Origin of the sequence: Levilactobacillus brevis ATCC 14869 = DSM 20054 (assembly GCF_001433855.1) — a bacterium.
GTDB lineage: Bacteria > Bacillota > Bacilli > Lactobacillales > Lactobacillaceae > Levilactobacillus > Levilactobacillus brevis.
On the sequence record NZ_AZCP01000003.1, the window covers coordinates 242239 to 299909 of the forward strand.

The 57671-nt window shown below is 46.5% G+C and carries 58 protein-coding genes and 1 riboswitch; of the genes, 36 read left to right on the forward strand and 22 right to left on the reverse strand.

Annotated features, from left to right (window positions below):
* The 3 genes from FC61_RS06920 to thiW all read left to right on the forward strand — a co-directional run.
* A partial coding sequence (locus FC61_RS06920; protein ID WP_081038152.1) for a malolactic enzyme occupies positions 1-1470 on the forward strand: 1470 nt, incomplete at its 5' end.
* 116 nt (positions 1471-1586) lie between these two features.
* Entirely contained in the window at positions 1587-2558 is a 972-nt protein-coding gene (locus FC61_RS06925; RefSeq protein ID WP_035464770.1) for an AEC family transporter, read from the forward strand.
* A gap of 188 nt (positions 2559-2746) precedes the next feature.
* Positions 2747-3241, forward strand: a complete 495-nt coding sequence (gene thiW / locus FC61_RS06930) for an energy coupling factor transporter S component ThiW (protein WP_035464796.1) — start codon at positions 2747-2749, stop codon at positions 3239-3241.
* A gap of 47 nt (positions 3242-3288) precedes the next feature.
* On the opposite strand, the gene FC61_RS06935 is transcribed toward thiW, so the two are convergent.
* Positions 3289-4296: a LacI family DNA-binding transcriptional regulator gene (locus FC61_RS06935; protein WP_035464769.1), complete on the reverse strand. Its 1008-nt coding sequence runs from the start codon at positions 4294-4296 to the stop codon at positions 3289-3291.
* Between the two features lie 476 nt (positions 4297-4772).
* Between FC61_RS06935 and FC61_RS06940 the strand changes: the two genes are divergently transcribed.
* From FC61_RS06940 to FC61_RS06960, 5 genes are all read left to right on the forward strand, one after another.
* A complete protein-coding gene (locus FC61_RS06940) occupies positions 4773-5729 on the forward strand; it encodes an NAD(P)-dependent oxidoreductase (protein WP_021742071.1) in 957 nt (318 codons plus the stop codon).
* Between the two features lie 130 nt (positions 5730-5859).
* Positions 5860-6864 (forward strand): hypothetical protein, encoded by a 1005-nt coding sequence (locus tag FC61_RS06945; RefSeq protein WP_035464767.1) that lies wholly within the window; start codon positions 5860-5862, stop codon positions 6862-6864.
* A 14-nt stretch (positions 6865-6878) separates the two neighbouring features.
* Positions 6879-8411 carry an FGGY-family carbohydrate kinase gene (locus FC61_RS06950; protein ID WP_021742069.1) on the forward strand — a complete coding sequence of 511 codons (1533 nt, stop codon included), beginning with the start codon at positions 6879-6881 and terminating at the stop codon, positions 8409-8411.
* Entirely contained in the window at positions 8408-9295 is an 888-nt protein-coding gene (locus tag FC61_RS06955; protein WP_021742068.1) for an L-ribulose-5-phosphate 3-epimerase, read from the forward strand. Before FC61_RS06950 ends, FC61_RS06955 begins: the two co-directional genes overlap by 4 nt.
* 15 nt (positions 9296-9310) lie before the next feature.
* Positions 9311-10042 (forward strand): L-ribulose-5-phosphate 4-epimerase, encoded by a 732-nt coding sequence (locus tag FC61_RS06960; RefSeq protein WP_035464765.1) that lies wholly within the window; start codon positions 9311-9313, stop codon positions 10040-10042.
* A 353-nt stretch (positions 10043-10395) separates the two neighbouring features.
* Here FC61_RS06960 and FC61_RS06965 read toward each other — a convergent pair whose 3' ends face one another.
* Genes FC61_RS06965 through FC61_RS06975 form a run of 3 tightly spaced genes read right to left on the reverse strand, consistent with a single transcriptional unit; the run spans position 10396 to position 12589 of the window.
* Complete coding sequence (locus FC61_RS06965; protein WP_015474520.1) at positions 10396-10863, reverse strand: NanQ anomerase/TabA/YiaL family protein; 468 nt, start codon at positions 10861-10863, stop codon at positions 10396-10398.
* Between the two features lie 17 nt (positions 10864-10880).
* Entirely contained in the window at positions 10881-12128 is a 1248-nt protein-coding gene (locus FC61_RS06970) for an MFS transporter (protein ID WP_021742066.1), read from the reverse strand.
* Between the two features lie 11 nt (positions 12129-12139).
* A complete protein-coding gene (locus tag FC61_RS06975) occupies positions 12140-12589 on the reverse strand; it encodes a NanQ anomerase/TabA/YiaL family protein (RefSeq protein ID WP_021742065.1) in 450 nt (149 codons plus the stop codon).
* 498 nt (positions 12590-13087) lie between these two features.
* Between FC61_RS06975 and FC61_RS06980 the strand changes: the two genes are divergently transcribed.
* The 6 genes from FC61_RS06980 to FC61_RS07005 all read left to right on the forward strand — a co-directional run bounded on the left by FC61_RS06980 (position 13088) and on the right by FC61_RS07005 (position 18950).
* Complete coding sequence (locus FC61_RS06980) at positions 13088-14278, forward strand: MFS transporter (protein WP_011668771.1); 1191 nt, start codon at positions 13088-13090, stop codon at positions 14276-14278.
* A gap of 139 nt (positions 14279-14417) precedes the next feature.
* Positions 14418-14939 carry a TetR/AcrR family transcriptional regulator gene (locus FC61_RS06985; RefSeq protein ID WP_011668770.1) on the forward strand — a complete coding sequence of 174 codons (522 nt, stop codon included), beginning with the start codon at positions 14418-14420 and terminating at the stop codon, positions 14937-14939.
* Positions 14940-14942: 3 nt separating this feature from the next.
* Entirely contained in the window at positions 14943-16001 is a 1059-nt protein-coding gene (locus FC61_RS06990; protein WP_021742061.1) for an ABC transporter permease, read from the forward strand.
* An 11-nt stretch (positions 16002-16012) separates the two neighbouring features.
* Positions 16013-16696, forward strand: a complete 684-nt coding sequence (locus FC61_RS06995) for an ABC transporter ATP-binding protein (protein ID WP_021742060.1) — start codon at positions 16013-16015, stop codon at positions 16694-16696.
* A gap of 259 nt (positions 16697-16955) precedes the next feature.
* On the forward strand, positions 16956-18317 hold the full coding sequence (locus FC61_RS07000) for a sugar porter family MFS transporter (protein ID WP_021742059.1): 1362 nt from the start codon (positions 16956-16958) through the stop codon (positions 18315-18317).
* A gap of 96 nt (positions 18318-18413) precedes the next feature.
* Positions 18414-18950: a YbhB/YbcL family Raf kinase inhibitor-like protein gene (locus FC61_RS07005; protein WP_021742058.1), complete on the forward strand. Its 537-nt coding sequence runs from the start codon at positions 18414-18416 to the stop codon at positions 18948-18950.
* A 58-nt stretch (positions 18951-19008) separates the two neighbouring features.
* On the opposite strand, the gene FC61_RS07010 is transcribed toward FC61_RS07005, so the two are convergent.
* Positions 19009-19401: a DUF1398 family protein gene (locus FC61_RS07010; RefSeq protein WP_011668765.1), complete on the reverse strand. Its 393-nt coding sequence runs from the start codon at positions 19399-19401 to the stop codon at positions 19009-19011.
* Positions 19402-19515: 114 nt separating this feature from the next.
* Here FC61_RS07010 and FC61_RS07015 point away from each other — a divergent pair, with 114 nt between their 5' ends.
* A complete protein-coding gene (locus FC61_RS07015; protein WP_021742057.1) occupies positions 19516-20148 on the forward strand; it encodes a GyrI-like domain-containing protein in 633 nt (210 codons plus the stop codon).
* 58 nt (positions 20149-20206) lie between these two features.
* On the opposite strand, the gene FC61_RS07020 is transcribed toward FC61_RS07015, so the two are convergent.
* The gene (locus FC61_RS07020; RefSeq protein WP_021742056.1) at positions 20207-20860 is read right to left on the reverse strand and encodes an HAD-IA family hydrolase; all 654 of its coding nucleotides are present in this window, start codon (positions 20858-20860) and stop codon (positions 20207-20209) included.
* Between the two features lie 91 nt (positions 20861-20951).
* Positions 20952-22124, reverse strand: coding sequence for an iron-containing alcohol dehydrogenase (locus FC61_RS07025; RefSeq protein WP_003593433.1), 1173 nt, complete (start codon positions 22122-22124; stop codon positions 20952-20954).
* 315 nt (positions 22125-22439) lie between these two features.
* On the opposite strand from FC61_RS07025, the gene FC61_RS07030 reads away from it, so the two are divergent.
* Positions 22440-23417 (forward strand): cation diffusion facilitator family transporter, encoded by a 978-nt coding sequence (locus tag FC61_RS07030; protein WP_021742055.1) that lies wholly within the window; start codon positions 22440-22442, stop codon positions 23415-23417.
* 70 nt (positions 23418-23487) lie between these two features.
* On the opposite strand, the gene FC61_RS07035 is transcribed toward FC61_RS07030, so the two are convergent.
* Positions 23488-24165: a transcriptional regulator YeiL gene (locus FC61_RS07035; RefSeq protein WP_035464760.1), complete on the reverse strand. Its 678-nt coding sequence runs from the start codon at positions 24163-24165 to the stop codon at positions 23488-23490.
* 100 nt (positions 24166-24265) lie between these two features.
* Between FC61_RS07035 and rihB the strand changes: the two genes are divergently transcribed.
* The gene (gene rihB, locus FC61_RS07040) at positions 24266-25198 is read left to right on the forward strand and encodes a ribosylpyrimidine nucleosidase (RefSeq protein ID WP_035464758.1); all 933 of its coding nucleotides are present in this window, start codon (positions 24266-24268) and stop codon (positions 25196-25198) included.
* A 4-nt stretch (positions 25199-25202) separates the two neighbouring features.
* Here the strand turns inward: rihB and FC61_RS07045 are convergent, their stop codons facing one another.
* A complete protein-coding gene (locus tag FC61_RS07045; RefSeq protein ID WP_021742052.1) occupies positions 25203-26285 on the reverse strand; it encodes a S66 family peptidase in 1083 nt (360 codons plus the stop codon).
* Between the two features lie 136 nt (positions 26286-26421).
* On the opposite strand from FC61_RS07045, the gene FC61_RS07050 reads away from it, so the two are divergent.
* The 3 genes from FC61_RS07050 (at position 26422) to FC61_RS07060 (ending at position 28344) form a co-directional block, all read left to right on the forward strand.
* Positions 26422-26808, forward strand: a complete 387-nt coding sequence (locus FC61_RS07050) for a winged helix-turn-helix transcriptional regulator (RefSeq protein WP_021742051.1) — start codon at positions 26422-26424, stop codon at positions 26806-26808.
* Between the two features lie 61 nt (positions 26809-26869).
* Positions 26870-27157, forward strand: coding sequence for a hypothetical protein (locus tag FC61_RS07055; RefSeq protein ID WP_021742050.1), 288 nt, complete (start codon positions 26870-26872; stop codon positions 27155-27157).
* On the forward strand, positions 27154-28344 hold the full coding sequence (locus tag FC61_RS07060; protein ID WP_021742049.1) for an NADH-dependent flavin oxidoreductase: 1191 nt from the start codon (positions 27154-27156) through the stop codon (positions 28342-28344). The genes FC61_RS07055 and FC61_RS07060 overlap by 4 nt, the downstream gene beginning before the upstream one ends.
* Positions 28345-28402: 58 nt before the next feature.
* On the opposite strand, the gene FC61_RS07065 is transcribed toward FC61_RS07060, so the two are convergent.
* The 4 genes from FC61_RS07065 to FC61_RS07080 all read right to left on the reverse strand — a co-directional run bounded on the left by FC61_RS07065 (position 28403) and on the right by FC61_RS07080 (position 31024).
* Positions 28403-28933, reverse strand: a complete 531-nt coding sequence (locus FC61_RS07065) for an LbetaH domain-containing protein (RefSeq protein ID WP_021742048.1) — start codon at positions 28931-28933, stop codon at positions 28403-28405.
* An 18-nt stretch (positions 28934-28951) separates the two neighbouring features.
* Positions 28952-29857 carry an MDR/zinc-dependent alcohol dehydrogenase-like family protein gene (locus FC61_RS07070; protein WP_021742047.1) on the reverse strand — a complete coding sequence of 302 codons (906 nt, stop codon included), beginning with the start codon at positions 29855-29857 and terminating at the stop codon, positions 28952-28954.
* Between the two features lie 102 nt (positions 29858-29959).
* Entirely contained in the window at positions 29960-30412 is a 453-nt protein-coding gene (locus FC61_RS07075; RefSeq protein WP_021742045.1) for a MarR family transcriptional regulator, read from the reverse strand.
* 189 nt (positions 30413-30601) lie between these two features.
* Positions 30602-31024, reverse strand: a complete 423-nt coding sequence (locus FC61_RS07080) for a MerR family transcriptional regulator (RefSeq protein WP_011668754.1) — start codon at positions 31022-31024, stop codon at positions 30602-30604.
* Positions 31025-31191: 167 nt separating this feature from the next.
* Between FC61_RS07080 and FC61_RS07085 the strand changes: the two genes are divergently transcribed.
* The gene (locus FC61_RS07085) at positions 31192-31848 is read left to right on the forward strand and encodes a hypothetical protein (RefSeq protein ID WP_021742044.1); all 657 of its coding nucleotides are present in this window, start codon (positions 31192-31194) and stop codon (positions 31846-31848) included.
* 122 nt (positions 31849-31970) lie between these two features.
* Here FC61_RS07085 and FC61_RS07090 read toward each other — a convergent pair whose 3' ends face one another.
* The 3 genes from FC61_RS07090 to FC61_RS07100 form a co-directional block, all read right to left on the reverse strand.
* The gene (locus tag FC61_RS07090) at positions 31971-32915 is read right to left on the reverse strand and encodes an NADP-dependent oxidoreductase (RefSeq protein WP_035464754.1); all 945 of its coding nucleotides are present in this window, start codon (positions 32913-32915) and stop codon (positions 31971-31973) included.
* Positions 32916-33073: 158 nt separating this feature from the next.
* Positions 33074-34747: a glycoside hydrolase family 13 protein gene (locus tag FC61_RS07095; protein WP_021742042.1), complete on the reverse strand. Its 1674-nt coding sequence runs from the start codon at positions 34745-34747 to the stop codon at positions 33074-33076.
* Positions 34748-34767: 20 nt separating this feature from the next.
* Complete coding sequence (locus FC61_RS07100; protein WP_035464753.1) at positions 34768-36150, reverse strand: SLC45 family MFS transporter; 1383 nt, start codon at positions 36148-36150, stop codon at positions 34768-34770.
* Positions 36151-36344: 194 nt separating this feature from the next.
* Here FC61_RS07100 and FC61_RS07105 point away from each other — a divergent pair, with 194 nt between their 5' ends.
* The 3 genes from FC61_RS07105 (at position 36345) to FC61_RS07115 (ending at position 38583) form a co-directional block, all read left to right on the forward strand.
* Positions 36345-37343, forward strand: a complete 999-nt coding sequence (locus FC61_RS07105) for a LacI family DNA-binding transcriptional regulator (protein ID WP_042516701.1) — start codon at positions 36345-36347, stop codon at positions 37341-37343.
* Between the two features lie 234 nt (positions 37344-37577).
* Positions 37578-38066 carry a hypothetical protein gene (locus tag FC61_RS07110; protein ID WP_021741838.1) on the forward strand — a complete coding sequence of 163 codons (489 nt, stop codon included), beginning with the start codon at positions 37578-37580 and terminating at the stop codon, positions 38064-38066.
* A gap of 16 nt (positions 38067-38082) precedes the next feature.
* Complete coding sequence (locus FC61_RS07115) at positions 38083-38583, forward strand: hypothetical protein (RefSeq protein ID WP_233995614.1); 501 nt, start codon at positions 38083-38085, stop codon at positions 38581-38583.
* 189 nt (positions 38584-38772) lie between these two features.
* On the opposite strand, the gene FC61_RS07120 is transcribed toward FC61_RS07115, so the two are convergent.
* The gene (locus FC61_RS07120; protein ID WP_021741835.1) at positions 38773-40416 is read right to left on the reverse strand and encodes a peptide ABC transporter substrate-binding protein; all 1644 of its coding nucleotides are present in this window, start codon (positions 40414-40416) and stop codon (positions 38773-38775) included.
* 844 nt (positions 40417-41260) lie between these two features.
* On the opposite strand from FC61_RS07120, the gene FC61_RS07125 reads away from it, so the two are divergent.
* From FC61_RS07125 to FC61_RS07150, 6 genes are all read left to right on the forward strand, one after another.
* Positions 41261-42640 (forward strand): MFS transporter, encoded by a 1380-nt coding sequence (locus FC61_RS07125; protein WP_021741834.1) that lies wholly within the window; start codon positions 41261-41263, stop codon positions 42638-42640.
* Positions 42641-42702: 62 nt separating this feature from the next.
* The gene (locus FC61_RS07130; RefSeq protein ID WP_021741833.1) at positions 42703-43755 is read left to right on the forward strand and encodes an alpha/beta hydrolase fold domain-containing protein; all 1053 of its coding nucleotides are present in this window, start codon (positions 42703-42705) and stop codon (positions 43753-43755) included.
* A 32-nt stretch (positions 43756-43787) separates the two neighbouring features.
* A complete protein-coding gene (locus tag FC61_RS07135) occupies positions 43788-45998 on the forward strand; it encodes a glycoside hydrolase family 65 protein (RefSeq protein ID WP_042516702.1) in 2211 nt (736 codons plus the stop codon).
* 612 nt (positions 45999-46610) lie between these two features.
* Positions 46611-47177, forward strand: a complete 567-nt coding sequence (locus FC61_RS12405) for an SdpI family protein (protein WP_021741245.1) — start codon at positions 46611-46613, stop codon at positions 47175-47177.
* Between the two features lie 260 nt (positions 47178-47437).
* Positions 47438-48271 (forward strand): histidine phosphatase family protein, encoded by an 834-nt coding sequence (locus tag FC61_RS07145; protein ID WP_021741246.1) that lies wholly within the window; start codon positions 47438-47440, stop codon positions 48269-48271.
* Positions 48272-48344: 73 nt separating this feature from the next.
* A complete protein-coding gene (locus FC61_RS07150) occupies positions 48345-48875 on the forward strand; it encodes a GNAT family N-acetyltransferase (RefSeq protein WP_035464277.1) in 531 nt (176 codons plus the stop codon).
* Between the two features lie 4 nt (positions 48876-48879).
* On the opposite strand, the gene FC61_RS07155 is transcribed toward FC61_RS07150, so the two are convergent.
* Together FC61_RS07155 and FC61_RS07160 are read right to left on the reverse strand one after the other, a co-directional pair.
* Positions 48880-49194, reverse strand: coding sequence for a DMT family transporter (locus FC61_RS07155; RefSeq protein WP_021741248.1), 315 nt, complete (start codon positions 49192-49194; stop codon positions 48880-48882).
* Between the two features lies 1 nt (position 49195).
* Positions 49196-49522 carry a DMT family transporter gene (locus FC61_RS07160; RefSeq protein WP_035464278.1) on the reverse strand — a complete coding sequence of 109 codons (327 nt, stop codon included), beginning with the start codon at positions 49520-49522 and terminating at the stop codon, positions 49196-49198.
* An 82-nt stretch (positions 49523-49604) separates the two neighbouring features.
* Positions 49605-49698: riboswitch (guanidine-I (ykkC/yxkD leader) on the reverse strand.
* Between the two features lie 134 nt (positions 49699-49832).
* Here FC61_RS07160 and FC61_RS07165 point away from each other — a divergent pair.
* Entirely contained in the window at positions 49833-50942 is a 1110-nt protein-coding gene (locus FC61_RS07165) for a glycerol dehydrogenase (protein WP_021741250.1), read from the forward strand.
* A gap of 67 nt (positions 50943-51009) precedes the next feature.
* On the opposite strand, the gene FC61_RS07170 is transcribed toward FC61_RS07165, so the two are convergent.
* Positions 51010-51432 carry a hypothetical protein gene (locus FC61_RS07170; RefSeq protein ID WP_011668738.1) on the reverse strand — a complete coding sequence of 141 codons (423 nt, stop codon included), beginning with the start codon at positions 51430-51432 and terminating at the stop codon, positions 51010-51012.
* 358 nt (positions 51433-51790) lie between these two features.
* On the opposite strand from FC61_RS07170, the gene scrK reads away from it, so the two are divergent.
* Genes scrK through FC61_RS07190 form a run of 4 tightly spaced genes read left to right on the forward strand, consistent with a single transcriptional unit; the run spans position 51791 to position 54880 of the window.
* Positions 51791-52666, forward strand: a complete 876-nt coding sequence (gene scrK, locus FC61_RS07175) for a fructokinase ScrK (protein WP_024526177.1) — start codon at positions 51791-51793, stop codon at positions 52664-52666.
* A gap of 17 nt (positions 52667-52683) precedes the next feature.
* Complete coding sequence (locus FC61_RS07180) at positions 52684-53685, forward strand: zinc-dependent alcohol dehydrogenase family protein (RefSeq protein ID WP_015474491.1); 1002 nt, start codon at positions 52684-52686, stop codon at positions 53683-53685.
* Positions 53686-53736: 51 nt separating this feature from the next.
* Positions 53737-54486 (forward strand): DUF6198 family protein, encoded by a 750-nt coding sequence (locus FC61_RS07185; protein ID WP_035464285.1) that lies wholly within the window; start codon positions 53737-53739, stop codon positions 54484-54486.
* Between the two features lies 1 nt (position 54487).
* Positions 54488-54880 (forward strand): VOC family protein, encoded by a 393-nt coding sequence (locus tag FC61_RS07190; RefSeq protein WP_021741253.1) that lies wholly within the window; start codon positions 54488-54490, stop codon positions 54878-54880.
* Positions 54881-55201: 321 nt separating this feature from the next.
* Here the strand turns inward: FC61_RS07190 and FC61_RS07195 are convergent, their stop codons facing one another.
* Together FC61_RS07195 and FC61_RS07200 are read right to left on the reverse strand one after the other, a co-directional pair.
* Complete coding sequence (locus FC61_RS07195; RefSeq protein WP_021741255.1) at positions 55202-55753, reverse strand: hypothetical protein; 552 nt, start codon at positions 55751-55753, stop codon at positions 55202-55204.
* 136 nt (positions 55754-55889) lie between these two features.
* Positions 55890-56237 carry a winged helix-turn-helix transcriptional regulator gene (locus FC61_RS07200; protein WP_021741256.1) on the reverse strand — a complete coding sequence of 116 codons (348 nt, stop codon included), beginning with the start codon at positions 56235-56237 and terminating at the stop codon, positions 55890-55892.
* A 123-nt stretch (positions 56238-56360) separates the two neighbouring features.
* Here FC61_RS07200 and FC61_RS07205 point away from each other — a divergent pair, with 123 nt between their 5' ends.
* A complete protein-coding gene (locus FC61_RS07205; protein WP_021741257.1) occupies positions 56361-57551 on the forward strand; it encodes an MFS transporter in 1191 nt (396 codons plus the stop codon).
* The last annotated feature ends 120 nt before the right edge of the window (positions 57552-57671 follow it).

Here is a 57671-nt window from a genome sequence, read left to right on the forward strand (position 1 = left end):
AAGCCAAGTGACCTGGAAAAGCGGATTTTCTTAATGAACCTCTTTAACGAAAACCGGACATTATTCTTCCATTTAATGGATGAACATGTGGTTGAATTTATGCCAATCGTTTATGATCCAACCGTGGCTGATTCCATTGAGCAGTACAGTCATTTATTCACGGATCCGCAAAACGCAGCCTTTATTTCCGTTGATGCACCAGAAGATATCGAAGCAACACTGAAGAACGCTGCGGGTGATCGTGACATTCGGTTAGTCGTTGTGACTGATGCCGAAGGAATTTTGGGTATGGGCGACTGGGGTGTTAACGGGGTGGACATCGCCGTTGGTAAACTAATGGTCTACACAGCGGCGGCTGGAATTGATCCAGCACAAGTCTTGCCAGTTAGCATTGATGCCGGAACGAACAACCAGACGTTGCTGAACGATCCGCTATATTTAGGGAATCATCACGAACGGGTTTATGGTGATAAATACCATGCGGTTATCGATCAATTTGTAGCCGCAGAACAAAAACTCTTCCCAGAATCACTCCTTCACTGGGAAGACTTCGGCCGGTCCAATGCCCAAGTCATTTTGGACAAATATAAGGATAAGATTGCTACATTTAACGATGACATTCAAGGCACCGGGATGGTCGTTTTGGCCGGGATTTTAGGGGCCTTAAACATCTCTAAGGAAAACATCAAAGACCAAAAGTTCTTGATCTTTGGTGCCGGCACAGCAGGTATGGGAATTGCCAACCAAATTTTGGATGAATTAAAGCGCGCCGGCCTATCCGAAGAAGAAGCCCGTCAGCATTTCTATGCTGTTGATAAGCAAGGCTTATTGTTCAGCGATACGCCTGACTTAACGGCCGCTCAGAGTGAGTTTACCCGGGAACGTGCTGATTTCAGCAACGCGGCAGACTTGACTAATTTGGCCGCTGTTGTGAAGACGGTTCACCCAACAGTTATGATCGGGACATCGACGCAACCGGGAACCTTTACGGAAGCAATCGTTAAGGACATGGCTGCGCATACCGAACGGCCAATCATTTTCCCACTATCTAACCCAACGAAGTTAGCGGAAGCCAAGGCCGAAGATCTGATCAAATGGACTGATGGTCAAGCGCTGGTTGCGACTGGGATTCCCGCAGCTGACGTAGATTACAATGGCACGACTTACCACATTGGCCAGGGTAACAATGCGTTAATGTATCCTGGTTTAGGTTTTGGGCTGGTTGCTTCAACAGCTAAGGTCTTAAACGGGGAAACTTTATCGGCGGCTTGCCACGCTTTAGGTGGCATTGTGGATACGAGTGAAGCCGGTGCCGCTGTATTGCCACCCGTTTCTAAGCTGACAGAATTCTCCCAAAAGTTGGCTGAAGTTGTTGCACAGAGCGTTGTTGATCAGGGTCTAAACAAGGAACCGATCAGTGACGTTAAGCAAGCAGTTGCTGATATGAAATGGGTGCCAGAATACAAGTAAATGTGAATCGTTGAGAACGGTTAAGAACGGTTAAGAACCACGTGTTCGGCCCGATACGGCAGTTGGACCGGCATAAGAGAGAGTTAAATCATGAGAGAAATGGGGCCGAATAGCTCGTGGCTGTTTTGTGGAATTCGATTCAAAGTGTTTTAGTTGTTGTGTTAATCATGGTACTCGGCTTTATCCTGCGGCGACAAGGCTGGTTCGATGATAAGTTTGGTGGGACAATTTCAAAGTTTATTAAGAACATTGCGTTGCCTGCCTCAATTTTCGTTTCTGTGTTAAGTCGATTGACACGCGGGCAACTGGTTTCCTTTTCCGGTTACTTGGTATATGCCTTTCTGGCCGTCATCATTGGCTATCTCATTGCCTTTGCCTTGGTACGGATCATGCATGTTCGGCCGGGACGTAAGGGGATCTTTATTAACGCGGTCGTCAACGCCAACACGATTTTTATTGGGCTACCGTTAAACATTGCCTTGTTTGGCGATAACAGTATGACCTACTTCTTGGTCTACTATATTGTGAACACGGTGTCGACTTGGGCATTTGGGGTCTTCTTGATTTCTAACGATGATCCAACCAAGCCGAAGGAAAAGCAACATCATCAGATTAATTGGAAACAAGTTATCCCAATGCCATTAGTGGGTTTCCTGGTGGCACTAGTCTTCTTATTGCTGAATATTCCAATTCTGAAGATTAGCTTTGTGAACTCAACGTTGACGTATGTTGGTAATCTAGTAACACCATTATCCTTGATTTATATTGGGATTGTTTTGGCGGACGCAGGACTCAAGAGTATTCACTTCGATCGTGATACGATTGTGGCGCTGCTAGGACGATTTGTCCTGTCACCGATTATCATGGTAGCGGTCTTGCTTGTCGCTGGGCATTTCAGTGCTAGCTTCCCAACAATGGCGTCTCAAACGTTGATTGTGCAATCAGCGACACCGATGCTGGCTGTTTTACCAATCTTGGCGAATGAAGCCCATGGTGACGTGGAATATGCAACTAACGTGGTGACAACCAGTACGGTACTGTTCATTATCGTGGTACCGATCCTGATGTCCTTAATTCAATTTATCTAGTTTTCAAACGCGTGATACGACTAATTTTAGTGGTATCACGTTTTTTTATGGTCGTAATTTGGAAAAGATGATAATTAAGCGACTTAGACAGTGGTGCCTTAAGCGGTACAGGTTATCATGAATTGTGATTAAGGCGGCCCCATCATATAGTAGATGAAAAAGCACCAACGAAGGGACCTTAACTGATGATGAAGCGAAGTTACCCCATGGTACTGACAGCTGTACTCGTGGCATTAGACACGATTGGCGGCAGTTTATTTTCTTTTAATTTAGGTGTGGCTAAAGTGGCGCCGATGCAACATTTATTGAATCTAGTGACTGGTGTCTTACTAGGGCCATGGTGGGCATTAGCGCAAGCATTTTTGACGTCGGTTCTGCGGAATGTTTTAGGAACGGGGACGATCCTGGCTTTTCCGGGAAGTATGATTGGGGCCGTGTTGAGTGGCTATCTGTTTCAAAAATCAGGCCAATTGTGGCTAGGAGCGGTCGGTGAACTATTGGGATCTGGTATTTTGGGCGCACTAGCAGCTTATCCGCTAGCAACGTGGCTACTGGGGACCACTGGAGCTGTCTGGTTATTTCTCCCCAGTTTCTTTATGAGTGCGTTAGTGGGTGTCATTGTGGGATATGGGGTGCTGAGAGCCTTGTGGTCACGTATTATTGTGCCGCAGCAACGTAAATGAAAAAGCTCGCGACCTTCTTCAAGTGGAGGTTGCGAGTTTTTTAATAGCTAAAAACTTTCACGAATAATGAGATTAGTTGGGACCGTTTTGATTTGTGGAACTGGTTCATTTGTAAATTTGGTTTCCAGCTTATCTTTAAGTAGATCCATTGCGGAGTAACCGATAGTGAAAGAGTCTTGACGGATACAGCTAATTCCAGGATTCATGAGTTGCATCCATTCAAACTCTTCATAAGTGGCGACTCCAAAATCCGCCGCATACGTATAAGAAAGCCGTTGGGCAGTTGTCAAAAGCTGTAACAGAACGCGTGAATTCATGGTAAAAAAGCCAACTTTTTTATGAGGTTTGGCCATGATGTTCGAAAATGTTTGATCAAATTGGCTACTTTTATTGAGCTCAGTATCATAAGGAATCGTTAATAGATGATCATCAGTTAAGTATTGAGTAGCTTGCTTGAACCCAGTGTACCGATTTAGTCGAGTACTGACACCGTCAAGTGGCCAACTGATGAAATATAGGTCATCGTAACCTTTGTTTCGCATCTGTGTCACCATGCTGTTCACAGAATTCATATTATCCGTCACAATCGTGTCAATTACAGTTCGGCGTGACTGACGATCAACAATCACAGTATAAGCGTTTGAAAGTTGATTATAGATGCTACTGTCGGGATTAACTGGATCAATGATTAGGCCGGCAACCTCTTCTTCTCGCATACGATTAATATTTTCAATTTCACGCTGTTCATCGTTATTTGAGTTGGTGAAGATCATCTTGTAACCGTATTGTTCGCACCGTTCAGATATTCCGGAAATAACCGGTGTTGTGAACGGATTTGTGATATCCGCAACAGAGACCCCAATCGTTTTGTTTTCGTTTTTGGCAAGGTTACGCGCAGTAGTGCTTGGATGATAATCGGTTTTGCTAATAATACCAGCTAGTTTTTCTCGCGTAGCTGCTGACATTTTTGCATAGTTTCCGTTTAGAAAATTTGAGACGGTTGCTGTGGAGACTTCTCCCAGCTTGGCAATATCTTTGATGGTAAATTTATCCAAAATGAGCCCCCATTTATTTTTTGATTGCGTCATATTATTTTAGCATGATTACGTGTCTTTTTCTGAGTTGAATACTCTTAGCATATCAATGAACACCTTAACATTAAACCGTTTTAGCACTAATTGTCTAGACTGAAAACGCTTATTTACCAACTTTTTGGATTAATAGCTTGAATCGGTAGTAATGGAAGCGCTAACGAAAATAAAGTATTCAGTTGACAAAAGCGGTAGATAGCTTTAGAATTCTTTTTGTAAAGTAGTTAATCGCTTAACTAAAACATTCGAAATTAACTAAGTAAGTTTTGAGTCTAATTTCATTAACGATAGGCCTTTTATTTCTTTAATTAAAAGGATTTGTAGTTAAAAATTAGGATTCGTAGTTTAGATATTTTTAATGATTTTAACTTGTGGTTAACCGGATTACCAGATGTAATCTGAACAGCTTGATTAAAAATTATTTAAAGGAGCGTGCACCAATGAGTAAAGCAAAAGTGTTAGTGACTGGTATCATTCCCGAAGAAGGCCTAACGGACCTCCGATCAGCTTTTGATGTGACCTATGACCCTGAAAAAGAATCTCGTGATTGGATTTTAGCCAATCTGTCAGACTTTGATGGCTTGCTATTGATGGGAACCAAAGCGGATCGTGAATTGATTGATGCTGGTAAAAATCTTAAGATCATTACAACTAATGGTGTAGGTTTTGACCATGTTGATATTGCTTACGCTAAGGAAAAAGGGATTGTTGTCTCAAATTGTCCGATGGGCGTTCGCGTACCAACAGCAGAAATGACTTTTGCGTTATTATTGGCGACTGTTCGTCGATTGGCTTTCTACGATAAAGTGGTTCGTGAAGGCCATTGGATGGATGTTTCTGAAAAACGCTATATGGGTATGAGCCTTCAAGGTAAGACGTTAGGAATCTATGGGATGGGCCGGATCGGTTCCGAAGTTGGCCGTTTCTGTCAGGCGTTGGGCATGAAGGTTATTTACAACGATGTTCGTCGGCTAGACCATGATTTAGAGGAGCAACTTGATGTAACGTACGTTGATTTTGATACGTTGGTTAAAACAGCTGACGTAATTACTTTACATGCACCAGCACTACCTTCGACGATGGGAATCTTTAACGGAGATGTCTTTGCCAAGATGAAGTCTACGGCTTACATTATCAATGCAGCACGAGGTGTGTTGATCAAAGAAGCCGATTTAGTAACTGCCCTAAAGACAGGTGAAATTGCTGGTGCTGGTTTAGATGTTTTCGAACACGAACCAACGGTATCTGCTGAACTACGGTCTTTGGATAATGTTATTATGTCGCCTCATGCTGGAACTGGGACTTTAGAAGCGCGGACAGCGATTGCACAAGAAGCCTCAAATAATCTAATTTCATTTATAAATGAAGGGAAAGCTGTTAACCAAGTTAACGCGTAGGATTGACGAACGAGAGCAAAGAGGCTGGTGACAGTCTTTGGTCTCGTTTATTTGTTGATTAATAAAAATGAGTAAAGTATACGCTTTTAGTTAACCGGTTAACTAAAAATAAGATATGGAGGCTATTTTTTTGAAATTCACAAAGGTTTTTAAAGACGAGTTGGATCATTGCTACGCCATTATGCGATTGAAACACGCAGATCAAGATTTTTTAGTCGTCGCATCTGAAGAAAAGCAACCCTGCTATGCTTATGACTTAAATAATGACTATGCGCGCACAGTCGTTTGGCCTGATGTTGGTGGCACGATGACGATGGTACAAATCCCCGGCACACTTAATTTCTTAGCAACACAACGATTTTATCCAGGCTTTAATTCCGCTACGTGTCGTATTGTAAAAGAAACTTTTAATGGTCGGGGTTGGGATCAAACGATTGTGGGAGATTTTCCATACGTACATCGTTTTGACCTATTGACTAAGCCTAATGAGGCAGGCTATTGGTATGTGGGATGCACAATTGCTAATTCTAAGAAAGATATCGACGATTGGTCCGATCCTGGTAAGGTTTGGGTGGGCGATTACGATGATTCTCAAGAACAAGTCTCTAACCTTCGGGCTTTGGATTTCCGATTGACTAAAAATCATGGTTACAAGCGAATGGATGGCTATGCCTTGATTACAGGCGTTCAGGGGATCTTTAAATTAGTACCGCCAGCTGCCACACACGATTGGCAGTTATTGCAATTATCTACGACGGAAACATCTGATATTTTTAGTGCCGATATTAATCAGGATGGTCAACCGGAATACCTGACAATTGAAGGATTCCACGGCCCTTACTTACGAATTTCGGATCATAACTTTAAGACGATTACAAAGAGTGCTGCTGACACACCGTTTGGTCATGCTATCTGGGGTGGCCGGTTAGGCGATCGCGATTACTTCATCTTTGGCTGGCGTTCGGGAAAGCAAGATCTCGAATTAATTACCAGTGATCATTTAGCTACACAGCTAATTGACGAACAGGTGGGGCCTAGTAACGTAACGGTCTATGAAAAGGATGGGCAAACCTATCTATTATCTGCCAATCGCGAGGCCAATCAAGTTGCGGTATACGCAATCGACCTCGAATAGGAGGCAAGTAACTCATGACAAGTTATTTTTTAACTATCGATAATGGTGGAACTAATACCAAGGTTGCGATTTTTGATGATCAAGGGAAACAGATAGCAGTTTCGGCGTTCCCTACCAAAAATCGAGAACGTCAGGCAGGTTTCCATGAGGCTAATCTAGCTGATTTGTGGCAAGCGCTTGGTACCGCGTCACGTGATGCTTTGCAGCGGGCCAACCTGACAGGCGATCAAATCAGTGGTGTTACGACAGTGGGGCATGGTAAAGGGCTTTATGTATTGGACCGGCAACACCATATTTTTATGGACGGCATCCTGTCGGCCGATAGCCGAGCTGAAAAATACGCGATTAATTTTGAAAAACGAATTCATGATATTTATGCGATTAGTCATCAACATGTGATGGCGAGTCAAGCACCGGTGCTATTGCGGTGGCTTAAGGATCACGAACCAGAAAACTATCGGCAAATTGGTGCTGTGCTATCGAACAAGGATTTTATTCGCTTTTTATTAACGGGAGAAGTTTGCCAGGAAGTGGGTGATGCTTCGGGGAACCATCTGCTGAACTTAGAGACAGCCGATTATGATCCACAAATTTTAGCGTTTTTTGGGATTCCAGAAATGGCGAATAACCTACCACAACTGATTCAAGCGACGGATCAGTGCGGGGTTATCTCTGCGGAGGCAGCTGAAGTAACGGGGATTCAGGCGGGAACACCCGTGTTTGGTGGCATGTTTGATATTGATGCCTGTGCCATTGCCACAGGTGTTTTGGATAATGACAAATTTAGTTTGGTTGCCGGTACGTGGAATATGAATATTTTCCCGAATGACACGATGGCTTCAGAAGCTAGTGGCTTGATGAACTCAATTTTCCCAACTGGGAAACGCTTGATCGAGGCATCTAGCCCAACGTCTGCTGGGAATTTGGCCATTATGATCAAGCTGTTAATGACAGCGGAATTACGCGATGCGCAAGATCAGGGCAAGTCAATTTACGACGATCTTGAAGTCTTCCTGGCTAATACAGATGCGACCTTTGCCAAGTTAATTTATTTCCCATTCCTATACGGTAGTAACACAGATCCTGAAGCTACTGGTTCGTTCATTGGGTTGCGTAGTAATACGACCAAATCGGAAATGTTACGGGCTGTTTATGAGGGGATTGCCTTTGCCCATCGGTATCATGTGCAGGCGCTCTTGAAGGTGTTGGGGCATCAACCTAGTGTTATCCGTATGTCAGGTGGTGGTACGAACTCACCGAGCTGGGTGCAAATGTTTGCCAATATTTTAAATATACCAATTGAATTGGTGTCATCTAATGAATTAGGTGGTCTCGGTGGTGCGATGACCTCTGCCGTAGGAATCGGGTTATACCCAGACTTGGAGACAGCAGCAGCGCATATGTCACGGGTGAAGGCTCGCTATGAACCGCAAGCCGATCAAGTCAAAATTTACGATCAAAAATATACGGCATACTTGTCGTTATTAACAGCATTGAAGGGCAACTGGACAGCGCTGAAAGAATTCCAAGAAGGAGCAGAACAATGACAGTTAATGCACTTGGCATTTATGAAAAAGCCTTACCGCAAGATTTAACCTGGAAAGAAAAGTTCAATTTGGTTCATGAATTGGGTTTTAATTTCCTAGAATTTTCTATTGATGAAAGTGATGAACGCTTAGCACGACTAGACTGGACACGAGAGCAACGGGCTGCATTTCGTGATGCAATGTGGACGACACATAGTCGGATCAATACGTTGATGTTGTCAGGCCATCGCCGTTTTCCATTGGGCTCAGCTGACCCTAAAGTTCGAGCTAAGTCTTTGGAAATTATGCAAAAGGCGATTGATCTAGCGGTTGATCTGGGCATTAAAAATATTCAGATGGCGGGCTATGATGTCTATTACGAGAAAAAGACCGTTCAAAGCCGGGAATATTTTGCAGAGAATTTGCGTAAGTGTGTTGAGATGGCGGCTAAGAAACTGGTGACTTTGTCGATTGAAACGATGGATGATCCGTTTATTAATTCGCTGACAAAAATTGCTCACTATAAAACCATGATTAAAAGTCCCTTTTTGCAAGGGTATCCTGATTTAGGTAACATCAGTGCTTGGCCAGAAAACGACGTGGCCGAAGATTTAGAAAATAATATGGCTGATGTAGCTGCAGTGCACTTAAAAGACACGCTCGCCGTAACACCTACTTTTAAAGGGCAGTTCAAAGAGGTCCCTTTTGGTGAAGGCTGTGTTGATTTTGAGGGCTGTCTGCGGTTGCTAACCCGGTTAGAGTATGCCGGTAGTTACACGATTGAGATGTGGACGGGAACGGCTGATAACGCCATTGACGAGGTTAAACAAGCTAAGAAGTTCTTTGATGACCTCTTTAAAAAGGTCGGCATTGAACAGGAACCCATTGCAAGTCTAGCGCAATAAGAAGGGATGACAATAATGTTAGAAAAATTAAAACAGGATGTTTATGAGGCTAATATGCGGTTACCTGAATTAGGGCTGGTTTCCTTTACTTGGGGGAATGTCTCTGGTGTTGATCGGGAAAAGGGTCTATACGTGATCAAGCCATCTGGCGTGCCCTATACAGAGCTTAAGGTGACGGATATGGTTGTTGTTAATTTGAAAGATGGTAAGGTGGTTGAGGGAGAGCTAAATCCATCTAGTGATACGCCGACCCACACGTATCTTTACAACCATTTTCCAAATATTGGCGGTATCGTACATACCCATTCACCATGGGCGGTTTCGTTTGCTGCTGCTAAGATGGATATTCCAGCGATGAACACGACCCATGCCGATACTTTCTATGATGATGTTCCAGCAGCGGATGCATTAACGAAAGAAGAGATTGAATCAGACTATGAAGGCAACACAGGCAAGACAATCGTGAAGACTTTTAATGAACGGGGGTTGGACTATGAGGCTGTTCCGGCAGCATTGGTCAGTCAACATGGACCATTCGCTTGGGGACCAACACCTGACAAGGCGGTTTACAATGCCAAGGTATTGGAGGTTGTCGCTGAAGAAGACTACCATACATTACAATTGACGCGAGCAAATTCAGAACTACCACAGTACCTGCTCGATAAGCACTACCTCCGAAAGCACGGTGCCAATGCCTATTACGGACAAAACAACGCGCACTCTAAGGATCATGCTGCTCGCGAATAATAAATGAACAATAAGGAGCCCCGGAAATTAGCAAGGATTATGCTAGTTTCCGGGGCCTTTATTGATTTCGGATATGAGAAATAGGCTGTAATTACTGAGGCGTCCGCTATGATAGCCTATTAAGCGGAGAATGTGAGAACTTGTTGGATCAAGACTTAGAATCTGTTATAGCGTTGTTTGAGCAGTCCGATTAAAGGTAGCCTTAAAAGTCAATTGTTCCGCCTTATCTGGTAGATGGTTAGATAGAGGTGGTTGGAATAAACAACATTAAAAAGCCACTGATCCGGGAGATAATCTGGATCAGTGGCTTTGCCGACTAACATTAGGAGATGAAGTCGTCAGGCAAACTGAATTTAATTAAGCGCAATTTTGACACATAACTTATGATTATGGGTTACCTTGCCATTAACGATTCCGTGGGCCGCATGTAAATCAGTTGGATCAAAGATAGCATAGTGGCGGTCAGTTAAGAGGGCTTTGCTGTGAAAAGCAGGGTGTTTAAAATATTGAATTTCCACTTCGGGATCATAATCACTGGCAGCTTCTGCGGTGCCAGCGTCAGCCCAGCGAACCCATTCAGCACCGGTAATCATGTAATGAATGTCGATGTGGTCACGGTGGGTTTCATAGTTCATCGTGGCATAATCGCGTGTGTCGTATTCCTGAAACCGTAATTCAACACCGTCTGCAATCACCTTATTACCGATTGGTTCAGCTAGTAGTTCTTCAGTTGACCGAGCATCTAACCAGTCGAGCGCAGTTTGAATGCGTTGTTGAACCTTTTCGTTACGTTGATGATTTGTACTAAGACCAAATTCCATGAGTTATTTCTCCTTTATTAATTGTTTTTGTCGGCATCGGACTCACGAACAAAGAGTAGGGCGACGACGGCAATGATTGGAAAGACTGAGATTGTGAGATAGGACGTCACATAGCTCCCAGTTGATGCTAATAATTGGCCCAATAGGACGGGGGCCAAGAATGAACCAACTTGGTTAAAGACGTTGATAAAGCCAGAAACAGTTCCTCGCTGATCGGCAGGTGCAACTTCAACGGAGAGATTGTTCGTGATGGTACTGAACATGAAGGCCCCAACCCCCATAGCCCCAGTCCAAAAGTACAACATGCCTAGACTACCCTGGGGAGTTAAAGCAAAACCAATAATGGTTGGTGTGAAGATAGCCATAAAAATGGCTGCCCAGGCATGCCGAGACCATTTTGAATGATCGGAGATCCAACCAGCTACTACCATGGAAATCACAGAGGTAATCCCGAAGATAGACATGGCTGTTCCGGCCGTAACGACATCAAACTTTAAGTTTTTAACGATGAAGAGGTTAGCCCAGTTCGTCACACCCCACTTAGCACCGGTAGCGAACAGACCAGTAATTGCTAACATCCAGACGCTACGATTGTTGATAGCTTTTTTGAGACGAGTCATAGCGGTTTCTGTTTCAATTTGACCATTGGCCTCCTTGATACCAAACTGTTGTGGAAATGGTGGGTTGCCACGCAAGGCGAAGTAAGCGAATATCAGAGCGGCTAATGGAAAGAGGGCGGTAACCCCCATTGCGGCCCGCCAGCCGTAGTGAACCATAACTGTTGGTGCGTACAAATTAATAACAGTTAGACCAAATGAAGTACACATGTTAAAAATCCCAGTGGCTGTGGCCCGTTTTTTGCCATCAAACCATTCAGTGATGATCCCCAAGCAAGCGGATAAATCAGGACCGCTGACCAGTCCTAAGATAAACCGCAAAGCGAGGCCGTCCCAGTACCCCTGCATGAAGACCATGGCGCCCATGACAATTAAGTTGCCTAAAACTGCGGCTAGTAAGAGCTTTTTATAACCAAATTTATCGGCTAGCATGCCACCAGGTAAAACTGTGATGGCGTACCCAATATAAAAGGCGGTTAAGTACGAATTTCCTTGTTGAACCGTGAAATGTAGAGAATCAATGGCAGATGGCATGATAGTTGACCATGATAGTCGTGTAATAAAACTAATTAGAAAAGCTAGCCAAATGCCAGCTAGCACCATAATCTGACGACCGCTCCACTTACCATGTGCTGCAGAATTATCCATAATGAGGCTCCTTATCTACCGAGTTTGAGAACAACTTTTCTAACGTGCGTTGGTGTGGAAATTACGCCGTTGGTACGATGTGGTTCGTGCATGCCGATTAAAACAAAATCGTCTTGATGTAAAAGTACTTGATTAAATACAGCAGGTCGTTGGACATACTGTAGGTCCCGGTCAGTGTTGCAGGGATTTAAAGCGACATAGTTTGTATTGGGTGCCACATCGATACGTTCCTCACCGCTGACAATGTAATGCAAGTCTAAACGGTGATGATGAATTTCAAAATCAAAGTTTTCGATAGGCTCAGTGTCATACTCTAAGGTTTGCATGTAGAAACGCTCACCGTCTTGATGACTTCGACCCAAGGGCGTAGTGGTTAGATCGGTGGTTTTAAGGAAAGTCACGGCCTCTTGAAGCCGCGCATAGTCTTGGGAATCAAAGGATTCTAAATTAACGAATAGCACGTAAATACCTCCTTTTGAAATAGGTTAAGCGATTAACAAAGAATTTAAATAAAAAACAATTCAATAATTGCTGTTTTTAAGGCCTTTTAAAATTTATAAATAAAAAATAGCTAATCGAGTTAATCGCTTAACTAACTTAGCAACGTCATTGTAAACGATTGCAAATACATTTTCAACCCTTTATGCTTAATTTCACAATAGCCACTTTTTAAATAAATCCGTCAACGTGTCGTAAGCGCTTACGAATAGGCGAATAAAGCGATAAGTTTGTTTCGCCTTTTTGTTGATTTTTATAAAATTTCACAAAATAAAAATTTAAAAAATAGTTGTTTGCAAAAAACAATCTTTATATTTTTTTGATGTTATGTTACCCGATTAACCAATTAATAGATTTTTTGCTTTTAGTGTTTAACGGAATATACCATCCCCATGTCTAACTATAATCGTCATTTTCATTTCCAGCTAAAAGCTTTAAACTTTAGCTAGGAGGTTTTTTCAGTGACAAGACAAGTAACGTTATCACGTAGAACGCTTTTATTGATGGCCACTGTAACTGGGGTCATTGTAGCGAATTTGAATTTTATTCAACCAATTGAGAACCTAGTTGCCACAGACTTTAGAGTATCTAAGGCAATCGTTGGTTTGTTGGCGATGTTGACCCAGCTGGGCTATGCCTTTGGCCTCTTATTGATTGTTCCTTTGGGCGATATCTTTGATCGATATCACCTCATTCAATTTATGATGGGGCTTTCTATCTTGTCTCTACTATTGGCTTACTGGGCACCGACAGTCACGGTATTTGGTATTGCGACGACACTGGTTGGTGTTACTTCGGTGGCGCCACAGATCATTATTCCATACGCTGGTTATCTAGCACCGGCGCTCCAACGGGGGAAAGTATTGGGCGTGGTTCTCAGCGGGTTACTGACCGGTATTCTGCTATCCCGTTCCTTCAGTGGTCTATTGGGAAGTTTAATTCCTTGGCAGAACATTTACCTCGTGGCCGCGGTAATCGATTTATTCTTCTTAGTCATCGTTCACTGGCGCCTTCCTCGTGATCAACGGGGACATCGGGCCCTCAACTATGGCGCCGTTATTCGAACCTTGCCCAAGTTGTTAGTGACGCAAAAGCCCTTGCAAGGAGCGGCACTTAATGGGTTTTGTCTTTTTGGCATATCAAATGTTCTTTGGTCGACATTGGCCTTTTACTTAGCTGCTCAGTATCATTTGGGTAGTAATGTTGCTGGATTACTAGGTTTATTGGGGATTGCTGGTGTTTTGGCTGCTCCGATGATTGGAACCCTAGTTGATCAGCGTTCCCCACGGTTGACAGTTGGGTTAGGCATGGTATTTTCCGGAATAGCCTTCGTGATTTTTTGGCTAGCTGGTCATTGGCTATTCGGTCTGATTGTTGGGATTATCCTGTTGGATTTAGGGACGCAGTTTAGCCAGGTATCGAATCAGGCCATTGTCCAATCGCTGAATCGGCAGCAAAGTAGCCGGAACAACTCTGTGTTTATGTTTAGTTACTTTCTAGGTGGGTCATTCGGCACCTTAGCAGCGACTTGGGCTTGGGGTCAGGCTGGTTGGACGGGTGTTTGTGGTGTTGCGCTGGTCTTCTTGGTACTGGCATTCATCGGACATTTACGCATCGGCGAACCTGAAAAATTGACAGTTAATAACGGATAATGGCGTCGTTAAAGGTAGTTACCATCTAGGTAACTATTTTTTTGCCTTTAAGTTGACACGGTGTCACACGAGATGCTATACTCATTTCAATCTTAAGTGACGCCGTGTCACTTAAGGTTGAGGGAAGGACTGATTAAACGTGCCAACGACGACATTTACCAATTTACCAGCCGCGAAACGCTCGCGTGTGACGGCGGCGTTACTCACGGAGTTTTCAGCGCACAGTCTAGCGGATGCTCAAGTGGCTAGAATTGTTAAGACGGCAGGAATTGCCCGTGGTGCTTTTTATAAATACTTTGCGGATTTAACGGATGCTTACCAATTTTTGTTTCATACGGCCTTAGCCGATATTCACGCGGGCTTTGGTCCCGTCAACGCGGGTCAATTCCAAGCGCAACGTTATTATGATGCTGTGGCTGCATTTGTGGAGCACGTCACGAATAGCCAACAATACTACCAATTAATTCAACGGCACTATGCTGAAAATGAAAGCCTGGTACCGCCATTGCCAGTATCGGTGGATTTATCAGCAGTGGATTGGGCAGCAATGACATTGAGTCATGCTGCCATTAAAGAAGTGATGCAGCAGCCAACTGCCCAAGCAGTTATCTTGCAACGTCTCCAGCAGGCGTTAAACTTATTAGCAAGTCAGGAGGAATGACCAATGTTTTTAGCACTTAGAGAAATCCGCCATGAAAAATTGCGTTATGGGCTAATTGTGGCGATGGTGGTACTCGTGAGTTATCTGGTCTTTGTGTTGAGTGGTTTGGCATACGGACTAGCGCAACAAAACACGCAGGCCATTTCGACGTGGAACGCTGAAAAGATTGCTTTGAATAGCGATGCCAATGAGAGTCTGGCGCAATCGTTGATTAGCAAGAAAACGGCTAATAAACTTAAATTAACTAGCCATGAAGCTTATATTGGCCAAGCTGGTGTGGTAGCCAAAGCTAAGGGTCAAGCAAAGATTTCGTCGCAATTTGTTGGTATTAACCGTGATGAATTCATTTATAAGCAACTCAAGGCCAGTTCTGGTCACAAGCCAACGCGCGTAAACCAGATTATGGTCGATAGTAGTTTTAAGGATAAAGGGTATCGGCTGGGTGACAAGGTTACCTTGAACACAGATGGTGGCAAGTATACAATTGTCGGCTTCACCAAGGATGCTAAGCTCAGCGTGGCGCCGGTCATCTATGGCACATTAGGGACGTGGCGAACGTTGAGTAACCTAACGGATCGTTTTCAAGCTGGTGGTGTGGTGTCGAATCGCGCTAATTATCAAGCGAAGACTAGTGGTTTGAAGACCTTAAAAATGAGTCAATTTATCAATAAATTACCGGGATATTCAGCACAGACAACGACCTTTACCTTCATGATTGCCTTTCTATTAGTGATCTCAATGGTTGTTATTGCGGTCTTCTTATATATCTTGACCATGCAAAAGTTACCAAACTATGGGGTGCTCCGCGCACAAGGTATTCCGGCCCGGGTATTAGTGACGACAACGGTTAGTCAGGCGCTCGTGCTAGTGATTTCAGGCCTGCTCATTGGGGCCGCCTTAACCGCTGCGACGGTTGTTATTTTACCGTTTGGTGTTCCGTTGAGCTTTAACGTACCGCTACTCAGTGGCGTGACAGCCGGAATTATCCTGACGGGTGTCGTTGGTGCCTTGATTCCGGTCAGAGTGATTCTAAAAGTTGACCCCGTTCAGGTCATTGGATAGGAGGACTGAATATGCCAGCATTAACTTTAACGCATGTGACGAAAAAATTTGGTCACGATACGAGTGAAGTAACTGTTCTAAAAGATGTGAATTTTCAAGCAACGGCCGGTGAGGTCAGCCTAGTCATCGGACCGTCTGGGTCGGGTAAGAGTACCTTTCTAACGATTGCCGGAGGAATTCAGACACCGACTACTGGGGATGTACTGGTTCAAGATCAGGCCATGAATCAGCTATCACCGAAAAAGCGTGATGCTTTCCGTCTGAACAAAGTGGGCTTTATTCTACAAGCTTATAACCTGGTCCCTTACCTAACGGTTCAAGACCAATTTACGCTAGTCGATCGCGTGAAGGCGCAAGGTAATTTAAAGCACGATCAACTGACAGATCTACTTGACCAACTGGGGATTTCTAAGCTAGTCAACCGGTACCCCAACGAACTCTCCGGAGGTCAAACACAGCGAGTGGCAATTGCTCGGGCACTATATCAAAATCCTGATATCATCTTGGCCGATGAACCGACCGCTGCTTTGGATAGTGATCGAGTCAAAGTGGTCGGTCAACTCTTTCGGAATCTAGCCAAGCAGCACCACAAGGCAGTCGTGATTGTGACCCATGATATTCGTCTACGAGACTTCGCTGACAAAACGTATCAATTAATGGATGGAAAGTTGGCTTTGGATCAAGCAGAGGATTAGATGGCGCATTACAAAAAAATTTATAAAATTTGAGATAGTAGTTTGTCGAGAGTTTCACGAAATTGGTTTTTAATCTAGTAATTGGCCGCTTTAGTAGGCGGCCTTTTTGTGTTAGTTCGGACTATAATTGGTATAGACTAATTTGCGAGCATATTGCTTGGCAAACCGGGTGCGACCGCTTATAGTAAGCGTTTACAAGGATATGGATTAGTGCTATCTTTTATTTGCTGATTATTTATGAAGGGTGAGGACCGGTAAGATGAATAGACATTTAAGTACATTCTTTATTTTTACATTCGGGGCACTCGGAGGACTACTCTTTGGGTTTGATACAGGGATTATCTCTGGAGCGTCGCCTTTGATTGAAAGCAATTTTAATTTAGGTATTGGTCAAACGGGATTTATTACCTCTTCCGTGTTGATTGGGTCATCGGTAGGAGCCTTAGGTGTCGGACCATTGGCAGACCGTTATGGTCGTAAACGCCTATTAATCTTGGCTGCCATCTTATTCTTATTGGGATCAACGTTGTCTATGATTGCGATTGGTTTCTGGTCGATGGTCGTTGCCCGAATTATTTTGGGCCTGGCCGTGGGTTCAGCTTCAGCACTGACACCAGCTTACCTTGCTGAACTGGCACCTGCTGAACGTCGGGGTTCGTTGGGAACATTATTCCAGTTGATGATTACTTTGGGAATCTTGTTGGCATACGTTTCTAACCTTGGTTTCTTAAATCATAACCTCTTGGGCATCCGTGATTGGCGGTGGATGTTGGGGTCAGCCTTGATTCCAGCAGCTCTATTGCTCATTGGGGGACTCTTATTACCCGAATCACCGCGGTTCTTAGCCGAAAAGGGTGATTCAACGCAAGCACTGAGTGTGTTAAAGATGTTGCGGAAGAATACAGCTGACGATCCAAAGCGAGAGTTGGCTGAGATTGAAGAAGTTGCTAAGCAGCCTAAGGGTGGTGTGAAGGAACTCTTCACGATTGCGCGACCAGCCGTGATTGTTGCGGTCGGAATCATGTTGCTACAGCAATTAGTTGGGATCAACTCTGTGATTTATTTCTTACCGCAAGTCTTCATTAAAGGTTTCGGGTTTGCGGAAGGTAGCGCCATTTGGATTTCTGTGGGTATTGGGATTGTGAACTTCGTTGTGACAATTCTGGCCACGTTTATCATGGATAAGTTTAACCGGAAAGCCTTCCTAATGTTTGGGTCAATCGTCATGGCCCTTTCCTTGGGCGTTCTGGCAGTGATGAACTTTACGATGGATATCCATTCAACGGCTGTGCCGACGATGATCCTGATTGGGGTTTATATCTTTGGCTTCGCTATTTCATGGGGACCAATTGCGTGGGTATTGATCGGTGAAATCTTCCCATTGAGTGTTCGGGGAATCGGGTCATCGATTGGTTCAGCGGCCAACTGGATTGGGAACTTCTTGGTTTCACAATTCTTCTTGGTTATGTTGGCATATTTCCACAACAATGTTGGTGGTCCATTTGCCGTCTTTGCCGTCTTCGCGGTACTCTCCATGTTCTTCGTCCACTACTTGGTTCCCGAAACGCGGGGCAAATCACTGGAAGAAATCGAAATGGATTTACGGCACCAAGCTAAATAAGTTAAAAAAACGTCTGGAATTTTTCCAGACGTTTTTATGTGCTTAAAAGTGGTAGAGTAGAGCGTACGGATTTTTATAGAAAGAGGCGATGACGTCATGCAAATTCAAGTCCCGTTTGCGCTACCTAATTTGCCAGATGAGTATGGTATCAATCAGCCCGCCGATGAGCTGGTTGATGGAATTAATTTACGTTCGTTTCCGTTCACCGTAACGGATTTACCGAAAGCGGCCGTGACCGTAGCATTTAGCTTGATTGATCATGATACGATTCCGGTTGTAGGGTTCTCGTGGATTCATTGGTTAGGCGCTAATCTGCCGGTAACGGCCGGTCAAGTCGTGGTTCCGGATAATGCTAGCCAAACTACTACCTTTACGCAAGGTACCAATACCCTACCGATGATTATTGATCAAATTCATCAGCCCACAGATTTCAAACAGCGCGGCTATGACTTAACCAAGCACTACGCGGGACCTCGGCCGCGCGGTGGTGTTCATGCGTACCGGTTAACGGTAACGGCAGTTGACACGACGTTGCCCGTTACGTCAGGGTACTTATACAATGAATTTTTACGCATGGTTGAGGGACACGTGGTAGCACAAACGCATGTGAACCTGTTGTACGCGAAAAAGTAAAAAGTTGCGGCCTATTTCAAGCCGCAACTTTTTGATTAGCCAAAATACTAGACGCTTATCAGAGGCCGGGAATTGGTTCAGCCAGTAGTACGTGATGCTCATGGTCATAGTAACTGACAGTCTTACTCATAAGGTCACTGGTCCAAACGGGAACGCCAGCTTCACCAGCCAGTTGACAGAAACGTGTAAAGTCAAATTGGCCAGCCTGAGCGGCGAGTACGGCCGCTTTGATTTTAGCGGCGTTACTAGTTGCTGCAACTGGTTGAGGTACCCCATTCATCTGTAAATCGATATGGCTGTCGGCATCGTAGTACCGGTAACGGCCATCCGCCACAAGATAATCGTAGCGTTGAACGCCTAATTCACGGAAAGTCCGCATGAGATCAGCGAACTCACCGGCATTGGTTTCAGATTTAACAGCCTGTTCAATTGCATGGTAGTCTAACGTCATTATTTGAACTCCTTTGCTGGAATAGGGCTAGCTTACCGAAATTTATAAATTAATACAAGGATTATTAGGTGCCTTGGTAGTTCTTGGTATAATAGAGAAGATGGAGGTGGCACAATGAAGCATGAATGGCGTAAAGCAGAAAAAGCGTGGTATTTGCCTAAAGAACCGACTATTTTGACCTTGCCACGGCTGAATTTTATCACCTTAGAAGGAACGGGTGATCCCAATGGGCCGTTATTTAGTGAACAGGTGGGGGCCTTATATAGTGTGGCCTACGACCTGCGCATGGCGTTAAAACGTGGTGAATTGGGCGACCCCTATGAATACGTGGTGTATCCGCTCGAAGGGGTCTGGACGACAAGTGATGGGTCGCGTGGCGCTACCTTGAATAAGGCGGCTCTACGGTACAAAATTATGTTGCGTCAGCCAGATCGCCTAACGGTCACTGACTTTCAAGCAAGTGTCGCACGCGTGACCACTAAGAAGCCTAATCCATGGTTGGATCACTTGGCCTGGGAACCCTATGCGGAGGGGCAGGTGCTGCAAACTATTCATCAAGGCCCCTTTGACACAGAGCCCACAACCTTTGCCCAGCTCCAAACGGTATTGACCGATCAGCATTACCGAGTTGTGCCCACGATGGGCGACTACTGGCACCGTGAGATTTACTTAACTGATCCACGACGGACTGCACCGGAGAAGGCCAAGACGGTGTTGCGGTATAAGATTGAATCAACCAATGCTTAAAAAAGCTAGACAGTGTCCGTAGGGGACATTGCCTAGTTTTTTTAGCAGGTAGTGCTTGTTACAGCCATTGGCGTATCTCAGCCAAGTTATGGACCTCATGTGTTGGTCGTGCAGTGGTTGTGGGAGTGGCGTGGTCACGGTTCACCCAAATTGACTGCCAGCCAAGCGCATCGGTCGTGACAATGTCGCTACCGTATCCTTGGGCAATGTGCCAATGGTTTGCTGGGGTCAAATCATAGTGTGCTGCCACTGTTTTGAAGAAAACCGGGTCAGGCTTATACGTGTGAACGTCCTCAGCAGTCCAAATATCAAAGGAAACTTCTAAAGCCGCAGCGTTGGCGGGAATAATATCCCACGATGAGTTGGACATCATGATTAAGTGATAACCGCGTTGTTGCAGCGTCTTTAAGGTGCCAATGACCTCGGGAAAAGGCTTTAAACTACGGTGAGCAATCAGAACATCTACGTAATAGCGTTCGAACTGATGGGTTAGACCAAATTGATAATCGAGATGAATCAAGTTATTACGCGTCAAAATGGCGTAATCGAGATAGGGATGCATGTTATCCCGACTATCTTGATAGGTGATAAAGCGTTGCCGGGCTAGTCGTGGATCGACGCCGATTTTATCAGCAACTGTTTCGATGGCTGCGTAGGTTGCCTCTTCATTGAGTAGTGTACCGTAGCAGTCAAACGTTAAGTATTTTTCCATGATGAGACTCCTCTCTGACTATCTTTAAGTATACGCACAAACACTAAAAAAGCCGTCGAAATTCGGCGGCTTTTCATCATATTACGTTAAATTATTCAGCGTCGTAGGCAGCTTGGAAAATCTTGATGATATCTTCCTTTGTCCCCTTACGAGGGTTAGAGAAAGCATTCCCATCCTTCAAGGCATTTTCAGCCATCAATTCAAAGTCTTCTGGTTTAGCACCAATTTCTTTGATTGAGTGAGGAATACCAACGTCTTCGGATAATTGCTTCATGGCCTTGATGGCTAATTCGGCAGCATCCCGCGTTGATAGGCCTTCAGTGTTTTCACCCATGATTTCAGCCAATTGGGCGAAACGATCTGGGCAAGCAATGATGTTATATTCTTCAACGTAAGGTAGAAGTAAGGCACAGCAAACACCATGAGGTGCGTCGTATTGACCACCGAGTTGGTGAGCCATGGCATGAACGTAACCCAAGTTGGCGTTGTTGAAGGCCATCCCGGCTAACATTTCAGCTTCGACCATCTTAGTCCGAGCGTCCAAGTTGTGGCCGTTAGCAACGGCTTCACGAAGGGAAGTTTCAATCAACTTGATAGCTTCCACACATTGTGAGTCGGTGATAGGGTTGTGGTCAACGGAAACGTAAGGTTCAACGGCTTGAACGAAGGCATCCATCCCAGTAGCTGCGGTTAAGCCCTTAGGCACATCGAGCATTAGAGTTGGGTCGTTGAATGAAACCAACGGAATGTTCCGCCATGAAACAACCACGAACTTCAAGTGGGTTTCTTCATTCGTGATAACCGCGTGACGGGTTAATTCAGAACCAGTACCGGCCGTCGTGTTAACGGCGATTAATGGTGGCAAAGCCTTGTCGAGTGTTTCAATCCCAGCCAACTTGGTAATGTCGTCGCCATTAGTCAAAATAATGCCGGCACCTTTACCAGTATCGTGAGCAGAACCCCCACCAACAGTGATGATGGAGTCCGCACCGGATTCTTCGTAAAGTTTCTTAACTTCTTTGATGTTACGAATCTTAGGGTTGGGTTCAACGTTGTTGTAAACAACGTAGTCCACACCAGCAGCCTTTAAAGAATCCAAAGTCTGTTCCACGGCGCCGTCCTTTAAACCTTCAAGGAACTTATCCGTGACGATAACGGGCTTTTTCATCCCTAACATCTTTGCTCGATCACCAATCTTACTAATGACACCAGGGCCAAAGAAATTGACGCTGGGCATCAGAAAGTCATAACTACGTTCAGCCATTATACAAATGCCTTCTTTCGGAAGTTTTGAAAACAATTAGTACCAATTTCACAATGCAATTATAACTAATAAATTTACAGTTTGCAATCGTTTTTGGGTAAAAGTCCCTTAATTGTGCAATAAAGTGCTAATTTGTCGGCGATTTAAACCGTAATGATTAATTTTACTGTCAGTATTTTTACCGCTTTCAACAGAAAGTGGCATTAATGAAAAAATATACAATAAGGCCGTTCGCACGAACATTTTGCCTGCTTGACGATTGTGACGACGTTAACGGGTATAATAGAGATAATCAGAACATAAGAGGGCTTAGAGATGAAAGATTTAAATGAACATCGACAGCAGGAGCAAGCTACGTGGCACGCCCGCCAACAAGAAGAATTACAAAAACTCCGGGGCGCCCAACAACATTTATTGTTGAATGTCGGCGCTTATTTAGCCATTTCGGTGATTGAGTTTTATTTAGCCATTATTGGTCATTCGCAAACCTTGCGGGCGGATGCCTTTAACAATTTATCCGGGATTATCTCCTCCGTATTGTTATTCGTGGGTATCCATATTGCTCGTGATATTGATGACGATGACTTGATGGGTCAACCGCTACCAGAAGATTTAGAGCAGGATGGTCAGCGACTTCAATTGACGCGGTTTCACTACGAAACGGTCTTCACCATGATTACGGGGATTGTCATGATTGCGATCGCGGCAAGTGTTATCTATAGCGGGATCCGGAGCTTGATGCATCCGGCTAGTCAAGAAGTACCCCAACCCATTACACTATTGGGAGCTGGAATCGCCGCAGTCATCATGCTAGGCGTCTGGTGGCTTAATCGGCAAACCGGTCGTCGTTTAAAAAATGCGGCTTTAACAGCGGCGGCGCAAGATAGTTTGAGCGATGCGGTTACCAGTCTGGGAACGTTAGTTGCTATCGGTGGGGCGTTGATCTTCAAGCTCGATTGGTTGGATGGCGTTGCCAGTATTTTAGTGGGGATTTTTATCCTGACATCGGGCATTAAAATTTTCCGTGAGAGTAGTTTGAATTTGGCGGACTACTTTGACCCACAGGTGGAAGACCAATTTCGGCAAGCAGCGCTGGCGTTTCCGGCAGTCCAACAGGTGATGGAACTAAAGGCCCACTATAATGGGAATGTTGTCACGCTGGATTTGGTAATCGCGGTGGATGCCCATATGGAAGTGCAGGACAGTTACCAGCTTGGCGAAGAGATTGAGGCCGCCATGCGTCAGCAATTCGGGATTGTTGATACGGATGTGATGGTTGTACCGGCTAGCTAGTCGGGGCACATAAAAACTGCGAACGCGTTTGAGTTCGCAGTTTTTATGTTGATTGGCGGTAATTTATTAGTTAACGGTTGGAGTTAGTTACGTCACGGCTTAGTTCTTGTAAGGCGGTTCCATTGGTTACTAGATACCCAGGCTTATCTTTGACGAGGTATCCGGCTTTAACAAACTGAGCTAAAACGTACAGCAAATGGCGGTATGACACGCCTAAATAAGCGGCAACCTGAGTATGTTTTTCAGCATAATGATGATACGTGGTTAATAAGATAAATGCCGCTAGCCGTTCCGCTAAACTAAAGGATTGATTCTGAGAAGCCGTTTCGATATTGCGGGTATTCTTTTGCGCTAAGTAAATACAAACGTGCTTTAAAAAGACAGGGTCATTGAGCAATTGTGATTGGTTGTCCCGAATGGATACGGCCAGACACCAGCAGTCTTCAATCGCTTGAACACTGTAAGGCGTGCTTGCTGGATTGATGAGTTCCATTTCACCAATAAAACAAGGCGGGGTAAAGAAATCGATGAGTGTCACTTTACCATTAGCCATAACATCATAAAGCTTAGCGCGCCCCTTCACGAGATAATAAATATATTCAGGCGTAGCCGATTCTTTGACAATAAATGACTGGGCTGGAAATTTAATCAGTTGGGTTTGTGCGGTGATATCCGTTGAAAATTGGGCTAAGTAATGGCTATTAAGGATAAATTGTTTCACTAAATTGGCATCATTAATTTTGACCATGATTACTCCTAATATGAGATTTCTCATAGTTAGTCTAGCAAGATACTGGGTATAATTCAATCAGTAAGTAAGGGCTTACAAAGAATGGGAGGAAGCAATGATGGCAAAACGAAAGATTATTTTAGATTGTGATCCGGGACATGATGACGCGGTGGCGATGCTAATGGCATATGCCCACCCCAGCATTGATTTATTAGGGATTACGATTGTGGCGGGGAACCAAACCTTAGCGAAAACGGTCCGCAATGGTTTGAATGTCGCGCAATTATTAGAAATGAACGTTAAAATTTATCCGGGGATGCCACAGCCTTTAGTGCGAGACCAAGTAGTAGCCGGTAACGTTCACGGAACTACTGGGTTAGATGGTCCCGTCTTTGGCGAATTAAACCGGCAACCAGCAACTAAAAATGGAGTTCAATTCATTATCGATACGTTGTTAGCTAGTGATGGTGACATTACTTTGGTACCAACCGGACCAATGACTAATATTGCGAGTGCCATGCGTGCGGAGCCACTGATTATTCCTAAGATTAAAGAAATCGTGATGATGGGTGGGGCCTATGGAACCGGTAATTTTACGCCATCGGCTGAATTTAACATTTACGCTGACCCTGAGGCCGCCAACGTTGTCTTTAGATCAGGTGTGCCAATCGTCATGATGGGGCTTGATTTGACCAATCAAACCGTTTGTACGCCAGATATCATTGATCGCATGGAAGCGGTTGGTAATAAGGCGGGGAAACTCTTTGGTGATATGTTGCGGTTTACACTCAAAACGCAGTATGAAGAATTTGGATTGGAAGCCGGGCCAATTCACGATGCCACGACCATTGGGTATCTAATCGATCCCGATCTCTTTGAAACGCAGGATGAATTTGTGGTGGTCGATATTAACCGGGGGCCTTGTTATGGTCGAACGGTTTGCGATGAAAACAACGTTTTAAAGCAACAACCTAACGCCAAGATCGGCCAAAAGATTAATCATGATGGCTTCTTTGACCTGGTTGAAGACTGTATCCGACTGTATTCATAAACAGTTAATCAGTGGTCCTAAAGTAAGGCTCGTCGATGGTTAGTGTCTGTGCGTCCAAATCCACCGTCGCCAATAGTTCGTAAGGTAGGGCGGTGCGGGGATAAGCGTGGCCAAAGTTTAGGTTGGTCATGATTGGTAAGTCAAGGTCCTGCGTAACCGTTAAAAGGGCGCGACAATAGTCGGTATAGTACCGTTCGTCTTGGGGCTTGCCCGTAATAATGGCCCGAACTTCACTTAGAATTCCGGCACATTTAAGATTTTGGAGCATCGTTTGGTAGGCTGCTGGCGTGGGGCATTCTTCACTGGTTTCCAAGAACAGAATTTTATCGTGCCATTCACTGGGGCTTGGCATAATGTGATAGTTACGGTTGATGATGGGTTCCTCGGGGTAACGCGTATCGGTCAGCAGGCTATTAAGACTGTCGATACAGCCGCCCAGTAAGCGTCCCTGTACGTGTCCGGTCCCCCGCAGAACTTCGTACCCCCGGGTTTCGGGATGTTGAACTCGGGGAGTATCAAGTGCCGCCACCGAAAAGTCGGTGCGTTCTTCATACCACACAGGGCTACTGGTAATCGCGGTGGTTTGGGGATTAGCTAGATAGTGGGCCCAGGTCTGACGGGTATAGGGTAATAAGTCGGGACCTAACTCGGCTAAGTCATTAAGCAGATTAGGCCCGTAATAGGTGACCAGTCCCAACCGGCGGAGCATCAAATGATCTACCGTCGTATCAGAGAATCCGGTAAACAACTTGGGATGCTGTTGGACGGCGGTGATGAAGTCGGGGTCATTGAATAGGTAAGGCGCTAGACGGAAGGTATCTTCGCCACCAATTGCACAGATAATACCGTGAATATGCTCGTCAAGAAAGGCCTGCTTCAAGTCAGCGGCCCGTGCTTCGGGATGGGCGTTTAGATAAGCCAAGCCCCGACAGGCATTGGGCATGATGATGGGAATCAAGCCTAGCTCGCGGAGTCGTTGCTGGCCCCGGGTTAATTCATGGGCCGCGAAGTCTTCGCCAAGAACGCCACTGGACAGGCTGACGATAGCCACCGTATCGCCGGGATGTAATTGAGTTGGTTTTTGCATAACAATCCCTCCAAACCATTAAATTGGTGTTAATTCTACACGTCTGCGGGGATTCTTCAATGGTTACTAAAAAGTGCCTACTCCCCAAAAGGTCTTTTAGTGGTTAAAATGGAAGAAAACGCTGGGAGGTTATTTTGTGAAGAAGTCATACAACAATGGTGTCGAGGCAACGCTCGGTGTGATTAGTGGTAAATGGAAACCCCAACTCTTATGCCATCTCGGTAATCGGCCGCAACGGACGTGTGATTTGCGCCAGAAGCTTCCCGCTATTTCGCAAAAGGTCTTAACCCAGCAACTACGTGAGTTGGAAAGTGATGGTGTGATCGTCCGTCATATTTATGGGGATCGCGCGCCGTTCAAAGTGGTCTATGCATTGACAGACTTGGGCCGATCTTTAGGCCAAATCCTTGTGCAGATGTCGGTGTGGGGAGAACAACGAGCTAGTGAGGTGCCAGATATGGAAATTAGAAACGGGCACAGTGGATTCAATCAAATTTTAAACCAACCAACGGAGGCACTTTAAAGTGCCTTCTTTTTTTTGAGGTTATGGGCGGGTATGCTAGGTCTTGTTAAGGAGGTGGCCGATGGAACCAACAATCCATGGATTACAAGAGATTCAAGCGTTGATCAGTAGCCCGGTGCAGTGGCAGGTTTTACTACAGCTGAGCGAGTATCCCGTGACAACGCGTGATTTACGACAACGCGTGACCAGTGGTTGTTTGCCATGGGCCTTACTCCGACTGTGGCAGCACCAACTCATTTGGCGGCGAGCCGATGAGCAGTGGGCATTGACGGCCACTGGGGCAACGTTACGACCAATTTTACAGGCAATTCAAACGTGTACAGACCAGAAAGGTGGAACTAACTCATGACGTACCAATTTATGCAACCTTATACTTTTAAGAACGGTGTGACCCTGAAGAACCGGATGGTGATGTCGCCAACGACCACCATGTCCAGCTTCTACGATGGGCATGTCACCAACGATGAGATTAAGTTTTATGATGTGCGGGCAGGTGGCCCTGGGATGATTATTGGCGAGGTTGCTAACGTTATCGCGAGTGGTAAGGGGTTCGAAGGCGAACTGTCGATTGCCGATGATGGGGATATTGACGGGCTCAGTCGGCTAGCTAATGCTATGAAGCGTGGCGGCACGAAGGCGATCCTGCAGATTTTCCATGCGGGTCGTAAGTCTAACGATAGTATCTTGCGGGGGGAACAGCCGGTTAGTGCCAGTGCAGTTAAGGCCGTCTTTCCACCCGACTCACAGACACCGCGTGAGCTGACGGCTGCCGAAATTGATGAGATTATTGTGGCTTTTGGTGAAGCGACACGGCGAGCAATTGCCGCTGGATTCGATGGTGTTGAACTGCATGGAGCCAATACCTATTTACTACAGCAGTTCTTCTCCCCTAATTCAAATCGCCGGACGGACAAATGGGGTGGCGACCGTGACGCACGAATGGGTTTTGCCAAGGCCGTCATTGCCAGTTCACAGCAGGCCATTGATACGTACGCTGATCGGCCGTTCCTACTAGGTTACCGAATTTCACCAGAAGAAATCGAAACACCGGGGATTCGTTTGGCTGATAGCTTAGCCTTTGTCGATATGTTGGGCGATTCCACAGTCGATTACGTGCATACCTCAATGGGCTCTGCACACCGGACGTCGCTAAATGATAAGACGGATCACGAACCAATTCTGAAGCAATTGGTCCAACAGTTAGCTGGTCGTAAGCCACTGATTGGGGTGGGCTCGGTTGAAAAGCCTACCGATGCGGAAGCGGTCTTGGAAATGGGTGCTGATTTAGTTGCCATGGGGCGTGAATTTATTCGGGAACCCCAGTGGGTTGAAAAGATTGTGGATGGTGATGAGGCCAGCATTCGCTACCAAATTTCACCGTCAGAACTTGATGAATTAGCCATTCCACGGGCCATGCAGGATTACTTGAAAGGGGCCTTCTATTCAGTGATGCACTTTACCACTGATCCGAATGTCGCCGTTGATTATCAAAATGAAGCGGCGCCAATGGAGGGTTTTGAAAAGAAGATGTCTTAGGACTTAGTGACATCTGTAAATACCATAAAAGGGCTGTGCAGTCGCACAGTCCTTTTTGTTAGCTAATCGTGGCGTGATACCGATTGATGACGGACTTAGAAGCTTGAATAAGCTGATCACGTTGAGGCATCGGGTCATGAAAAATGAGGTCAAATTGGGGATCTTTAGGTTTGATCTGATTGACACCATAGGCCAGACTGTTGGCCGGAACATCTTTAGTAATAATAGCACCGGCGCCGATGACGGCCTGAGCCCCGATAATGACAGGACCAAGAATCTTGGCACCATCAGCGACCACAACCTGCTCGCCAAGTACCGGATTACCCAGATTCTCCCACTGATTTGTTAGGCGGTTAAATTTTTGGTTAGAACCGATCGTGACATTCTGAAAAATAACAACTCCGGCACAGAGCTTAGCAGCAATGACAATACTACCGCGAGCGTGATGGGCAAACTGAACACTAGGGTCGATTTCAAGGCAATTGATTTCACAGTTGTAGCGTTGTTCAAGCATAAGGGCGGCCTGACGTTGCAGGTCGGGATCGGTTGAAAAGCAGTTTTGGTTAAGTAGTTCTTTAAAAGTTGGCATAATTTTAAGTCCTTTCGGTTAGTGACGTAAATCGACGAGTACTCGTCCACGACTATGCGTATCTTTAGCGTAGTGTTGGGCGAGTTGGGTATCCATGAAAGTAAAGCTTCTGTCAATGGGTAGCTGTAGTTTTTGCTCGGTGACGTCTTGAATGAAGTGCTGATAAATAAGGGGATCAAAGTCCTCGTGGACAAACGTGAAGGGGACGGTTAATTCAGTGGACTGTAGGGCAATGGACACGATTTCAGCAGGGTGTTGGGTGGCACTTAGTTGCTGTAATAGTCGAGGTGATCCAGCGATATCGACAAGTAATCTTCGGCCGGTCGTTGTTTTAACGTGATTGGCTAGGTAGCAAGGAAAGTCGGGAAGAATGTGATGAAAATAGGCTTGGCTGGCGGGACTGACAATAGGCGTTAGTCCTGGGTAGGCTGGGCCAAGTAATTGGCAAAGGATGAGGCCGATGACGGAATTGGCGCCGGTCATCATAATTTGGTCACTCGGATGTTGTTTAATGAAGTTGGCTAAGACTAAGGCGGTTCCGGGACCGGCCGTTAGTGTAGCCGCCGCCTCATTGGACAGCGTGTCTGGCAGTGGGAAGAGCCAGTCTGGATTGGTATTGCAGATGACCTCTTGATAAGAGCCTTGCGGGTGCATGACCAGCACGCGTTGGTTTAGCAACTGTTGGTCCCGGTGCTGACCAACGGCAATTACCGTGCCGACACCGCCAATACCGATGACTCGGGGAAGCTGTGCCGCCTGTTCAGCGGTTGCGTGAAGATTAGTTTCTTTATGCCAGTCACTGGGAACCACTGGCAGAGTTTCCATGGCAATTAAGACTCCTTCGGCGATTAAATGTGGTCGCGGCCGCTGGCCGACAGTTAGGCCGTCGATTCCTGTAAAGTTATGTTGGATAATAGCTAACATGATATGCTCCTTATTAATGTTGTAATGGAAACAATAATAACACGTTTTGTTTCCTTGTCAACAAAAAATAGATAAAAAAATAGTCCCCAGTTAAACTGGCGACTATTTTTGCTGCTCAACTTGTTGATCCAGAAACTGATTGTATTCGTGAAGAAAATTGAGTGTAGCTGCGACTTCCTGAGGATTTTCATCAAAAACGGGCATATCTCGCTGCATAAACTGCCGGGTAAGTCGTTCATGTGTGGCAAAGATTGTTTGCCCCTGTTGAGTGAGCTGAAAATAAGTTTCCTTTTGATTGTCAGGCTTTTGATAGCGTGTAATTAATCCCCGGTCGATAAGACGCTTGGTCATTTTGCTGACAGCGCCTCGGGTTACGTAGAGTGCATCGGCAATGGTTGTGGCGTTCGTATCAGGATGCTGACCGATGAATTCAATGGTGTGGACCTCGGCGGCTTTATAGCCCTTTAAGGCCACCTTGAGTTGGTCACGACTTAAAAATGATAGCTTATCCATTAATTGATTAAGTTCAGCCAGAAATTGAATTTGCGTATCCATAAGAACTCCTCCGTTTCGACAGCTCCTATTATAACAGGGCATTGTTTCCGACTCAACAATGTGCTGATTAGGTTAATGGACAGTAGCCAATAATACTTGTCGAGATAAAAAACGCGCTCTTCCAGACTAATTACCGGAAGAGCGCGTTTTTTAGATGTGAAATCAAAATTTGGTGAAGTGATCGCTAGACTAAGCCGTTTGGTCAGCCGAGTCTTCACGGAGATTCGAGGGGACAAAGCTATCGGGTTCATGACTCTCCATGATCTGAGCGTAATGATCGACCTTGAAGTTAATCGTCGACAAATGTTTCTGTAAATCCGAGATTTCGCTCAAAGTGCGCTCCTGTTGGGCCTTCATCATGTCGTAGCGTTCAGGAACGGTTGTTTCACCTTCCTGAACCAAGTCTAAGTAGTGTTGAATGCGTTCAACCGGCATTCCAGTGGCTCGTAGGCAAACAATGATGTTCAACCATTCTAAGTCATCGTCACTAAAAACCCGATTATTATTCTCATCGCGTTGGACGAACGGCAACATACCGTGGTCATGGTAGTAGCGAATACTATAGGTCGAAATGCCCATTTTTTGGGCAACTTCGTGAATCGTATAGGACATGGCGGGTCCTCCTTTAAATGAGTTAGCGTTCCACTAACTCGAAGTGTTAAGCTATATAGTACTCGGAATTTGCGGACGTCGCAAGAATTTGTCTCCGGTAATCAACAAATGAGTTGCCTTCAAGTTGGTCGAAGGGGGTACACTCAGCATAGGTTAAGGAGGTGACGATGATGCGGCAATTTAATAGCCAACTAGCCGGGGCAGATTTTGTCCCGTTAGGCGAGTGGACCCCGCAACCGCAGACGTTGTTGCCGGCTTTTAGCTGGGAGGCCCGCGACCTACTCGTAGTGGACGACGCGACCGACGAGATGCAAATCATCGCGCAGGCTGATCCAGCACAGTTACTTGATCGGCTGGGAGGCACCATTTATAGCCGATTGAATGACCAACTGACACGAGCCTTGGCGCCAAGGCCGTTACCGACAGCCCGATATCTCCTGTTAGATCTGGCGATGTTGAGTCACGCAACCCCACAAGCAACGGTGGCTGGTCTGATGGGGTTGGCAGTGGTCACGGCTAAGGGGCAAGCGTTCACCAGTACCGCCTTGTCAGGAGTGGTGAGTCAGACAGTCTGCTGGTTGCGAGAAACGGGCCTCACTGAACACCAGTTGTTCCAACCCATTGGCGAGGCCACTTTACGCCGCTTATACCAGCAATTGTTCCAACAGCCCGCAGCTTGCGATCAGCAACGACCGTGCCATACTCGTGCAGAGAAGTTAACGCATGATACGGTTGCCTTACTACAAGGGCAAATTCAAACGCTAAAGTTGCCAGTATCATGGCAGTTATTACGGGCGGCCTCATTGGAGCAAACGGTGAAGTAACTAGTGCGCTATTTGTGAGTGATCTAGGACTGTTTTAAAATAAAACCAATATAAAAAGCGATGGGACCATCCGTAATATTAGGAGTGGTCTCATCGCTTTTTATGCGACTAGCAAATAATCTTTAATCAGTAACGTGAATAACAATCTTACCAGTCGTGTGATGAGCTTCGATTGTTTCATGAGCGGCAATGACATTTTCCACAGTGAAATCATGGACATCAAGCGTTAACTTAATTTTGCCACTTGTTACCAAGCCGGCCAATGCGGTTAAGTCCGCTGATGAGCCATTGGTGAACTGAAAGGCGACTTTCTTTTGTTGATCGTGTTGTTGTTCAGGAGTTGGTTGACCAGCAATGGTTGCCAATTGACCATCGGCTTTAAGCACTTTCAAGCCCGTTTCAATATCGCCAACAGTATCAAAGACGGCGTCATAATCATGTAAAACCTCTGCGGGAGAAGTTTGATGATAATCAATGACTTCATCCGCTCCAAGCTGTTCCAGCATTTCGCGGTGATTCTCACTGGCAGTCGTTGCTACGTGGGCCCCAAAAGCCTTCGCAATTTGGACAGCAAAGAGGCCGACCCCGCCGGCACCACCTTGAATCAAAATCTTTTGGCCAGCTTGGAGGTTAAGGTTGTGCTTCATGCCATAGTAGGCGGTCATCCCGGCAATCGGTAGTGCGGCCGCTTGATCGAATGAAAGTCCAGCCGGTATGTGGGCCAGTTCCTTAGTTCCAGCGGCAACGTATTCACCATAAGTCCCGTTGTTAGCAGCATGGGCGGATGCAACTGAACCGAAGACGGCCTCCCCGACAGCAAAGCCAGTGACTTGATCACCAACTTGAGCGACAGTTCCGGCAAAATCCCATCCCAGAACTAATGGGAAGGACCACAGATCAGTGAAAGGTGCGCCAAGAGCGCCCATACGTCCAGCAATATCCATGGGGTTAATGCTAAAAGCATGGACTTTGACTAAAACTTCATCAGCTTGTGGCACCGGTTGGGGCATTTCAGCCGCGTAGAATTCTTTGGCAGTTCCGTATTTATCAATCGCAATAGTTTTCAAACGATGACCTTCTTTCAAGATTTAAGGCTAGTATAAACTATGGTGTTGGCACCATAGCAAGTTATTTGTGTTGGAAATTTTAATGGGTTAATCGAGACTTTAGGATTAGAGTTGAAAAAACAGGCGGTCAGTCAACCGTCTGTTTTAGGCATACTAATTTACTTAAACACATAAACCTTCGTTTCATATGGACGGAGCGTGGTTCCTTGATCATCAGCGTAGTTGCCAATTAACCGTTCACTAGCCTCAGCTTGCCCATAGTCGCGAGTAACGGTTTGATCGGTAAAGTTACTCATCACGAGTAGCGTTTGCCCTTGGTAATGACGCTTGTAGGCAAAGACTTGGTCGTCTTCGGGGTCCAGCTCTTCATAGGACCCCAGAACAATTAGGTCACTGCTGTGCCGCAGAGTAATTAAGCGCCGGTAGTAGTTGAAGACGGAATCGTCTTGATCGAGCTGATCCGCCGCGTTAATCGTTGGGTAGTTGGGATTCAAAGCAAACCATGGTTGTCCGGTTGTGAAGCCCGCATTGGTAGAATCGTCCCAGTGCATCGGTGTCCGCGCATTATCGCGGGAGATGTGACTGAGGTATTTCAACATGGTTGGCTGGTCAACAATGTGTTGGTCATCAACCAATTCATGATAAGCGTTCAGACTCTCAAGGTCTTCATACTGATCCAATTGGGTGTAGTGCACATTGGTCATGCCCAGTTCTTCCCCTTCGTAGACGTAGGGGGTCCCTTGCATCATATGCAGGGTCGTAGCTAACATTTTGGCAGAACGTTCACGGAATTCTGGTGTGTCGTTACCGAAGCGGGAGACTGCACGGGGTTGATCGTGGTTGTTCCAATACAGACTGTTCCAACCTTTGCCATCCAATGCCGTTTGCCAGCGGGAGAGGCTGTCCTTGAGTTCCGTTAATTTGACGGGAACCGCGTTCCATTTGCCCAGTCGCGCATCGGGGTTAGGTGATAGGCCGACGTGTTCAAATTGGAAGACCATGTTGAGTTCGTTGGCGTTCAGCCCGGTATAAGTGATCGCGTCTTTAGGCGTTGAGCCGGGCATTTCGCCAACGGTCATCACGTCATAGTGGGACAAGACTTCGTCATTCATTTCGCGCAGATAATCGTTGAGCTTAGGCCCATCAGAAACGATAGGTTGAGAATCGCCGTAAGCGGCACCGGGAGCTTGAGGAGCATCTGGTAAACCAGCTGGCTTAGAAATTAAGTTGATGACATCCATCCGGAAGCCGTCAACGCCCTTGTCTAACCAGAAACGCATCAGGTTCCAGACCTCTTGGCGAACCTGAGGATTTTCCCAGTTCAAGTCAGGTTGACCGGGGGCAAATAAGTGTAAGTAATACTGGTTACGCTTAGGTTCAAAGGTCCAAGCGGAGCCGCTAAAGTATGACCCCCAGTTGTTGGGTTCATGGCCATCGACTGGGTCACGCCAGATGTAGTAATCAGCATACGGATTGTCCTTAGATTGCCGGCTTTGTTGGAACCAATCGTGTTGGTCGGATGTATGGTTAACGACCAAGTCCATGAGGAGCTTCAAGCCCTGCTGATGAGCGCTATCTAATAAATGATCGAAGTCCGCCATGGTGCCGTAGGCTGGTTGGATACTTTGATAATCACTAATATCATAGCCATTATCCTTGTCAGGGGACTTGTAGATTGGGTTGAGCCAGATCACATCAGCGCCTAGTCGCTTGATGTAGGGCAGTCGTTGGGTCAAGCCCGCGAGATCACCAATACCATCGCCGTTACTGTCTTGGTAACTACGTGGATAAACCTGATAGACGACGGCATTTTGCCACCATTTTTTAGTCATAAATAAAACCTCCTGTAAGATTATAAGTTTGCGGACAATTTAGGATGAATCACACTGACAGCAACGGCGCCTAAGAGCAGTGCCACACCGGCAATGACGAGCATACCAGGCATGGATTGACCAATTGCTGGGAAGATAGCGAAGCTCAAGAGTGAAGCGATAATTTGTGGTAAGCAAATGCCACAGTTGAACAAGCCGAGGTAAGCGCCCTCATTTTCACCATTCAGTGATTCTGTAAATAGGGACAGGGCTTGGGTCTGCATGGTTAAGTAGCAGATTCCGATAAGACAGAATGGCAGGATCAACAGGTATTGGGAGTGGATGAAGAAAATCCAGATGAAGCCAGCGCCACCCATGATTAGACTAATCCGGAACCAGAGTTTTCGTTGGGCGGGTTTTGTCCGTGATAGAACGGCAAAGCCCCAAACAACGGCGGCTAATGCTTGAATACATGAGAGAATCCCGAACCAGTTACCGGCCGCCTGATAGCCAGCCGAAGAGGCATCGGCAGTGTGCCAAACATTAGCGGCAATAGCCCCAGTTCCGTAGGTCCATAGGTATTGAAAGGCAAACCAGTCAAAGAGTTGGACGAAGGAGACTTCCCAAAAGGCGCGGGGCGCTGTCTTAACTAAATGCCAGAGACTCGCCGTTTTTTGCTTAGCTTGGGTCTTGACGTGGTGGTAACGATTGTACGTTTCGGGATCGTATTCTTTAACCGAAATAATCGTGTACAGTGACGTTAATAATAAAATACCGGCACCAATGTAGAAGGCTAGTCGAACGGACATGGGAACTGTCCCTTTAGGCGCCACATTGGAAACCCCGAACCAGGTTAACACGAATGGGAAAATGGTAGCTAACACGCCCCCCAGATTGGAGAAGGACTGTTGCCAAGACCAAGCCAAATCCTTTTGGTCTTCGTTGACCATGTCGCCAATAATCATCTTGAAGGGTTGCATACAAACGTTTGAGGATAAATCCATGAAAAGAATGGCGACTGCGCCGAACCATAGCGCAGCCAATGAGGCGTAGCCAAAGCCAAATGAACCGGCGTTAGGCAAGAGGATCATGACCAATGCAGCGATAGGGGCCCCAATCAGTAAGTAGGGCATCCGCCGCCCGAAGCGGTTCCACGTCATATCGGAGTACTTACCGACTAGTGGTTGGACAATCATGCCCGCCAATGGTGGTAAGAGAAAGAAGAATCCGAGTTTGGTGGGGTCGGCACCAATGGTTTGGAAGATCCGCCCCATTTGGGATGATTGCAAAGAGAAAGCCATATTGACCCCGAAGAAACCAAAGGTCATGGCGAAAATTGTTTTTAATGAAATTTTCGGCAGCGCGTTGTGGCTGGTTGCAGCCGGCGTGGCGTCTGTCGATTCTATGGGTGTCGTTTGTGCCATAGGAGTGCCTCCTTTTGAATTTAAGTAACCGTTTTCAAAATGAATTCTAGCATTTTACACAAACGTTTGCAATGCCTTTACGAAAGAAAGACAAACGTTTGTGTAAAAATGATGAATTTTTGGGGTTACCCTTTGTTATTTCGCTGGGTTAACGGTAAAATGAAAGCAAAGATTAAGGAAAGTAGGGTGGTCGGATGGCGGCAACCATCAAGGATATTGCGAAGTTGGCCGGGGTGTCACCGGCCACGGTATCACGTGTATTAGCCAACAAGACGGCTTTTTTTAGTGCGGATACGGCCGCTAAGGTGCAGACAGCAGCAACCACGTTAGGTTATCAGAAAAATACGGCCGCGGCCGAATTAGTGACCCAGCAAAGTCACGTCATTGCGGCGATTGTCAATTCAACGAAAACTAATTTTGCGAATCATATCATTGAAGGTATTCAGGATGCAGCCTATCGTCAAGGATTGAATGTGATCATTTTGTATGCTGGGGATGCCGATCCGAAGCAGCAGCGTCGCGCATTGACCACGGTGATTGAACGGCCCGTTCGGGGGATCTTATTGTTGTCGGTGGACTTGTCAGCTGACAACTTAACCTATTTACAGGCGGCACAGATCCCGTATTGTTTTTTGTCGATTTCTTTTGAAGAGGATCAGCTGCCGTTTATCACCTCAGATGATTGGCAAGTTGGCTATCAAGGAACACAGGCGCTATTGGCGCAAGGTCATCGGCAGATTGGCCTCGCCGCGGTGGACAGTGTGCATGCCCACACGGGAAAGTTACGGTTGGCGGGGTATACGCAAGCCTTAACGGAAGCAGGGATCACGCCAGATCCCGCTTGGATTCAACCGGGAGATTATAGTTACGTGGCAGGTCAAGCCGCGATGCGGGCTTACGGTCAAGTGCCACAGGTAACGGCAGTTTTGGCTGGTAGTGATATGGCGGCGATTGGCGTACTCAATCAGGCGCGTGACTTTGGCTTGACGGTGCCGCATGATTTGTCAATCATGGCAATTGACGGTACCGAGTTGTGTGAACTGGTTCAGCCACAACTGTCTAGTGTTTCCCAGAGCTTCTATGATATGGGCGTTGCCGGGGTGGAACAACTGACAACGGCCCAACAACAGCCACCTAAGATTACGCCCATTACGGTAGTGACCCGAGAAAGTGTTCGTTTCATTGAAAACTAAGCCGATTATTAGGCGCCTAACGATGCCCCGCCAGAAGGAGTAGTTAGGCGCCATTTTTTGAACGGCTAAACGGGACAGGTCACTGGTTGTGAGAGATAAATAAGGAAAAAACCCACTAGTAATCGATATTCATTTTATGAATAATTTAAAAACCCCTTGTCTTGTTAACCTGGTTGGATTATCTTTGAATTAATGAATCGAATCACAAATCAATGAAGGAAGCAGGGGACTACTATGCGCAAACAACTATTAGTGGGTGTCATCACGGGACTTGCGGCATTCAACTTAGCCGGAATGGGACATGAAACGGCGCAGGCTGCCACATTGCCAGCGGATTATCAAGGGGACTGGGTGGCGTACGTCGGTAAGACGAAGCATCATCACGTCAACTATTATTATACGGCGCGACTAACGCTTGCTGATACCAGCTTAGCGACACAACTGAATGTCACGAAGAACGCCAATTTGAGTGATTTAACAACCCAAGTGACGCTGCAAAGTGCGGTGACGTACCAACTTAAAACGACTAAAAAACATCAGGTTAGCTACAAGGTTCGAACGGCGACAGATAACGCTAGTTTGGGGAAATTTAGTTTGACCAAGGTTAAAGTAAAGGGGCAGAAAACGACGGCGTTAGCATTTGACGATGGCGAAGATGATGTCGTGTATGCTTTCCGTAGTCTAAACAAGACGCACGCTTGGGGCGACGATGTCTTGTATTAAAAGGAGTGGAGATACGATGAAAAAAGGATTAAAAGGAATTGTTTTAGCGGCAGCCAGTCTAGGGGTGTTTGCCATGGTCAGCAGTACGACCGCTAATGCTGCCAGCAAGACGACGTTACCAAAGAGTTACCGCGGAACGTGGTACATATACGGCGGGAGCGATACCGAAGATAAGGTCACAACTTACGCACTGGTTAAGATGAATCTGACTAGTAAGAAGATGGGCTATAAGGTCTACTCAACGACTAAGAAGCAATTAACTTCATTAAAGTGGCAATTGAGTGCGGCTTTCCCCACGACTTACAGTAAAAAGGTTAACAACAAAAAGAAGGTTACTTACCGGGTGAAGGCCCGGATTGATGATAGCGAAACGTTGATGACTTTGGGTAAAACCAAAGTGAACGTCAAGGTCTTAGGTAAAAAAGTCACGGCATTACGGTTACGTGCCGATGGAACTAACGTCTATGCGTTCCGGAAGCCATTACGGACCCATGCGTTGTCGGATATTACTTATTAACTCAACAACTGTCTTGACCAGTCAGACATGAATGGGTCCACAGACAATAAAAACAGGTCTTAACCAGTGCGCACTTCAAACGCCGGTTAAGACCTGTTTTTACTATCTTAAGAAAGACATGGTAATGCTGGCTGACGCCTGCCAATCGGATGCGCTACGAGGGGATCGTAGCTGGATTGGACAAAGTGACTATTTAGCAATGTAAGTTGTCTTCCAGTCATAGGGCACACCGGCTGGGTTATAAACGACGCTCTTCACGTTGCTACGTAAGAGTTGTGACTTGGCAGCTTGGTACAAGGGAATCGTTCCTTGATTCTTCATCAAGACTTGTTCAGCGGCGACCAGTTTTCCCCACCGCTTTTCTGGTTGGTTACCGTAAACGTTCTCGGCTTCATCAAGGAGCTTGTCATAAGTGCTGTTCTTCCAGCCGGTTGTGTTGTAGCTAGAATCGGCTTCGAAGACATCGAGGAAGTTGATTGGGTCAGCGAAGACGGATTGCCAGCCAGCTAAGGTTAACTCGTAATTCCCATTATTTTGCTGAGTAATCAGTTGGACGTAAGGAACGGTTTTAATCGTGACCGTCACATTTGGTAGCTTTTCTAGGGAACTTTGAATGAATTCGGCCGTCTGCTTGCTGGAGTCGGTATCAGAAACGGAAAGGGTGACGTTGAGCTTCTTATCACCTGTTTGTTTCAACCCCTTGGCTAGTAAGGTCTTAGCTTGTTTCACGTTGTATGAAACAGCGGATTTGACGCTGGCTTCTTGGTTGAAGGCTTCGCCGGTCTTCGGATTGTTACCCATGCCAGAAGGAACAAAGCCCTTGGAGGCAACGGAACCGTCTTGCAGCACGTCGTTAACGAGTTGTGTCCGATTGATGGCTAAGGAGAGGGCCTTACGGATATTAACATTCTTGAAGGCACTAACCTTTTTTTCGTTGAGGTCAAGACGTTGTGAACCGGTTGGCAAGCGCTTGACGAAGTCCTTACTGTTTTTGTTGTTCTTGATTTGTTGCCCGCTCAGTAAGGTTTCATCAACCTTTTTGGCGTTATAAAGATTGTAACTAGTGGTGGTGCTCTCGGTGACCTGTTCGTTGATCTTGGTCAAATGAACAGCCTTCTTGTCCCAGTAAGTCTTGTTTTTGGCAAGTGTCCATGACTTGCTGGTCCCGTTCCATTTGGTAAGCCGGTAAGGGCCGTTATAGACGGTTGTGCTAGAGCTGGTCCCGTATTTCTTACCGTATTTATTCACGGCATTTTGATTAACCGGGTAGAACAGGGGCCAAGCGAGTAGCTTTTTGAAGTAGGAAACAGGTTTGGTCAGGTTGACGGTCAAGGTATACTTGCCAGTGGCTTTGATGCCTAGAGCACTGAGAGATTTCTTGCCCTTGTTGACGGCTTCGGCGTTCTTAACCTGGTAGAGGTAAAAGGCGTCTTGAGAAGCGGTCTTTGGGCTAACGGTTCGTTGCCAAGAATACACAAAATCTTTGGCGGTGACGGGATCACCATTGGACCACTTCACGCCATGACGGAGGTTAAAGGTGTAGGTCTTACCACCATTGGTGACCTTAGTGCTGGTAGCGAGGGCTTTAGCCGGCGTTCCTTTGCTGTTCAAGCGATACAGACCCTCTTGGGTGTTCTGTAGCACGTTGAAGCTTAGGGTGTCGGTGGCCTGAGCAAGATCGGTGGTCGCCAATTCAGAAGATTCGGTCCAATTCAGGACTTGCTTAGCGGCATACTTGCCACTGTTGTTCGAACTGCTGGACTGACTCCCACAACCTGCTAGGGTTAATAAACTAAGTGCTGCAACGGTCAAAATGGTTCCTTTTCTTTGCATCCCAAAACATCTCCTCAAAATAAAAATCGTCCTTATGTAAAAACATAAGGACGATTTCACTCGCGGTACCACCTTGATTCATGGTGGATTCACATCCACCATCTCCGTAACTTCTGTTGCCAAAAGTCGGAAGCGATAACGAGCTTCAACCCGAGCCACCAGCTTCCACCGGTGACTTGCTCCTAGGTTCATCTTCGCCGCTCAGTTGTAAGCCACCTTTTCAGCTACCGGTGGTCTCTTGTCTTAGCGAGAACAGCTACTCTTCCTAGTCATACGTTCATGTATTTCTAATGTTACTCTAATAATAGCGATGACCGTTAGATTTGTCAATGGGGGAGTTGAAAGTTTTTTGATGCTGATGTGACGGGGATAATGGGTACTTATGGAAGAGAAGTCTTTTTTTAAAATGATAAAATACTCATCAAAACATACATTTTTTATATTTAAAGAGTCTTATTAAGGGGCCCCTTTAAATTAGGATATAGAAGGAATTGAAGACCGAAAGAACGCTGATATTACAGTACTTGTCGGGTTTTAATTCCCTCGAAATTTATATACAATATGTGCAAATCTAAGCTAATCAACCAACGTATAGCGGCCTAAGTGAGTTAGCTGGGCCAACAAAGTGAGGGGCCTCACTCATGTTTAGCCAACCGCACCGCGTATGATAGAGACGATAGCTAGAATTGGTGCGATGCTCACTAACTCAGCTAGGTGTGACAAGACGTTAGAAAAGGTAAGTTAGCGGTCGGAATTTGGGATTCACGGCCGCTGGATACCTCGGTATGCTTTATATGTAAGCGATTACATCAATGGTTAACAAATCTTGGGGGAGGTTTTTATCATGAGTAAGATGCAATTATGGAAACAGCGATTCTTCTATGGGGCCACTGATATGGCCGGAAATCTGATTTGGCAAATTGTGGGGCTATATCTACTGTTCTACTACACCACAGTTATGGGGATTTCGCCTGCCTTTGCTGGTACCCTGTTCTTTGTCGTACGGATCATTGATGCCTTTGATGGTGTGGTCTATGGATTCTTAATCGACCACACGCATTCTAAATTTGGGAAGGCACGGCCGTACTTCTTGTGGTTCGGGATTCCACTAGGAATTTTAACTATGTTACTCTTCTTTAACCCGTCATTTGGCGGCAACAAAGTCATTCAACTGGCGTGGGTCTCCGTTGTCTACACGCTCTTTAGTTTAGTTTATTCCGGAGCTAATACGCCAATCACAGCGATTTTACCGAGTTTGACCAAAGACCCTGATGAACGGACCAATTTAGCCAGTGCACGGATGGTCATGACAAACATTGGGACCGCCGTAATCGGCGCAATTACGTTGCCGATGGTAGCTCAACTAGGCGGCAAGAACGCTGAAAAGGGCTGGATGATTTGGGGTGTCATCATTGGGATCGCCATTATCGCGCTATTCCTAGGCGCCTTTGCTAACCTCCGTGAAAAGGATGATATCGTAGCTGAAACCGAAGATGCTCCTGAAATCAAAGGGCATCTATCAGTCAAAGACTCTTTAAAGGGGGCCGCTAAGAATAAGCCATGGCTCATCTTGAGTGCCAGCTTTATCTTATTACAGACCTTCTGGATGATGCGGCTACAGACCGCGGTTTACTACCTGACGTATGTCTCTCATCAACCAGCGTTAGTTGGGGCCTTTAACGGCTTAGTCATTGTGGCTGTTATTGGGAATGTTTCGGTGCCTTTCCTCAGTAAATTCATGAAGCACCGTAACGTCATGATTTTAGCCATGATGACCTTTGCCTTCGGGGAATTGCTGATGGCCTTTAAGAACATTCCGTTACTTTTCATCGGAAATGTTATCGCGTTAGTTGCGATGGGCGCAGCCTTCTCGATTGCCTTTGTTATGATTGCTGATACCGTTGAGTACTCGCGTTCCGAACTGCACATTGACGAACCCGGGATTTTATCTGCCGTACCAATGGTTGGCGCTAAGCTAGGAATGGGCCTGGCCGGCTTGATTTCCGGCTGGTTACTATCTTGGGGTGGCTTTAACGCTGCGGCTAAGGTGCAAGGTGCCAAAGCCGTTACCGCTATTGCCACTAACTTCATTTGGGTACCGGTCGTTTTGGCTCTAGTGATCGGCGGGATTCTCTACCTGTGGTACCAATTAGATGAGTCCAAGATTGCGTCAGCAAAGGCGGCTAAAGAAGCTGAGAAGAAATTAAGTGAAGAAGACGCTTAACTTGAATTCGGGGAATCGCCGCCAGGTCTTGACGGCTGTGTCAGACGAGAGGGGTAATCAAGATGCTAAATGATACAACGACCAAGCAGTCATTGGGCTACAGCGATGAGTTACGTCGACTACAGGGGATCGGTGTGACCGATATCGCTGATGGAGTCACCAGTTGGGTTAAAGAACGGGACCCACTGCATACCTTCGAACCGTTAGTTTGGGAAACCGTTGCGGGGATTGAAGCCAATCCGCAGTTACCCACCGATCTATTCAGTCTGCGCCAGGGGACGGAAACATCTGGTCAGCGGGACTTAACCACAACAGCCATGAAGGTTGAAATGCAACAGATCGTGGCGATGAATCGGCGAGTGCGGGTCATCCGTATTGCCCGTGAGGATCATTTGAACGCGGACAAAGCCTATATTTATTTTCACGGTGGTGCCTACTACGGCGGCACGCCGGAAGATGTTTTGCTGGCATTGAAATTTGTGGCTGAACAGGCCAATTGCGTGGTTTATAATGTCGACTATGCCTTGGCACCCGAACAACCCTATCCAGCCGGCATTCTGGATGGCTTGGCTGTGGTGGCAGCCATGACCGCTGAATACGCCCATATTTCTTTGGGTGGCGACTCTGCTGGGGCATCGATTGCCCTGGGCGTTAGCCAACTCTGCAAGTCCATGGGGATTTGTGAGATTGCCAGTCATGTGTTGTTCTACCCAACAGTTATTCAAGGATCCGAACTGCCAGGACCCTTGTGGGACGATAACCAGATTACCATCGTTTCTGAACAACGGGCCGCGTTGCACCGGAGCTACCAGCTGTTCGAGCAACTCGATGCCATCATGAGCGGTTACTATGTGGCGGATCAAGCCGTTGATTTGACGGCCCCACTTCTATCGCCATTGTTGGCCGATCCAACGACCTTTCACAACGTGACCTTACTGGTAGGCGAATATGATCCGTTCCGCCTACAGGGAGAAGCCTTCATCAAGCGTGTGGGGCACGCCAATGGTGATGCTAACTACTTCCGTTATGGCGGCATCAGCCATGCCTTTTTGAACTTTACGGGCAATGTCCCCGCCGTGGAAGATGCGTTGATGACAGCGGCAAAATTCATTTAAACCGGGTGCAAATCCGACAACTGGGGGAGATCATGTTGACGTTACAAGATTATCATTTAACACTACACGATGTGGCCAATCACCAACCGGCTTATTTGGAAACCGTCTTTTCCTTAGCCAACGGGCACTTCGGGGTACGGGCCAATGACCCCATCACGGGAAATCCGATTGCGGGGACGCTCATCAACGGCTTCTATGAAACGGCACCGATTACGTATGGCGAAGCCGGTGTGGGGTACGCGAAGGCCCACCAAACGATTCTTAATTTACCCGACTTTCGCCATATCAACGTGGCGACAACGACCGGACACAGCTTTACCAGTAGTGAGCGGACGAAAGTTGATCTGGATTTGGCAACGGGGGAACTCACGGAACACTACACGCTGCAAACACGGCAGGGTGAAACGATTGCGATGAGTGTTCAGTCTGTGATTGGGCAGACGCAGACGGCCTTTTGGGCGGTCAATTATGGGTTTCTTGCCGGTAACTATGCTGGTGGGTTGATGGTCAACAAAACCATTGCGGTTCCCGCCGAAGCTGAAAGCCTACCGTCTGCTGATCCCCGCAAGACGCGACTTGCCGGGCTGCCCATTTGTGAAACCACCTTTATGGCAAAAGACTTGCAGCAGTATCACGTTAAGACGCGGCAGACCAAGCAATCGGTGACCATCTATTTGGGGATGCTGACGACGCCGGGAAGTCTCTTGCGGCAGCCAGTAGACTTGAGCGACCATACAACGCACCACCTGAGCTATGAAGTCTATGTGGGGGAGATGGGTCAACAAAATACAATTGATCCCGCTCTCCCGTTTCCAGCAACGGCGCTAACGGCATTAATGACCGATAGTCGTGACTTTTGGCAAGATGTCTGGCAACGAAGTGAAGTCACGGTGGGGGGCAATGATGAGTTAGATCTGGCTATTCACTACAATCTCTTTCAATTGAACCAGGCGGCTGGACGTGATGGACGGACCAATATTGCGGCCAAAGGACTCAGTGGTTCCGGCTACGAGGGCCATTACTTCTGGGATACCGAGATGTATATGCTCCCGTACTTCATCTATACCAATCAGCCGATGGCCCGTCAACTACTGGTCTATCGGTACCAAACACTGCCACAGGCCCGGCAACGCGCCCGGACACTGGGGGTCGACCAAGGTGCCTTGTTTGCTTGGCGGACAATCAATGGCGAAGAGGCCTCGGCTTACTTCCCAGCAGGAACCGCACAGTACCACATTGATGCCGATATTGCTTATGCAGTGGGTAAGTATTACGAGATTACCCGCGATATTGATTTTATCAAGCAATGTGGCTTTGAAATGATTTTGGAAACGGCGCATTTCTGGGAAGCGTTTGGTTCCTGGCATCAGGTGGGCACGAGTCAGCGGTTTGAATTTCACACCGTTACTGGGCCCGATGAGTATACGGCGTTGGTCAATAATAATTACTATACCAATCGCTTAGCTAAACACAATTTTGAACTCGTCACGTATCTGGCACAGGAGATTTTGAAAGTGGACCCCAATGGTTTAACTAAATTTGGGATTGATGCGACCGATATTGATGCCTTCCAAAATCTGGCAGAGCACGTGTATTTGCCTTATAGTGCTGAACAGCAGATCAACGCGCAAGATGATAGTTTTCTGAGCAAGCCGCGCTGGCCGGTGGCGCAGTCAACACCGGAAAACTTTCCCTTGTTGCTCCACTATCACCCGTTGACAATCTATCGGTACCAAGTTGCCAAACAAGCGGACACGTTGCTGGCAGATTACCTGTTTCCAGAGGATTTATCGCCGGAGCAGTTGCAGCGGGAGTACCACTACTATGAAGGCGTGACCACGCATGATTCCTCTTTGTCGCGTTCGATTTTCAGTATTTTAGCGGCACGGATGGGGGATGTCGAGAAGGGCTATCGCTATTTCATGGACACGGCACAAATGGATTTGGTCAACCTGCAAAAGAACACGGCAGATGGTCTGCATCTCGCTAATTTGGGCGGCAGTTGGTTGGCTTTAGTCGCTGGCTTCTCGGGGTTCTACGTGCAAGACGAGGTGGTTCACTTTACCAATCATCTGCCGTCAGAACTGACGCAGCTAACCTACCGGATGAAGATTGCCGAAAGCGTGTTGGAGATTAAGCTGACGGCCACTGAGACAACGGTTGTGGTGATTAGTGGCCCTATTCCAACGTATGGTGTGAGTGTCAATGGACAGTTGATTTCGCTAGCCAAGAAAGTGCGTTGAAGTGGCGTGGCTCGGTAGATGTGAAAGGTAAGTAATACCAAAAGACAACGATTGCGGAAGTTAAGACCGTCAGTCGTTGTCTTTTCTGTGATGCTAGGCTAGCTTGATAATGAAAAGATACAGTATAAAATATATTGCTTATTCGTAGTGAGTACTATATAGTAATGGATACAGTCAAACGAAGGCGTAATTACCCGGAGCACGACTTAGCAAGATAGTCGGTTACGCCCTCCCACATTCTAGACCAGGGGGCGGTGAACATGACGATACTAGTGAGAAAGGTGTTGGGGGCGTGGCGTTCGCCATGGCGACCTACGTATTATCCTTAGCGATAGTCAATTTGGCTAGAGCATATCGGATAATAAAAAAGCTACTTCTAAAAAGAAGTAGCCCAACCCAAATACCGCACTAGACTTGCGAACTTGTGGTGGCCGGTCGGACGGTCGCCACTTTTTGTATTGATAAACATATTATATATGATATTTAACGGCGGTCAACCCATATAGGTCACAAAGGGCCTTGGTTGCGTGCATTTAATAAATCATCTGCTAAGTAATTATTGCGATTTGGTCACGTAAACAGTACGATGCCAGCAATAAGGGGGGATGAGCCATGTTATTACCAGATGTAGCTCTATCAAAGGAGCGGGTCATATTGTTGGTAAATTCGGTGATACTCGCGTTGGCTTGGGTACGCTACTTGTTTTTACCTAAAACACGCCCCAGTTTTGGTGTCTTGGGGGCGTTTACGCTGGTTTATGTGGCCTTGTTATTGCTTCAAATTATGGTAAATGGTCGTCACCGTGGACTGAAATTTTCACTAGACCTAAATGTGGTCTTTGGCAGCTACTGCTTGATTTTAGTGCTCCTGCCGCTTGCCTATGCCAATACTGCTATTGTGGATCATCTGACCGGTGCGGGCATCATCGTATCCCTGATAGGAGTGCCCCTGTCCTACGTACCGCGTAATAGACTCTATGGTATTAGAATTCCGGCAACTAAAAGTTCGCCAGCAGTGTGGCAAAAAACGAATCATTTAGCCGCGAGAATTTGCTTTGGTTTTGGTGGCTTAAGTTTTCTATTGGGACTTTTAGGGCAAGCCGCCTTCGTTTTGACGATGGCGGTAGGTGCAGTTGTGTTAGTGGTCGGCACTTCCATATATGCCAGAAAGCTATCCTGAAAGGTCTAGTCAAAGCTACCATGTTCCTGTGATTATTGGAACGTGGTAGCTTTGGCTTAAATCGGCGAATACCATGCTCACTAGTCAATCCCTAAACGTTAAGTGGTCGAACCACAAGACCGCAAAAAAATGGTTGTTCTCGTCAAGTGAATATGCTACATTTTAGAATGTAAGCGATTCCTCATTGGCGATTTTAGTCACTCGTCAAACAGAGCATCGCTAACCATGCAACATCATTTCAGATTCGGAGGAGATCACCCATGAAATTGACGAAAGTTGTTAGTCTATTAGCTGTGACTGCTGGTGCATTGACCCTAGTGGCGGTACCCAGCAATGCGCAGGCCAAGACCAAGAAGAAAGCAGCAGTTAAACCCGTGACGATTTATTTAACGCGGCATGGTGAAACGACTGGAAACGTGATGGGACGGGTTCAAGGATGGAGCGACTTCCCACTGACCAGCAATGGGATTGCCGTTGCCAACAACTTGGGACGCGGCTTGAAGGGCAAGACTTTCAAAGTGGCCTATGCTGGGAATTTGACCCGGCAACAAGTGACGGCCAAGCAAGCGCTCAAGTACTCGGGAAACAAGAAGGTTAAGGTCAACGTGTCCAAATACTTACGTGAAGGCGGCTACGGCAGCTTTGAAGGTGACAGTATTGCAGCTGACAATGCTTTAATTGCCGGTGTTTACGGCTTCAAGTCCGGGGATGAGATGATGGCCAAGCAAGGTAAAGACTACTGGAACCTGTTACAGGATGCCTACTACAAACTTGATCAAGAAAATAGCCAAAAGACCAATCTGGTGGCTAGTGACCGAGCAGAAAGTTCTAAGCAAGTACAAAAGCGGATGGCTAAGGAATTGTTAACCATCGCCAAGGCTACGCAAAAGCGGGGCGGCGGTAACGCACTGGTTGTTAGTTCCGGGATGTCCATTAACGAATATCTCTCAACCATGGCCGGTAGCAAGTACACGGGCGCACCGCTGAAGAATGCTGCGGTAACGAAATTAGTTTATAAACACGGCAAATTAGCCGTTAGTGGTCCGATTGGTTCCATGACTTACGTGGACAAGGGTGCTAAGTTAGCTAAATAGCAAAAAGATGACCTCACAGTTGTGGTGGGGTCATCTTTTTTCTATACTGAAAGCTATTAAGGAGATGATGCGCATGGCAGTCAGGTTAAAACCCTTAGCGAGCGAAGAAGTTGCGGCGTTTTGGCAATTAGCCTTCCGTGATCCGCAAGCGGCATGGACGCAGTGGAACGGCCCGTATTTTCACGATCACGTGCCAACCTATGCGGAATTTGTAACTGGACCCGGCCACGAGGCCTATGTGGACCGGCCTTGGCGTCAGGTGATTTGGGTAGATGATCAAATGGTGGGGATGGTTTTTGCATATTACGATGATACGCCGCTCAACCGTTGGCTAGATGTCGGCATTAGCATTTATGATCAGCACCGTTGGCAACGAGGCATTGGTAGAACAGCGTTATCGCAATGGATTGACTGGCTATGGACTCAAACGCCGCTCCCCCACATTGGTCTAACCACGTGGTCAGGTAATCAGCGAATGTGTCATCTGGCTGAGTCGCTGGGCTTACGTGAAGAAGCCCGTGTGCGTCAGGTTCGCTACTGGCAAGGTCGTTATTGGGATTCAGTAAAGTATGGGGTGTTGCGAGAAGAGTGGTACAAGCGATAAGTTACTAACTAATTAATTTTAAACCCAACGTTGCACTCAGAATCACAGCGACCCAGACGAGTTTACGCCAGTCTTTTGATTCACCGAAAAATAGCATCCCAGTAAGAACGCCACCGGCGGCCCCAATTCCGGTCCAGATTGCATAGGCGGTGCCCATCGGTAAGGTTTTTAACGCGAGTTCCAAGCCACCAAAGCTCAGGGTAAATGCGAGAATCATCAGGACCCACAGCCACCACGTCTTGCGGTGAAGTGCCCAATTCATAAAGGTGACGCCTAACATCTCACTTAAGCCGGCGCCAATGAGAAATAACCATGCCATCTTAGTTGGCCTCCTTTGTGGTTGTCCACTGCAGTCCGCCGATACCAGCCAACAGAAGCAGAATCAATGCAATTTTTAACCAGCTAACTGGTTCACCAAAAACGAACATGCCGACGCTGGTTGTACCAAGTGTCCCTAGACCCACGAACACGGCATAGGCGGTTCCGGCGGGAATTGATCGACTCGCCCGAATCAAAAAGTAGAAGCTGAGATAAACGGCTACCCCGGTTATCAGCCAAGCCCATAGAGTTGTGGCGTGCTTAAATCCGACCACCCAACTAACTTCAAAAACCGCGCCCAAAACGACGGTTAACCAATGTTTCCACATCATCAAAAACCTCCTGTTTGCTTAATTAAAATCAGCAATTATCAAAAAAAGAGCCTGAGAAATTTTGTCAATGACTGACAAAATCTCCCAGGCTTTTTCCCTTCCGTGTCTACGGACTGATCCGCAGGTTCTCTCTCGGACCAGACCCGTGTGGCGGAACCCTAGAGAACAAATTTATACGATTTGATAAGCTGGTTTTAGCTTAGCACACCTCAAAATTTGGGGCAACCAGAATGTTTGCGGTTGTCCATAGCACATCGTATAATGATGGTGTTGTGAAAATAATCACGATTAGTAAGGAGCGATTTAAATGACTCAGATATTTGGTAGTCCGGCTTCATACGTACAAGGTAAAGATGTCCTATTTGACAGTATCGCTTATTTAGAAAAGTTTGGTCACAAAGCCCTATTAATGGCCGATTCAGTGGTGTATCAAATTATTGGAGACCGATTCAGGGCGTATCTTGATGATCACCACATAGAGGTCCATAAGGTGATCTTTCGTGGAGAAGCGTCTCCTGAAGAGATTGACCGGATTACCGGCATTGGTCGGGAGTTTGGGGCAGATGTGATTATCGGTTTAGGCGGAGGCAAGACGCTGGATTCTGCTAAAGCAATTGCTGATAATCTACAGTTGCCAGTAGCCATTTTGCCATCGTTAGCGTCGACTGATGCGCCGTGTTCACGTTTATCGGTTATTTATCATGCAGATGGCTCGTTCAAAGAATACCGCTTTTACGACAAAAACCCTGACCTCGTGTTGGTAGATACCCGACTAGTGGCTGGTGCGCCAGCACGGTTATTAGCATCGGGCATTGCGGATGCGTTAGCCACCAATGTTGAGGCTCAAGCAGTTGCCAAGGGTGATAATGCCACTATGCTGGGCGCTAAACAAACGCTGGTCGGTAACGCGATTGCCCAGAAGTGTGAAGATACTTTGTTTGCTTACGGTCACCTTGCCCTCGAGTCCGTTAAACAACATGCTGTGACGCCAGCGCTCAATAAGATAGTGGAGGCCAATACATTAATGAGTGGTGTTGGCTTTGAAAGTGGTGGTTTGGCTGCAGCACACGCCATCCATGACGGACTAACGGCATTAGATGGACCGATTCATGAGTTAACTCATGGTGAAAAAGTGGCGTATGGCACGTTGACCCAACTCTTCTTGGAAGGTCGGAGTGAAGCGGAATTTGACCGCTATTTAGCCTTTGATTTGTCATTAGGGTTACCGACAACCTTAGCTGACTTGAAGATTCCAGATGTCACGGATGAAGACCTGTTGAAGGTTGGTCAGCAAGCAACTGCGCCGGCCGACACCATGGATCGTATGCCATTTAAGGTAACGCCAGATGATGTTGCCCAAGCCATGCGCGGCGTTGATGCCTATAGTCGCGCTTACCAGGCACGCCATGCAAAGTAATTAAAAGATTAGAAAAAACTGGTTGTGGGTCCGCATAAATACAAGCGGACCCGCAACCAATTTTTTATTATCCAGGATTGATTTGGTCAATACCTTTGATTCGCAGGTCAGCCAGACTGGCTAAAGGTTCAGGGTAGCGCATGATTAGACGCGTGAGTCCTTGAACCTCCTTAACTTGGAGCATGTGGCACTGGACGAGGATTGCGACATCTTCATCGAACTCGGCTCGGTCAATGCCGTCCCAGTCACGGGCGAAGGAATCCTCATGAACCACCGCATAGGGAACGTTGGTTTTCTTCGTGGTTTTATTTCCATAAAGCGCGTGGAAGAGAATAACGCCCCATCGGCGGCCGGCCCGCGCCGTTAGTGTGGCGAATTTGTCGGGGTCAGTTTTCTGCACATTTGCAGGACTGACCGCGATGAAGGAGGCGTTGGGATCAGGGTTAATGGTTTTTAAGTAGGCAAAGTAATCACGATATTTTCGTTGCATGGGTTGAGTTCCTTTCTTGATTAAAGTGTTATGTTCTTTATACCAGTTTTACCAGGGGCCTGTAAAGGTTGGAGCGGCTAGATTCAGCTATTTATTTTTAAAAGTAAGCGCTTACAGAAAATGGCACTGAAATCGCCCATAAGTGACCAATTTCACGAAAAATGAAATCGATTGTATTGCAATATTATCGGGATGGAAGCGCATTTTCTGAAAAAATAAAAATCCAAAAGCCCTTATTTTCACAAATTTAGCTTGCTATACTAATCTCGAATTAAAGATGGCTGTCTCAGTCAGATAACATTTAGTCAAAACGGTGCCGCGGGTCACGGCCCCCGGCGTAAATATGGAGGTTAGCAATATGCAACTCGGAAGTATTGAAGCAGGGGGAACCAAATTTGTTTGTGCAATCGGTAACGAGGATTATCGCACACAGGATAAGGTCCGAATCCCGACGACCACCCCAGAAGAAACGCTCAGTCAGACCATCGCGTACTTTAAACAGTTCCCGGATTTAAAGGCGATTGCCATTTCGTCTTTTGGCCCGATTGAGCTACGCCACAACTCACCTAAATATGGTTACATTACCAATACGCCCAAGGTTGGTTGGGCCAATACGGACTTTGTCGGTCGCCTCAAGCAGGAATTAGATGTGCCCATGTATTGGACCTCTGACGTAAATGGTTCGGCTTATGGTGAGTACGTGATGTCCACGCTATTCAACGAAAATATTAACTCACTCGTTTACTTCACGATTGGAACCGGCGTGGGTGCTGGTGCCATCATCGACGGGCACTTCGTTGGTAGCCTCGGTCATCCCGAGATGGGTCACGTCCGATTGAAACGCCATCCCGACGATTTAGATTTTCCTGGGATTTGCCCTTTTCACGGCGACTGTTTAGAAGGTTTGGTCAGTGGTCCCACGTTCGACGCGCGGCTAGGGAAACCTGGTAAGGACGTGCCACTGACGGATCACGTGTGGGATATTTTAGCCTATTACGTGGCCCAAGCCGCTTTACAGGTCACCTTGATGATGCGGCCTGACAAGATTGTCTTTGGCGGCGGTGTGGTGAGTGAAGCTTTTCTGGATAAGGTCCGCCACGAATTTGACCAGTTATTGAACCACTATGTCGATGTCGGTAAGCTCACAGATTACATTGTGATGCCAGCCGTCAAGGACAATGGGTCAGCCACGCTGGGGGATTTTGCCCTAGCACTTAACGAATACAACAAGTAAGAGAGGGAGATTTACTGATGAAAGCTTTAGTTCTAACGGGTACAAAACAATTTGAGATGCAAGATGTCACGACACCAACTGTCAAAGACGATGAAGTCTTAGTGAATACTGCCTATGCAGGGATTTGTGGGACTGACCGGGCCTTATACGCTGGGCTTCCTGGTTCTGCGGATGCTGTGCCACCAATTGTCTTGGGTCATGAAAATTCCGGAATTGTTGCCGCAATTGGTCGTAACGTGACCAACGTGAAGGTGGGCGACCGGGTGACTGTTGACCCTAACATCTACTGTGGCGAATGTGAATACTGCCGGACTGATCGTCCAGAATTATGTGACAACTTATCAGCCGTTGGGGTGACGCGTGATGGTGGTTTGGAAGAAAGCTTCACAGCTCCTGCCTCCGTTGTTTACCCCATTCCTGACAGTGTTTCACTGAAGGCAGCGGCCACGGTTGAACCAATCTCTTGTGCCGTTCACGGGGTCAAGTTACTTGATCTCACCCCTTATCAAAAGGCTTTGGTTATTGGGGATGGCTTTATGGGACAACTCTTTGTCCAATTACTGCAAGCCTATGGCGTTCACCAAGTTGATTTCGCCGGGATTGTTGATGAAAAATTAGCCTTTAACAAGGAAAAATTTGGCGTCACTAACACATACAACACCACTCGTGACAGCATTCCAGCCGACTACGACGTTGTGATTGAAGCGGTTGGTCTGCCACAAACGCAAGAACAAGCCGTTGAAGCCACTAAGAAGGGCGCACAAGTGCTGATGTTTGGGGTCGGTAAGCCTAACCAAACGTTCTCAATGAACACGTATGAAGTTTACCAAAAGCAATTGAAGATCCAAGGGGCCTTCATCAACCCATATGCATTTGAAGATGCCATTGCTTTGTTGGCAAGTGGGCAATTGGACGTGGAATCTTTGATCAGCCACGAAGTTAGTCTGGAACAAGTTGAAGATGTCTTGAATGGCAAAGTGGAACATGTCAGCAAGGCAGTTGTGAAGGTCAGCGACTAGTAAAGGTAAGGGATTATTGTGAAAGCTGAAGCACTTCGTTCAAACGATGGGATGGATACGATGGCAGTTAACAGTGGGCGCACCATTTCGATGGGCAAGGCGATTGCGTACTTTGCACTCTCCCTTGTGATTAATTCGGCGGGTAACGTCTTAACGCTGGTAACCAGTGCTAAGATTCACCCTTCTTTCCTCGGGGCGGCCTATTGGTCCGCAGCCGAAGCGAACTTGGGAACCGCCTTTCATTGGAACCTCTTTTGGGCATTCCTGATTATGGGTTTTCTCACGGCCGTTTTAAATGCCATTTTGATTCATCATTGGGATTGGAAACGGATCGCAGGAAACATGGTCTTTATGGTCCCATTCTCCGCATTGATTCAAGTTTTTGAAGATTTCTTTGATGGTAAGTATCCGGCGTTGTTCAGTGGATTACCGGAAGCCCGTAGTCTGGGAATGGTGATCCTATATGTCGGCTTGAACTTCCTTGGCGTGGCCTTTATTGCGGTGGCAATCTCGATTTACCAACGGGTTAACTTGGTTTTACATCCGGCCGATGATTTGATGCAGATTCTTCGGTTCCGGTACTTTAAGGGCAATGCAGCCAAGGCGATGTGGGCCTCATACATTCCACCAACCATCATGGCGATTGTTGCTCTGGTGATTACCCGAACATTTACTAACTTTGGGCTGGGAACCATCTTTGCTTTCTTAGCACAAGGTGGGATTACGGGTATCGCGGATAAGGTGATCTTCCCAAGATTGAAGCATCAAGCGGTTGACGTTGGTCAAGTAAAGGAGTCTTAATATGGCAGTGCAGGAATTTATTACGGGCATTCAACACGTGGGTATTCCCACAGCAGATTTGGATCAAACGATGGCGTTTTATCAGTCACTAGGATTTGAACGGGCTGGCCTCTTTCACAATGGTGAGAATCGCTGTGCCTTCATGCGCTTGGGCAATTTAACGATTGAAACGTGGGAAGGTGATCCCACGAATCCCACGACAGGCGCCATCAATCATATCTCATTAAACACCACGGATGTGGAAAAGGCGTTTGCTGCTGCTAAGCAACAAGGCTTACACCTGGTGAATACGGAAATTCAATCGATCCCGTCATTTTGGGATAAGGGTATTCGCTTCTTTAATATTCTCGGCCCAAATCACGAAACCATTGAATTCTGTGAGATCTTAAACTAATCGGTCCCCGGCCCGGAGCCTAGCGAAGGGCCGTTGGGGGGACACGGATAATCAGCAAAAGTTGTGTCAGAATCTTAGTTAGGCATGACCAGAAAACCGGCAAACCAGTCTCGATTACGAGAGTGGTTTGCCGGTTTTTGTGTACTTATGGTAAAAAAGACCACATTATCACGAAGAGACCAAATAACCCGTATAGGATTGAAAATAGTAAGTGGCGCTTATGGGTGTGGTCATGACGATATCTGATGAATCCAGTTATAAGGGCCAGTAGTAGGATAACTAGACCAATGATTGATAAAAAATACATGGGAAATAGCGCTCCTAACGGTTTTGAGTGGTGGCTTGTATTTGAGAAGCCAGATTAGTGATGGGAAACTCGTCAACTAAGGTGATGCGACAACCACCCTGAGTGGCACCGGCATTGATCAATTCGCCAATGTCAGCTTGTGCGGCATTGAAGCGGTTAGCCATCAGATTGCCACCGACAGTCCCCACAACTGCGCCCGGTAGGCCAGCAACTAAAGCACCGCCAGCGGGACCCCCCAGCATCAGAGAAACTGCGATCTTACCGTAATAGGTATGCAGGGCCACCAAGGCCGATTTATTTGGTGCAAATGTATTTAACCCACCATTAACCCACTTCTCAGAAAAAGTTGACGTTGGCTGACTGCTGGACGCGGCCGTCGGCATTAAGCGGTTATTGAGGTGTAATGGTATTGCTAATTCGGTGAAGTGACGTCCTAGTTGTTCTGAGTGATTAGCATTAAGCGACGTAGCGGCAATAAGGTGTTTATCAGCGAAAGCAGGGGGTGTCAGCGATAACCCACTGATGAGTACGAGGAGTAACAGTAATTTAGTTTTTCGGAAATTCATGTATGTATTTCACCCTTTGCCGCTGTATTTGTTAATTAGTATACCGGATAGGGGAACTGAATATAAGTGCCAATGGGATACATTATCGGGTAATTGTTAAAGTAGCACTAGTCCGTTAGTGTATAAATTAACGTTTCTAGTTATTTGCCACGACTTGTAAATAATCTCGCCCCCAAGTATCCATTGCCCGAATGAGGGGAACCAATGACTGACCCAGCGGAGATAAATGATAGCTGGTTTTGATTGGGACGTAAGTTCTATCGACCTCCTTGCAGATGATTTGGTCATGTTCCAGTTGCTTGAGCTGCAAGGATAGCATGCGCCGTGTACACCCAGATAGACTATTTAATAATTCGGTGTATCGAAGTTCTTGATCCATTAGACGACAGAGAATGATTGATTTCCATTTACCATCCAAAATTTTTAACGTAGTGTCTAGCGGGCACAGTTCTGTGTGGCGCGTGCGCATTGCCATTGCATCCATGAGACCATCTCCTTAACAAGCTTAGTGTAGCATAGTCTGACAAATAGGCGGATAGGTTACATTAAATTCCCGTATTGTGTTAGTTCAACAGTGACCGTATGATGGCGTTGTGAGGTGATAAAAATGTCAGAAAACAATAGCGAAATACCCAGTGGTCATGAGGGATTACTAGTAATTGGCCTATTCCTCGTTGTCTTTGTCATGGGGGCAGATTCGTTTATTATTTCACCGCTCTTACCAGCCATCGCACGTTCGTATCAAACAACGGTGGAACAGGCGGCTCTAGCGGTAACGGCCTACGCATTAGGTTATGCGGGTGGCGCGCCATTCTTTGGTCCGTTAGGCGATCATTTTGATAAAAAGCGGCTATTAGCAAGTGGTGTTAGTTTGTTTTTAATGGGGAGTGTTTTGTGCGCAATTGCACCAACCTTACCGATCCTGCTAGGGTGTCGCTTAATTGCGGGCATCGGTGCGGCATTGACCTTGCCTAACGTGTGGGCAACGATTGGCACCCAATTTAAGGGGCCGCGAATGCAGTGGGTGATGGGAATTGTCATGGCGGCTTTATCCCTGTCAATTGCTGTTGGCGTACCATTAGGAGCTACGGTAGCGCAGCTCAGTGATTGGCACATGGCCTTTTGGGCCTCAAGCATAGTGGGATTAGTGGCCGCCATTGTGCTGCTATTGTTAGTACCGTCTATGCCGATGTCTAACCGAGGACCTCTATCCTATGGGCAGCGATTTCGTGAGTTAAGACGACAAACCACTGTGGTGTCAACTCTTGGAATTACATTGATTTGGATGTTTGGATTTTATTTAATCTATACGTTTCTGGGGACGGTACTGATCCAACAGTTTCAGCTGAATACGGCACAGTCCGGAACGATTTTCATTGGCTATGGCCTAAGTAACTTTGGGGCCAGTTTCTTTGGCGGTTGGGTGATGATGCGGCTGGGAACCTTACGGAGTATCGTGATGACGGGCCTGGTATCCGCGCTGTGTGCCGTAGGTCTGGCTTTTAGTGAGACATTACCGTTACTAATGGGCTGGCTCGTTGTTTTAGCAGTGAACCAAGGATTTGGAGTAACGGCATTGAGTGCCCACATTGTTGCCCATGCTGGACAGAGTCGATCGACCGCCATGGCAGTCAACAGTTCGTTATTATATCTAGGATTAACGCTAGCCTCATTGGTCGGCGGAGTGGGCTACACGACGTTAGGGTTTCGTGGTTTATGCTTAATGGCCGCTATTACATTCGGACTAGCTGGATGCTTAGCTGACGGACTGAACCGGTGGGCCGACGTCGGGAATTAACGTCGCATTCGTAAATTTTATAATCTGATTAAGGCCTTTAATAAAGATTAAACAAAGTCCATTAGCTAGTGAAATAATTCTCTATGTCGTTATACTAAGGGCATCTTTAGGGTTACTAGT

Excerpts from the sequence above, each read along its gene's own strand:
- thiW (WP_035464796.1), top strand. The coding sequence starts at position 2,747 with ATGAAGCGAAGTTACCCCATGGTACTGACAGCTGTACTCGTGGCATTA.
- FC61_RS06940 (WP_021742071.1), top strand. The coding sequence starts at position 4,773 with ATGAGTAAAGCAAAAGTGTTAGTGACTGGTATCATTCCCGAAGAAGGC.
- FC61_RS06950 (WP_021742069.1), top strand. The coding sequence starts at position 6,879 with ATGACAAGTTATTTTTTAACTATCGATAATGGTGGAACTAATACCAAG.
- FC61_RS06955 (WP_021742068.1), top strand. The coding sequence starts at position 8,408 with ATGACAGTTAATGCACTTGGCATTTATGAAAAAGCCTTACCGCAAGAT.
- FC61_RS06960 (WP_035464765.1), top strand. The coding sequence starts at position 9,311 with ATGTTAGAAAAATTAAAACAGGATGTTTATGAGGCTAATATGCGGTTA.
- FC61_RS06965 (WP_015474520.1), bottom strand. The coding sequence starts at position 10,863 with ATGGAATTTGGTCTTAGTACAAATCATCAACGTAACGAAAAGGTTCAA.
- FC61_RS06970 (WP_021742066.1), bottom strand. The coding sequence starts at position 12,128 with ATGGATAATTCTGCAGCACATGGTAAGTGGAGCGGTCGTCAGATTATG.
- FC61_RS06990 (WP_021742061.1), top strand. The coding sequence starts at position 14,943 with ATGTTTTTAGCACTTAGAGAAATCCGCCATGAAAAATTGCGTTATGGG.
- FC61_RS06995 (WP_021742060.1), top strand. The coding sequence starts at position 16,013 with ATGCCAGCATTAACTTTAACGCATGTGACGAAAAAATTTGGTCACGAT.
- FC61_RS07000 (WP_021742059.1), top strand. The coding sequence starts at position 16,956 with ATGAATAGACATTTAAGTACATTCTTTATTTTTACATTCGGGGCACTC.
- FC61_RS07005 (WP_021742058.1), top strand. The coding sequence starts at position 18,414 with ATGCAAATTCAAGTCCCGTTTGCGCTACCTAATTTGCCAGATGAGTAT.
- FC61_RS07010 (WP_011668765.1), bottom strand. The coding sequence starts at position 19,401 with ATGACGTTAGACTACCATGCAATTGAACAGGCTGTTAAATCTGAAACC.
- FC61_RS07015 (WP_021742057.1), top strand. The coding sequence starts at position 19,516 with ATGAAGCATGAATGGCGTAAAGCAGAAAAAGCGTGGTATTTGCCTAAA.
- FC61_RS07020 (WP_021742056.1), bottom strand. The coding sequence starts at position 20,860 with ATGGAAAAATACTTAACGTTTGACTGCTACGGTACACTACTCAATGAA.
- FC61_RS07025 (WP_003593433.1), bottom strand. The coding sequence starts at position 22,124 with ATGGCTGAACGTAGTTATGACTTTCTGATGCCCAGCGTCAATTTCTTT.
- FC61_RS07030 (WP_021742055.1), top strand. The coding sequence starts at position 22,440 with ATGAAAGATTTAAATGAACATCGACAGCAGGAGCAAGCTACGTGGCAC.
- FC61_RS07035 (WP_035464760.1), bottom strand. The coding sequence starts at position 24,165 with ATGGTCAAAATTAATGATGCCAATTTAGTGAAACAATTTATCCTTAAT.
- rihB (WP_035464758.1), top strand. The coding sequence starts at position 24,266 with ATGGCAAAACGAAAGATTATTTTAGATTGTGATCCGGGACATGATGAC.
- FC61_RS07045 (WP_021742052.1), bottom strand. The coding sequence starts at position 26,285 with ATGCAAAAACCAACTCAATTACATCCCGGCGATACGGTGGCTATCGTC.
- FC61_RS07055 (WP_021742050.1), top strand. The coding sequence starts at position 26,870 with ATGGAACCAACAATCCATGGATTACAAGAGATTCAAGCGTTGATCAGT.
- FC61_RS07060 (WP_021742049.1), top strand. The coding sequence starts at position 27,154 with ATGACGTACCAATTTATGCAACCTTATACTTTTAAGAACGGTGTGACC.
- FC61_RS07065 (WP_021742048.1), bottom strand. The coding sequence starts at position 28,933 with ATGCCAACTTTTAAAGAACTACTTAACCAAAACTGCTTTTCAACCGAT.
- FC61_RS07070 (WP_021742047.1), bottom strand. The coding sequence starts at position 29,857 with ATGTTAGCTATTATCCAACATAACTTTACAGGAATCGACGGCCTAACT.
- FC61_RS07075 (WP_021742045.1), bottom strand. The coding sequence starts at position 30,412 with ATGGATACGCAAATTCAATTTCTGGCTGAACTTAATCAATTAATGGAT.
- FC61_RS07080 (WP_011668754.1), bottom strand. The coding sequence starts at position 31,024 with ATGTCCTATACGATTCACGAAGTTGCCCAAAAAATGGGCATTTCGACC.
- FC61_RS07085 (WP_021742044.1), top strand. The coding sequence starts at position 31,192 with ATGATGCGGCAATTTAATAGCCAACTAGCCGGGGCAGATTTTGTCCCG.
- FC61_RS07095 (WP_021742042.1), bottom strand. The coding sequence starts at position 34,747 with ATGACTAAAAAATGGTGGCAAAATGCCGTCGTCTATCAGGTTTATCCA.
- FC61_RS07100 (WP_035464753.1), bottom strand. The coding sequence starts at position 36,150 with ATGGCACAAACGACACCCATAGAATCGACAGACGCCACGCCGGCTGCA.
- FC61_RS07105 (WP_042516701.1), top strand. The coding sequence starts at position 36,345 with ATGGCGGCAACCATCAAGGATATTGCGAAGTTGGCCGGGGTGTCACCG.
- FC61_RS07110 (WP_021741838.1), top strand. The coding sequence starts at position 37,578 with ATGCGCAAACAACTATTAGTGGGTGTCATCACGGGACTTGCGGCATTC.
- FC61_RS07115 (WP_233995614.1), top strand. The coding sequence starts at position 38,083 with ATGAAAAAAGGATTAAAAGGAATTGTTTTAGCGGCAGCCAGTCTAGGG.
- FC61_RS07120 (WP_021741835.1), bottom strand. The coding sequence starts at position 40,416 with ATGCAAAGAAAAGGAACCATTTTGACCGTTGCAGCACTTAGTTTATTA.
- FC61_RS07125 (WP_021741834.1), top strand. The coding sequence starts at position 41,261 with ATGAGTAAGATGCAATTATGGAAACAGCGATTCTTCTATGGGGCCACT.
- FC61_RS07130 (WP_021741833.1), top strand. The coding sequence starts at position 42,703 with ATGCTAAATGATACAACGACCAAGCAGTCATTGGGCTACAGCGATGAG.
- FC61_RS07135 (WP_042516702.1), top strand. The coding sequence starts at position 43,788 with ATGTTGACGTTACAAGATTATCATTTAACACTACACGATGTGGCCAAT.
- FC61_RS12405 (WP_021741245.1), top strand. The coding sequence starts at position 46,611 with ATGTTATTACCAGATGTAGCTCTATCAAAGGAGCGGGTCATATTGTTG.
- FC61_RS07145 (WP_021741246.1), top strand. The coding sequence starts at position 47,438 with ATGAAATTGACGAAAGTTGTTAGTCTATTAGCTGTGACTGCTGGTGCA.
- FC61_RS07150 (WP_035464277.1), top strand. The coding sequence starts at position 48,345 with ATGGCAGTCAGGTTAAAACCCTTAGCGAGCGAAGAAGTTGCGGCGTTT.
- FC61_RS07155 (WP_021741248.1), bottom strand. The coding sequence starts at position 49,194 with ATGGCATGGTTATTTCTCATTGGCGCCGGCTTAAGTGAGATGTTAGGC.
- FC61_RS07160 (WP_035464278.1), bottom strand. The coding sequence starts at position 49,522 with ATGTGGAAACATTGGTTAACCGTCGTTTTGGGCGCGGTTTTTGAAGTT.
- FC61_RS07165 (WP_021741250.1), top strand. The coding sequence starts at position 49,833 with ATGACTCAGATATTTGGTAGTCCGGCTTCATACGTACAAGGTAAAGAT.
- FC61_RS07170 (WP_011668738.1), bottom strand. The coding sequence starts at position 51,432 with ATGCAACGAAAATATCGTGATTACTTTGCCTACTTAAAAACCATTAAC.
- scrK (WP_024526177.1), top strand. The coding sequence starts at position 51,791 with ATGCAACTCGGAAGTATTGAAGCAGGGGGAACCAAATTTGTTTGTGCA.
- FC61_RS07180 (WP_015474491.1), top strand. The coding sequence starts at position 52,684 with ATGAAAGCTTTAGTTCTAACGGGTACAAAACAATTTGAGATGCAAGAT.
- FC61_RS07185 (WP_035464285.1), top strand. The coding sequence starts at position 53,737 with ATGGATACGATGGCAGTTAACAGTGGGCGCACCATTTCGATGGGCAAG.
- FC61_RS07190 (WP_021741253.1), top strand. The coding sequence starts at position 54,488 with ATGGCAGTGCAGGAATTTATTACGGGCATTCAACACGTGGGTATTCCC.
- FC61_RS07195 (WP_021741255.1), bottom strand. The coding sequence starts at position 55,753 with ATGAATTTCCGAAAAACTAAATTACTGTTACTCCTCGTACTCATCAGT.
- FC61_RS07200 (WP_021741256.1), bottom strand. The coding sequence starts at position 56,237 with ATGGATGCAATGGCAATGCGCACGCGCCACACAGAACTGTGCCCGCTA.
- FC61_RS07205 (WP_021741257.1), top strand. The coding sequence starts at position 56,361 with ATGTCAGAAAACAATAGCGAAATACCCAGTGGTCATGAGGGATTACTA.